General features: G+C 67.0%; 49 protein-coding genes. 35 read left to right on the top strand and 14 right to left on the bottom strand.

What is annotated here, in order from left to right; all coding sequences use genetic code 11:
* Position 1 precedes the first annotated feature (1 nt).
* Positions 2-1,198, bottom strand: coding sequence for an NAD(P)-dependent malic enzyme (locus tag E1263_RS19530; protein WP_132169349.1), 1,197 nt, complete (start codon positions 1,196-1,198; stop codon positions 2-4).
* A 240-nt stretch (positions 1,199-1,438) separates the two neighbouring features.
* Between E1263_RS19530 and E1263_RS19535 the strand changes: the two genes are divergently transcribed.
* The 8 genes from E1263_RS19535 (at position 1,439) to E1263_RS19570 (ending at position 7,995) form a co-directional block, all read left to right on the top strand.
* Entirely contained in the window at positions 1,439-2,281 is an 843-nt protein-coding gene (locus tag E1263_RS19535) for a transporter substrate-binding domain-containing protein (protein WP_132169351.1), read from the top strand.
* Positions 2,278-3,099, top strand: a complete 822-nt coding sequence (locus E1263_RS19540; RefSeq protein ID WP_202868963.1) for an amino acid ABC transporter permease — start codon at positions 2,278-2,280, stop codon at positions 3,097-3,099. The genes E1263_RS19535 and E1263_RS19540 overlap by 4 nt, the downstream gene beginning before the upstream one ends.
* Positions 3,099-3,851: an amino acid ABC transporter ATP-binding protein gene (locus E1263_RS19545; RefSeq protein ID WP_132169353.1), complete on the top strand. Its 753-nt coding sequence runs from the start codon at positions 3,099-3,101 to the stop codon at positions 3,849-3,851. The genes E1263_RS19540 and E1263_RS19545 overlap by 1 nt, the downstream gene beginning before the upstream one ends.
* Before the next feature lie 167 nt (positions 3,852-4,018).
* Positions 4,019-4,921, top strand: a complete 903-nt coding sequence (locus E1263_RS19550; RefSeq protein WP_132169355.1) for an ABC transporter substrate-binding protein — start codon at positions 4,019-4,021, stop codon at positions 4,919-4,921.
* On the top strand, positions 4,921-5,874 hold the full coding sequence (locus E1263_RS19555; RefSeq protein WP_202868964.1) for an amino acid ABC transporter permease: 954 nt from the start codon (positions 4,921-4,923) through the stop codon (positions 5,872-5,874). The genes E1263_RS19550 and E1263_RS19555 overlap by 1 nt, the downstream gene beginning before the upstream one ends.
* Positions 5,874-6,653 (top strand): amino acid ABC transporter ATP-binding protein, encoded by a 780-nt coding sequence (locus E1263_RS19560; protein WP_132169357.1) that lies wholly within the window; start codon positions 5,874-5,876, stop codon positions 6,651-6,653. Before E1263_RS19555 ends, E1263_RS19560 begins: the two co-directional genes overlap by 1 nt.
* A 72-nt stretch (positions 6,654-6,725) precedes the next feature.
* Complete coding sequence (locus E1263_RS19565; protein ID WP_132169359.1) at positions 6,726-7,118, top strand: ATP-binding protein; 393 nt, start codon at positions 6,726-6,728, stop codon at positions 7,116-7,118.
* A 76-nt stretch (positions 7,119-7,194) separates the two neighbouring features.
* A complete protein-coding gene (locus E1263_RS19570; protein WP_132169361.1) occupies positions 7,195-7,995 on the top strand; it encodes an RNA polymerase sigma factor SigF in 801 nt (266 codons plus the stop codon).
* Positions 7,996-8,020: 25 nt separating this feature from the next.
* Here E1263_RS19570 and E1263_RS19575 read toward each other — a convergent pair whose 3' ends face one another.
* Complete coding sequence (locus E1263_RS19575) at positions 8,021-8,353, bottom strand: hypothetical protein (protein WP_132169363.1); 333 nt, start codon at positions 8,351-8,353, stop codon at positions 8,021-8,023.
* A gap of 534 nt (positions 8,354-8,887) precedes the next feature.
* On the opposite strand from E1263_RS19575, the gene E1263_RS19580 reads away from it, so the two are divergent.
* Positions 8,888-9,139 carry a WhiB family transcriptional regulator gene (locus E1263_RS19580; protein WP_132169366.1) on the top strand — a complete coding sequence of 84 codons (252 nt, stop codon included), beginning with the start codon at positions 8,888-8,890 and terminating at the stop codon, positions 9,137-9,139.
* A 65-nt stretch (positions 9,140-9,204) separates the two neighbouring features.
* Here E1263_RS19580 and E1263_RS19585 read toward each other — a convergent pair whose 3' ends face one another.
* The gene (locus tag E1263_RS19585; RefSeq protein WP_132169368.1) at positions 9,205-10,683 is read right to left on the bottom strand and encodes a sensor histidine kinase; all 1,479 of its coding nucleotides are present in this window, start codon (positions 10,681-10,683) and stop codon (positions 9,205-9,207) included.
* Between the two features lie 109 nt (positions 10,684-10,792).
* Between E1263_RS19585 and E1263_RS19590 the strand changes: the two genes are divergently transcribed.
* Positions 10,793-11,707 (top strand): DUF2785 domain-containing protein, encoded by a 915-nt coding sequence (locus E1263_RS19590; RefSeq protein ID WP_238161333.1) that lies wholly within the window; start codon positions 10,793-10,795, stop codon positions 11,705-11,707.
* On the opposite strand, the gene E1263_RS19595 is transcribed toward E1263_RS19590, so the two are convergent.
* Positions 11,666-12,592: a helix-turn-helix transcriptional regulator gene (locus E1263_RS19595; protein ID WP_132169372.1), complete on the bottom strand. Its 927-nt coding sequence runs from the start codon at positions 12,590-12,592 to the stop codon at positions 11,666-11,668. The two genes, E1263_RS19590 and E1263_RS19595, sit on opposite strands and share 42 nt — an antisense overlap.
* Before the next feature lie 52 nt (positions 12,593-12,644).
* Here E1263_RS19595 and E1263_RS19600 point away from each other — a divergent pair, with 52 nt between their 5' ends.
* Complete coding sequence (locus E1263_RS19600; RefSeq protein ID WP_132169374.1) at positions 12,645-13,034, top strand: VOC family protein; 390 nt, start codon at positions 12,645-12,647, stop codon at positions 13,032-13,034.
* Here E1263_RS19600 and E1263_RS19605 read toward each other — a convergent pair.
* Positions 13,000-13,968, bottom strand: a complete 969-nt coding sequence (locus E1263_RS19605; RefSeq protein WP_238161334.1) for an endonuclease/exonuclease/phosphatase family protein — start codon at positions 13,966-13,968, stop codon at positions 13,000-13,002. The two genes, E1263_RS19600 and E1263_RS19605, sit on opposite strands and share 35 nt — an antisense overlap.
* 84 nt (positions 13,969-14,052) lie before the next feature.
* Here E1263_RS19605 and E1263_RS19610 point away from each other — a divergent pair, with 84 nt between their 5' ends.
* The 4 genes from E1263_RS19610 (at position 14,053) to E1263_RS19620 (ending at position 18,973) form a co-directional block, all read left to right on the top strand.
* Positions 14,053-14,328: a DUF3311 domain-containing protein gene (locus E1263_RS19610; protein WP_132169376.1), complete on the top strand. Its 276-nt coding sequence runs from the start codon at positions 14,053-14,055 to the stop codon at positions 14,326-14,328.
* On the top strand, positions 14,325-16,013 hold the full coding sequence (mctP, locus tag E1263_RS19615; RefSeq protein ID WP_132169378.1) for a monocarboxylate uptake permease MctP: 1,689 nt from the start codon (positions 14,325-14,327) through the stop codon (positions 16,011-16,013). Before E1263_RS19610 ends, mctP begins: the two co-directional genes overlap by 4 nt.
* An 89-nt stretch (positions 16,014-16,102) precedes the next feature.
* Positions 16,103-16,177 (top strand): 50S ribosomal protein bL37, encoded by a 75-nt coding sequence (locus E1263_RS44380; RefSeq protein WP_369759046.1) that lies wholly within the window; start codon positions 16,103-16,105, stop codon positions 16,175-16,177.
* 327 nt (positions 16,178-16,504) lie between these two features.
* Positions 16,505-18,973, top strand: coding sequence for a helix-turn-helix domain-containing protein (locus E1263_RS19620; protein ID WP_165956685.1), 2,469 nt, complete (start codon positions 16,505-16,507; stop codon positions 18,971-18,973).
* A gap of 18 nt (positions 18,974-18,991) precedes the next feature.
* On the opposite strand, the gene rsrA is transcribed toward E1263_RS19620, so the two are convergent.
* The 3 genes from rsrA to E1263_RS19635 form a co-directional block, all read right to left on the bottom strand.
* Complete coding sequence (gene rsrA, locus E1263_RS19625) at positions 18,992-19,270, bottom strand: mycothiol system anti-sigma-R factor (RefSeq protein WP_132169382.1); 279 nt, start codon at positions 19,268-19,270, stop codon at positions 18,992-18,994.
* The gene (locus E1263_RS19630; RefSeq protein ID WP_132169444.1) at positions 19,267-19,890 is read right to left on the bottom strand and encodes a sigma-70 family RNA polymerase sigma factor; all 624 of its coding nucleotides are present in this window, start codon (positions 19,888-19,890) and stop codon (positions 19,267-19,269) included. Before E1263_RS19630 ends, rsrA begins: the two co-directional genes overlap by 4 nt.
* Before the next feature lie 125 nt (positions 19,891-20,015).
* Positions 20,016-20,657 carry an alpha/beta hydrolase family protein gene (locus tag E1263_RS19635; RefSeq protein ID WP_132169384.1) on the bottom strand — a complete coding sequence of 214 codons (642 nt, stop codon included), beginning with the start codon at positions 20,655-20,657 and terminating at the stop codon, positions 20,016-20,018.
* A gap of 755 nt (positions 20,658-21,412) precedes the next feature.
* On the opposite strand from E1263_RS19635, the gene E1263_RS19640 reads away from it, so the two are divergent.
* Together E1263_RS19640 and E1263_RS19645 are read left to right on the top strand one after the other, a co-directional pair.
* Entirely contained in the window at positions 21,413-23,311 is a 1,899-nt protein-coding gene (locus tag E1263_RS19640; RefSeq protein ID WP_132169386.1) for a RiPP maturation radical SAM C-methyltransferase, read from the top strand.
* Entirely contained in the window at positions 23,308-23,928 is a 621-nt protein-coding gene (locus tag E1263_RS19645) for a DUF5825 family protein (RefSeq protein WP_132169388.1), read from the top strand. The genes E1263_RS19640 and E1263_RS19645 overlap by 4 nt, the downstream gene beginning before the upstream one ends.
* Positions 23,929-23,940: 12 nt before the next feature.
* On the opposite strand, the gene E1263_RS19650 is transcribed toward E1263_RS19645, so the two are convergent.
* Together E1263_RS19650 and E1263_RS19655 are read right to left on the bottom strand one after the other, a co-directional pair.
* Positions 23,941-24,732, bottom strand: a complete 792-nt coding sequence (locus E1263_RS19650; RefSeq protein WP_132169390.1) for an SOS response-associated peptidase — start codon at positions 24,730-24,732, stop codon at positions 23,941-23,943.
* Positions 24,733-24,881: 149 nt separating this feature from the next.
* Entirely contained in the window at positions 24,882-25,742 is an 861-nt protein-coding gene (locus tag E1263_RS19655) for a hypothetical protein (RefSeq protein WP_132169392.1), read from the bottom strand.
* Between the two features lie 268 nt (positions 25,743-26,010).
* Here E1263_RS19655 and E1263_RS19660 point away from each other — a divergent pair, with 268 nt between their 5' ends.
* The 7 genes from E1263_RS19660 (at position 26,011) to E1263_RS19690 (ending at position 36,450) form a co-directional block, all read left to right on the top strand.
* The gene (locus E1263_RS19660) at positions 26,011-28,230 is read left to right on the top strand and encodes a sigma-70 family RNA polymerase sigma factor (protein WP_165956686.1); all 2,220 of its coding nucleotides are present in this window, start codon (positions 26,011-26,013) and stop codon (positions 28,228-28,230) included.
* Positions 28,231-28,480: 250 nt separating this feature from the next.
* A complete protein-coding gene (gene aspS, locus E1263_RS19665) occupies positions 28,481-29,770 on the top strand; it encodes an aspartate--tRNA(Asn) ligase (RefSeq protein WP_132169396.1) in 1,290 nt (429 codons plus the stop codon).
* Positions 29,771-29,784: 14 nt separating this feature from the next.
* Positions 29,785-30,645 (top strand): phosphotransferase family protein, encoded by an 861-nt coding sequence (locus E1263_RS19670; RefSeq protein ID WP_132169398.1) that lies wholly within the window; start codon positions 29,785-29,787, stop codon positions 30,643-30,645.
* Between the two features lie 21 nt (positions 30,646-30,666).
* A complete protein-coding gene (locus tag E1263_RS19675) occupies positions 30,667-31,923 on the top strand; it encodes an ArgE/DapE family deacylase (RefSeq protein WP_132169400.1) in 1,257 nt (418 codons plus the stop codon).
* A gap of 176 nt (positions 31,924-32,099) precedes the next feature.
* Entirely contained in the window at positions 32,100-34,820 is a 2,721-nt protein-coding gene (locus E1263_RS19680) for an ATP-binding protein (RefSeq protein ID WP_132169402.1), read from the top strand.
* A 134-nt stretch (positions 34,821-34,954) separates the two neighbouring features.
* Positions 34,955-35,671, top strand: a complete 717-nt coding sequence (locus E1263_RS19685; RefSeq protein ID WP_132169404.1) for an alpha/beta hydrolase — start codon at positions 34,955-34,957, stop codon at positions 35,669-35,671.
* A complete protein-coding gene (locus E1263_RS19690) occupies positions 35,671-36,450 on the top strand; it encodes an alpha/beta hydrolase (protein ID WP_132169406.1) in 780 nt (259 codons plus the stop codon). The genes E1263_RS19685 and E1263_RS19690 overlap by 1 nt, the downstream gene beginning before the upstream one ends.
* A gap of 24 nt (positions 36,451-36,474) precedes the next feature.
* Here the strand turns inward: E1263_RS19690 and E1263_RS19695 are convergent, their stop codons facing one another.
* Positions 36,475-37,338, bottom strand: a complete 864-nt coding sequence (locus E1263_RS19695; RefSeq protein WP_132169408.1) for an aminoglycoside phosphotransferase family protein — start codon at positions 37,336-37,338, stop codon at positions 36,475-36,477.
* 58 nt (positions 37,339-37,396) lie between these two features.
* Between E1263_RS19695 and E1263_RS19700 the strand changes: the two genes are divergently transcribed.
* Genes E1263_RS19700 through rsgA form a run of 5 tightly spaced genes read left to right on the top strand, consistent with a single transcriptional unit; the run spans position 37,397 to position 42,278 of the window.
* Positions 37,397-38,101, top strand: coding sequence for a DsbA family oxidoreductase (locus E1263_RS19700; RefSeq protein ID WP_132169410.1), 705 nt, complete (start codon positions 37,397-37,399; stop codon positions 38,099-38,101).
* 52 nt (positions 38,102-38,153) lie between these two features.
* Entirely contained in the window at positions 38,154-38,732 is a 579-nt protein-coding gene (locus E1263_RS19705) for a DoxX family protein (RefSeq protein WP_132169412.1), read from the top strand.
* A 25-nt stretch (positions 38,733-38,757) separates the two neighbouring features.
* Positions 38,758-39,948, top strand: coding sequence for a flagellar basal body-associated FliL family protein (locus tag E1263_RS19710; protein ID WP_132169414.1), 1,191 nt, complete (start codon positions 38,758-38,760; stop codon positions 39,946-39,948).
* A 48-nt stretch (positions 39,949-39,996) separates the two neighbouring features.
* Positions 39,997-41,268: a 3-phosphoshikimate 1-carboxyvinyltransferase gene (gene aroA / locus E1263_RS19715; RefSeq protein WP_132169416.1), complete on the top strand. Its 1,272-nt coding sequence runs from the start codon at positions 39,997-39,999 to the stop codon at positions 41,266-41,268.
* Positions 41,268-42,278, top strand: a complete 1,011-nt coding sequence (gene rsgA, locus E1263_RS19720) for a ribosome small subunit-dependent GTPase A (protein ID WP_132169418.1) — start codon at positions 41,268-41,270, stop codon at positions 42,276-42,278. Before aroA ends, rsgA begins: the two co-directional genes overlap by 1 nt.
* On the opposite strand, the gene E1263_RS19725 is transcribed toward rsgA, so the two are convergent.
* Positions 42,271-42,762, bottom strand: a complete 492-nt coding sequence (locus E1263_RS19725; protein WP_132169420.1) for a DUF2231 domain-containing protein — start codon at positions 42,760-42,762, stop codon at positions 42,271-42,273. The genes rsgA and E1263_RS19725 overlap by 8 nt on opposite strands.
* A 125-nt stretch (positions 42,763-42,887) precedes the next feature.
* Between E1263_RS19725 and hisN the strand changes: the two genes are divergently transcribed.
* From hisN to E1263_RS19745, 4 genes are read left to right on the top strand one after another with little or no spacing between them, the layout of a single operon-like run.
* On the top strand, positions 42,888-43,667 hold the full coding sequence (gene hisN, locus E1263_RS19730; RefSeq protein ID WP_132169422.1) for a histidinol-phosphatase: 780 nt from the start codon (positions 42,888-42,890) through the stop codon (positions 43,665-43,667).
* 17 nt (positions 43,668-43,684) lie between these two features.
* Positions 43,685-44,962 (top strand): M16 family metallopeptidase, encoded by a 1,278-nt coding sequence (locus E1263_RS19735; protein WP_132169424.1) that lies wholly within the window; start codon positions 43,685-43,687, stop codon positions 44,960-44,962.
* Positions 44,959-46,305 (top strand): M16 family metallopeptidase, encoded by a 1,347-nt coding sequence (locus E1263_RS19740; protein ID WP_132169426.1) that lies wholly within the window; start codon positions 44,959-44,961, stop codon positions 46,303-46,305. Before E1263_RS19735 ends, E1263_RS19740 begins: the two co-directional genes overlap by 4 nt.
* A 10-nt stretch (positions 46,306-46,315) precedes the next feature.
* Entirely contained in the window at positions 46,316-46,654 is a 339-nt protein-coding gene (locus E1263_RS19745) for a DUF4190 domain-containing protein (RefSeq protein WP_132169428.1), read from the top strand.
* Position 46,655: 1 nt separating this feature from the next.
* Here the strand turns inward: E1263_RS19745 and E1263_RS19750 are convergent, their stop codons facing one another.
* The gene (locus E1263_RS19750) at positions 46,656-47,483 is read right to left on the bottom strand and encodes a DUF4190 domain-containing protein (protein WP_132169430.1); all 828 of its coding nucleotides are present in this window, start codon (positions 47,481-47,483) and stop codon (positions 46,656-46,658) included.
* Between the two features lie 55 nt (positions 47,484-47,538).
* Positions 47,539-47,964 (bottom strand): CBS domain-containing protein, encoded by a 426-nt coding sequence (locus tag E1263_RS19755; RefSeq protein ID WP_132169432.1) that lies wholly within the window; start codon positions 47,962-47,964, stop codon positions 47,539-47,541.
* 185 nt (positions 47,965-48,149) lie between these two features.
* Between E1263_RS19755 and E1263_RS19760 the strand changes: the two genes are divergently transcribed.
* Both E1263_RS19760 and E1263_RS19765 read left to right on the top strand, forming a co-directional pair.
* A complete protein-coding gene (locus E1263_RS19760) occupies positions 48,150-49,373 on the top strand; it encodes an MFS transporter (RefSeq protein WP_132169434.1) in 1,224 nt (407 codons plus the stop codon).
* A 4-nt stretch (positions 49,374-49,377) separates the two neighbouring features.
* On the top strand, positions 49,378-49,740 hold a 363-nt coding region (locus E1263_RS19765; protein WP_132169436.1), incomplete at its 3' end, for a hypothetical protein.

Raw genomic sequence — 49,740 nt, forward strand, 5'->3', positions numbered from 1 at the left:
GTCAAGGGCGGGCGACGTTGTCGGTGTGGGCGGCGGCGTAGACGGCGGCGGCTACGGCGGGCGCGACTCGGTCGTCGAAGGGGGACGGGATGATGTAGTCGGGGCGGAGGTCGCCCGGTGCGATCAGGCCGGCCAGCGCGTCGGCGGCGGCCAGCTTCATGCCCTCGGTGATGCGGGAGGCATTGGCGTCGAAGGCACCGCGGAAGATGCCGGGGAACGCGAGCACGTTGTTGATCTGGTTCGGGAAGTCCGAGCGGCCGGTCGCGACCACGGCCGCGTGGCGGTGGGCGATATCGGGATGGACCTCGGGGTTCGGGTTGGCGAGGGCGAAGATCATCGAATCCGGTGCCATCCGGGCGATGGCTTCCTCGGGGACTGTCCCGCCCGAGACGCCGATGAACACGTCGGCGCCGTCCAGAGCATCCACCAGCCGGCCGGACAGCCCGCCGGTGTTGGTGTCGCGAGCCAGCGACAGCTTTACCGGGTTCAGGTCCGCGCGGTCCTCGTGCAGCACGCCCTTCGAGTCAACGACCGCGAGGTCGCCGACCCCGGCCTGCAGCAGGATCCGTGCACACGCGACCCCGGCTGCGCCGGCTCCTGAGATCACCACGCGGATCCCCGAGATGTCCTTGCCGGTCACCCGGAGCGCGTTCCGCAAAGCAGCCAGTACGACGACCGCCGTACCGTGCTGGTCGTCGTGGAACACCGGGATGTCCAACCGCTCTTTCAGCCGGCGCTCGATCTCGAAGCAGCGTGGTGCGGAGATGTCCTCGAGGTTGATGCCGCCGAACGACGGTGCCATCCGCACGACCGTCTCGACGAACTCGTCGACGTCGGTGCAGTCGAGCGCGATCGGGACCGAGTCGACGCCACCGAACTCCTTGAACAGCAGCGCCTTGCCCTCCATCACCGGCAGCGACGCGGCCGGCCCGATGTCACCGAGGCCCAGTACGGCGGTTCCGTCGGTAATGACCGCGACCACGTTGGACCGCCACGTGTAGGTGCGCGCCAACGACGGGTCCTCGGCGATCGCCGTACAGACGCGGGCGACGCCCGGCGTGTAGGCCATCGACAGCTCGTCGGCGTTCGTGACGTGCACCGAGGACGTCACCTCGATCTTGCCGCCGCGGTGCAGCTCGAAGACCGGATCACCTTCGAAGCGATCGGTGACAACAGCGGATACAGGTTGGGCGACCATGACAGAACCCCTCGGGACAGTGTGTGAGCAGAAGTCATCCGGCCCGACGAAGGTGCGTCGAACCACAGTGTTTCCAGGGGGTCGCCCGTGCTGATCGAGTAAACCACAGCGTCAACTGGTCTGCTGTGAGCGGCCCCACATCCGGTGACGATCGCGTCTCGCTCACCGCAAAGCAGGGGGCAGGAACTGCCTGCTGTGCCAGGATTCGGAGATTCAGACCCCTGTCGAGGAGTAATCGCGATGAACATCGTCCGCACCCTCCGTAAGCACCGCCGGACCGTAGCGGCCGCGTCCGCTGCCGTCCTCGCGCTCTCCGTCGCCGCGTGCGGGGGCGAATCAAGCAGCGGTGGATCCGACGACAAGGCGAAGGCCGCCGGGATCGAGCTGATCAAGTCCGGCACGCTGACGATCTGCACGCACCTGCCGTACAAGCCGTTCGAGTTCAAGGAAGGCACCAAGGTCGTCGGCTTCGACACCGACCTGCTGACCCTGCTGGCCGACGACCTCGGCCTGAAGGTCGACGTGATCAGCATCGAGTGGGCCCAGGTCACCTCGGGCGCCGCGTTCAAGGCGAAGAAGTGCGACGTCGGTATGGGCGCGATGACGATCAACGAGCCGCGCAAGGCCGCGCTCAGCATCACCGACCCGTACATGGACGCGACCCAGGTGCTGCTGGCCAAGAAGGACTCCGGCATCAAGGGCCTGGCCGACCTGAAGGGCAAGAAGCTCGGCGCCCAGGGCGACACCACCGGCAAGGACTACGCCGACAAGTACGCCAAGGAGAACGGCTACGAGGTGATCCCGTTCAACGACCTGGCCCTGCAGATGAACAACGTGAAGTCCGGCCGGGTGGCCGCCGCGATCAACGACAACGGCGCGATCTACGACTTCGTCAAGGACAACCCGGACCTGGCCGTGGTGGCCGAGTTCGACACCGGTGAGCAGTACGGTTTCGCCGCGCTGAAGGACGGCAGCGGCCCGAAGGTCGTCGCCAAGTTCAACGAGCTGCTGGCCAAGGCGAAGACCGACGGCAAGTACACCGAGATCTACAAGAAGTGGTTCGGGGTTGAGCCGAAGAAGTGACCAGCCCAGCCGACACCGTCGTCCGTAAGGGACTGAGCCCGCGCAAGCGGGCCCAGCGCTCGCGCCTGATCCAGTACGCCATCCTGATCGCCCTGGTCCTGTTCGCCCTCTTCAGCGCGAACTGGGGCCAGATCGGCTCGGTGTTCTTCAAGCCGGAGTTCATCAAGGCGACGTTCCAGGACGGCGTCCTCCAGGCTCTCGTCAAGACCGTCGAGTACACGGCCGGTGCCTTCGTGATCGGCCTGGCCGGTGGCACGCTGCTGGCGCTGATGCGGCTCAGCAGCGTCGGCCCGTACCGGTGGATCGCGACCGCCTACATCGAGTTCTTCCGCGGTTTGCCGGCGATCGTGGTCTTCATCGCGTTCAGCCTGCTGCCGCTGGCCTTCGAGGGGATGACGATCCCCTTCGACCCGTACGGCGTCGTCTGGCTCGCGCTCGGCATCGTCGCTTCGGCGTACATGGCCGAGGTGATCCGGGCCGGCATCCAGGCGGTACCGAAGGGACAGATCGAGGCGGCCCGCTCGCTGGGTATGTCGCCCGGGCTCGCGCTGCGCAAGATCGTGCTGCCGCAGGCCTTCCGGATCGTGCTGGCGCCGTTGACCAACGACCTGATCCTGCTGGTCAAGGATTCCTCGCTGGTCTTCATCATCGGCGTCGCGGCCACCGGCTACGAGCTGACCGGTTTCGGTCGCGACCTCGCCAACACGTACTCGAACCTGACCCCGATCGTGGTCTGCGGCTTCTGCTACCTGATCATCACCCTCCCGCTGGGCATCCTGGTCCGCCGGCTCGAGGCCCGTGCAGAGAAGAGCCGCTGATGGCACTCGTCGAGATCAACAACCTGCACAAGTCGTTCGGCAGCAACCACGTCCTGCGCGGCATCGACTTCAGTGTCGAGCAGGGCGAGGTCGTCTGCGTGATCGGGCCGTCCGGCTCGGGCAAGTCGACGCTGCTGCGCTGCGTCAACCTGCTCGAGGTTCCGCAGGAGGGCCAGGTGATCGTCCGCGGTGAGGACATCACCGACCCGGACTGTCACCTGGACGCCGCCCGCGCGAGTATCGGGATGGTGTTCCAGCAGTTCAACCTGTTCCCGCACCTGAGTGTGCTGACGAACTGCGCGGTCGCCCAGACCACGGTTCTGAAGCGCAAGCCGGAAGAGGCGGAGAAGATCGCCCGGGCCAACCTGGATCGGGTCGGCCTGACCGACAAGGTGCACGCCTTCCCGGCACAGCTGTCCGGTGGTCAGCAGCAGCGCGTAGCGATCGCTCGCGCACTGTCGATGGACCCGGCACTGATGCTGTTCGACGAGCCGACGTCCGCGCTCGACCCCGAGCTCGTCGGCGACGTGCTCACCGTGATGCGCAAACTGGCTCTCGAGGGCATGACGATGCTCGTCGTCACCCACGAGATGGCCTTCGCCCGCGACGTCGCCGACCGCGTCGTCTTCATGGACGGCGGCGTCATCGTCGAGCAGGGCCCGCCCGCCGAGGTCATCGGCAACCCCCAGGAAGAACGCACCAAGCTCTTCCTGAAGCGAGTCCTCGATCCGACCCACGTGCAGGACAACTGATCGGTATGTCGTGACGCTGCGTGCCCGGGTGGTCGACGGGCCGCATGCATCGGCTACGAATAGGTCTCCATTAGCGGGTTAACGCTGCTTTCGGGGTGTGACCGTGTGTCAAGATGCGGACCACACGGCGCCGGAAATCGGCCGGCGCCCGGTCTTGGAGGACTTAGATGTCTGTCCTGCGTGGAGCGCTGGCACTGTCCGGTGTTCTGGTTCTGGCGACGACGGCGGCCTGCGGTTCGGATTCCCTCGGCTCGAACCCGAGCGGCCCGGCCAGTGCACCCTCGATCCCGTCGTCCAGTGGTGGGCCGGACCTGAGCGGCAAGCTGCCGCCGAAGATCGCGACCGCCAAGAAGATCGTCGTCGGCGTCGACGCGAGCTACCCGCCGAACGAGTCGCTGGAAGGCGGCAAGAACGTGGTCGGGATGGATGTCGACCTGTTCAACGCGGTCGCCGCGAAGTTCGGCGTCACCGTCGACTGGCAGCCGGCCGGGTTCGACACCATCATCACCGGTGTCCAGGGCGGCAAGTACGACATGGGCATCTCGTCGTTCACGATCAACGACAAGCGCAAGCAGCAGGTCAACATGGTCAGCTACTTCAGCGCCGGCACCCTGTGGGTGACCGCCAAGGGCAACCCGAAGGGCGTCAACCCCGACGACGCGTGCGGCAAGACTGTCGCCGTACAGAAGGGCACGACGCAGCTCGAGGACGACCTGCCGAAGCGGCAGGCCAAGTGCAAGGCCGAGGGCAAGCCGGAGATCAAGCCGGTCGTCCGCGAGAAGCAGGACCAGGCGACCGCCGACCTCGTCGCCGGCAAGGCCGACGCGATGCTGGCCGACTCCCCCATCTCGCTGTACGCGGTCAAGCAGACCAACGGCGCGCTCGAGCAGCTCGGCGAGATCTACGACGCGGCGCCGTACGGGTATGTCGTCCCGAAGGCCCAGACCGAGTTCGCGGCCGCGATCGTCGAGGCGCTGAAGGCGTCGGCCGCTGACGGCTCGTACAAGTCCGCACTGGCCAAGTGGGGCAACGAGTCAGGGGCGATCACCGACTTCGCGGTCAACCCCTGATGAGCGAAGAGACCCCGGCCGGTACGACGGACGCCCGGCCCGGCGCGATCGACGCCGTACCGGTCCGGCATCCCGGCCGCTGGGTCGCGATCGCCGTGATCGCGGTCCTGGTCGCGATGCTGGTGCACCTGCTGCTGACCAACAAGGCCTTCGACTGGAAGTTCGTCTTCCAGGCGATGAACCAGACGCCGGTGATCAGCGGGTTCCTGAAGGGGACGCTGCTCGTCACCGTGCTGTCGATGATCGTCGGCGTCGGTGGCGGCGTGCTGCTCGCGGTGATGCGGCTGTCGGACAACCCGATCCTGTCCGGGGTCTCCTGGGCGTTCACGTGGTTCTTCCGCAGCATCCCGCGGTACCTGCTGCTGTTCACGATGGGCACGCTCGGTGTGCTCTTCCCCAGCGGCGTCTCGCTCGGCATCCCGTTCGACTGGAAGATCATCGAGTGGCTCGGGATGTCCGGTGACTGGCGATTCCTGACCCTGGACGCCAACCAGGTGTTCACCGGGCTCGTTGCCGGTGTGATCGGGCTCGGGCTGTCCGAGGCGGCGTACATGGCCGAGATCGCCCGCGCCGGGATCATGTCGGTGGACAAGGGCCAGGCCGAGGCCGCTGAGGCGCTCGGGATGCCCAAGGGCAAGGCGATGCGCCGGGTCGTGCTGCCGCAGGCGATGCGCGTGATCGTGCCGCCGACCGGCAACGAGACGATCGCGATGCTGAAAGATACGTCACTACTCCTCGCCGTCCCGGTGATCGGCGAGCTGTTCTACCAGCTGCAGTCGATCGGGAGCACGTACTACAAGACGTTCCCGATCGCGGTCGCCGCGACGCTGTACTACCTGCTCGCGACCAGTGTGCTGATGGTCGGGCAGTACTTCCTCGAACGGCACTTCGGCAAAGGCTTCGGTACGACGGCGCCGCGGGCTGCCCGTCCGGCCGGGGCAGGGGGTGCGTGATGACTGACCGTCCTTTGGTTCATGCGGTCAACGTGACCAAGTCCTTTCACCACAACGAGGTCCTGAAGGGCATCGACCTCGATGTCGAGGCCGGTCAGGTGGTCTGCCTGCTCGGGCCGTCGGGTTCGGGCAAGACGACGTTCCTGCGCTGTATCAATCAGCTCGAGACGATCGACGGCGGCCGGATCTGGGTCGACGGCGACCTGATGGGCTACGCCGAACGCGGCGACAAGCTGTATCGCCTGAAGGACAAGGAGATCGCGGCCCAGCGCCGTGAGATCGGGATGGTCTTCCAGCGGTTCAACCTGTTCCCGCACATGACCGCGATCGACAACGTGATCGAGGCACCGGTCCAGGTCAAGGGTGAATCGAAGAAGGTCGCCCGCGAGCGCGCCCAGGCGCTGCTCGACCGCGTCGGCCTCGGCGATCGCACGGCGGCGTACCCGGCGCAGTTGTCCGGTGGCCAGCAGCAACGAGTTGCGATCGCGCGGGCCCTGGCGATGCAGCCGAAGCTGATGCTGTTCGACGAGCCGACCTCCGCGCTCGACCCGGAGCTGGTCGGCGAGGTGCTGGCCGTGATGCGCGAGCTGGCCGACGACGGTACGACGATGATCGTGGTCACCCACGAGATGTCGTTCGCCCGGGAGGTCGCCGACACGGTCGTCTTCATGGACGCCGGTGTCGTCGTCGAGGCCGGTCCCCCGGCCGACGTGATCGGCAACCCGCAACACCAGCGGACCAAGAGCTTCTTGTCACGCTTGAGGTCCGAACACTCCTGAGGGTTGGCGCCGTGCTTCAAATGCGGTGAGAGTGGTAGAAGTACGGCGTCAAGCCAAGTTAGAGGAGACGAAGTGAGCAGCACGGGGCAATCGTCCGAGGTCCGCCTGAGTATTCCGGCCGACGGTGCGTACATCGCCGTACCGCGGTCGGTCGTGGGGAACCTTGCGGCCCGCAACAACTTCACCGTCGATGCGATCGACGATCTGCGGATCGCCGTCGACGAGGCGTGCTCCTTGCTGCTCCCGCAGGCCACGGACGGGGTCCTGGACTGCGTTTTCGAGATCGCGCCGCCGCAACTGACGGTTCGCACCAGTGCCGTCGTACCGGCTGGCTGGACGCCTGACACCACGTCGTTCGGCTGGACCGTGCTGACCGCGCTCGTCGAGACCGCCGCCGTCGAGACCATTGACGGCAGGCTCACCATCACCGTGACGGCCACCGCCATCGCCACGGAGAACCTGTGAGCGAGCGTAGCGAGCGAACCAAAAGTAGAGCACAGCTATCTGTCACGACGAAGCCGAGCGCTAGCGAGGCGAAGGAGTGACAGACGAACGATCAACCGGCGAACGCCATCACGACCAACATTCCGATCTGCGAACGCGGACGGCTGCTTTCTTCGCGATCATGGGCGCGTCCGGAATCGGTACGCCGGACCACCATGCGGCGCGCGATGGTCTGGTCTCGCTGCACATGCCGCTGGTCGAGCATCTGGCCCGCCGCTTCCGCAACCGCGGCGAACCGTACGACGACCTGGTGCAGGTCGCGACGATCGGGCTGATCAAGGCGATCGACCGGTTCGACTCCGACCGTGGGGTCGAGTTCTCGACGTACGCAACGCCGACGATCCTCGGCGAGATCAAGCGGTACTTCCGCGACAAGGGCTGGGCGATCCGGGTGCCGCGGCGCCTGCAGGAGCTGCGGTTGTCGCTGACGGCGGCGACTGCCGAGCTGACCCAGGAGCTCGGCCGGGCGCCTACCGTCGCTGAGCTGTCCGTGCGGCTGAGTTTGCCCACCGACCTGGTGATCGAGGGGCTCGAGTCCGCCAACGCCTACAACACGTTGTCCCTGGACGCCCCGGACCAGAACGAGTCCGACGCGACCACGGTCCTGGACGGGCTGGGCGGCGAGGACGAGGCGCTGGAGAGCGTCGAGTATCGCGAGTCGCTCAAACCGCTGCTGGCCCAGCTGGACCATCGCGAGAAGCGGATCCTGACACTGCGATTCTTCCGGGGTATGACGCAGTCGCAGATCGCGGAGGAGATCGGGATCTCGCAGATGCACGTATCGCGGCTGCTGGCCCGCACGCTGACCGAGCTAAGGGCCGGCTTACTCAAGGAATAGCCCCGAATAAAAGCAACGGGGGTATTTACAGAACCGGGTGATCTCTTTCGGGGTTGTCGGCAAGTGCCTTCGTGGATTCTTTACGGAAAACCGCTAGCAGGACGGCGATTGCCGCCACCCCGAGAGCGAACGCGACCCCTCGGGTGCCGCCGCCCCAGAAGCTGTAGGCGATCAGGAGCTGGATCAGCTGCGCGAACACCGCTGGTCCACGGCTCCACGTCGACGCGCGGGAGAGCCCGCGCGCGACGGCGGCCAGACCCACGCCGTACAGGATGAAGAACACCGTCGTGGTCGCTCCGAGGACCAAGCGGGAGCTCTGCAGCGTAATTGCTTCGACAATTCCGAGAACTACGAGCACAAGGCCTTCCGCTGCGACCACCGCCGCGGCTAGCTTCAGTGGTCTCGGTACTACGGCAGCTGGGGAGTCGGTCGGCACTCCGTCAGCTTAATGCGCGTTGTGCTGAGGGAACTCGGGCGCACGGGACGGCAAACCACCTCATTCCGCGCCCCGGCCGGGTGAGCGGAACCCCAGCCCCACAGGGATTCGAGGTTGTGCGTAACCAAAGCGTTGTCCGATCGGTTACTTGCAGTGAACGGGTGATTGCGAGTTAGCGCCTCTGTCCGGTTAACGGACGGGGAGGGCGGTCACGCACCGGTTCGTAGTGTTAAGGAAGTGTTGTGATCTGATCGACAACTCCAGAACCCTTGTTTCGTACGCCTGAGATTGGGAACATGGAGTCGTTCGTGAAAGCGTTCACAACTAGCCACGAACATTGAGTCCTCGCCCGACGGTCCCCTCCGTCGCGAGAAGTACGACGAGTACAGCACCCGCTGATCGGGCACAGACCTAACCGACAGCGTACTTCCACTACTGAGAGAGATGGGATTCGCCATGGATTGGCGCCACCGGGCCATTTGCCTCGATGAGGACCCGGAACTGTTCTTCCCCATCGGCAACACCGGGCCTGCGATCATGCAGATCGAAGAGGCCAAGCAGGTGTGCCGCCGATGCGACGTGCGTGAGCAGTGCCTTGCGTGGGCACTGGAAGCCGGCCAGGACCACGGTGTCTGGGGCGGCCTGAGCGAGGACGAGCGACGTGCGCTGAAGCGCCGTAACGCCCGCCAGCGCATCCGCACCGCCTGAGAAAACTTCGCCGAGGCCCCGCGGGATCCGCGGGGCCTTCGCTGTTTCTCAGCCCCTACTACTTGTTACTCGGCGACCGGAAAGTCCACTGTGACTTGGGTTCCGCTCTTCCCGTCCGGGCGAGGGCCGAACTTCAGCGTGCCGTCGAGCTCCCCGAGCACGAGTGTGCGAACGATCGACAGCCCCAGGTTTCCGGACAGCTCGGAATCGAAGTTCGCGGGCAGTCCCTGACCGTCGTCGACGACGGTCACATGCAACCGCCCCACTGACCGGTCACCGGTCAGCTCGATGACACCACTGGATTCCCCGCCGTCGCGGGTGCCGAAGGCATGCTCGACCGAGTTCTGCATCAGTTCGGTCAGGACCATCGCCAACGGCGTGGCCTGATCCGAATCCAGGACACCGAAGCTCCCGCTGCGCCGGATCTCCACAGCGGTGGCAACGGTCGAAACGTCAGCCACCATGGCAGCAACGCGATCAGCCACGTCATCGAAGTCCACATGTTCGTCGAACGATTCCGAGAGGGTCTCGTGCACGATGGCGATCGAACCGACCCGGCGAACCGCTTCGGCCAACGCCTCTTGGGCTTCCGGCACCGCCATCCGGCGGCCCTGCATCCGCAGTAACGCGGCCACGGTCTGCAAGTTGTTCTTCACGCGATGATGAATCTCCCGGATGGTCGCCTCTTTGGTGACCAGCTCCCGCTCCCGGCTGCGCAGCTCCGTCACGTCCCGGAGCAGGATCAGCGCGCCCACGTGCTGACCGTCGGCCCGCAACGGAATCGCCCGCAGGAACAAGGTTGCGTCGGAGTTCTCGATCTCGATCTCCTGCGCCGCGCGTCCGGTCAGCACGGTCGCCAGTACGTCGTCGACCTTGCGTCCGGTATGCAGCAACTCCGCAGTGATGTCCTTCAGGCGGCTGCCGACGAGGTCGGTGACGAGACCCATTCGCCGGTACGCCGACAACGCGTTCGGGCTCGCGAACGTCACCATCGCGTGCCGGTCAACCCTGATGCAGCCATCCCCCACGCGGGGCGACGTGGACAGCAGGCGCTCCCCGCCGTACGGGAAGATGCCGTCGGTGATCATCCGGGCCAGGTCGGTGGCGCTTTGCAGGTAGGCGATCTCGAGCCGCGACGGCGTGCGGACGCCGAGCAGGTTGGTGTTGCGGGCAATCACCGCGATGACGCGAGAGCCACGCCGGACGGGGATCGTCTCGACCCGGACCGGTACGTCGTCGCGCCACTCCGGGTCGCCTTCGCGGCAGATGCGGCCACCGTCGTAGGCCTGGTCCAGCAGGTGCCGGCGGCCGCGCGGGATGAAGCTGCCGACGATGTCGTCGAGGTACGCCGTCGGTCCGGTGGTCGGACGCATCTGCGCGCCGGCCCAAAAGCCGAGTCCTTCGGTGTCGGGCAGCCAGAGGACCAGATCGGCGAACGACAGGTCAGCCAGCATCTGCCAGTCCGAGACGAGCAGCTGCAGGCGATCCAGGTCGGCCTGGTCGAGGGTCGTATGGTTTCTGGCCACATCACTCAAGGACGGCACAGACCTGATGGTACTGAGGGCGGTGCCGATTCTTCCCCACCCCACCGCCCCGGTCTGGCGGCTCGACAGATGGGTGTAGACAGGTGTTTGATCTCAGTCGGGCGGAAGGATGATTTTGGTGGAGTCGACGTACTGGCAGGACGTGATGGCTGCGGACTACGCGGTACCCCACGATCGTGCGCTGAACGACCTCACCGAAGAGCTTGTCCGCGGTCTCGCGTCGACCAACCCGCAGGTGCGGGACGCACTGGCCTATCCCACTCTGGCCACCTGGCTGGAGCGCGGTGTGTACGACGACCTGCTGCCCGGCTTCGGCGACGGCCTCTGTGCCGGACTGTCGTACGGATTGGGCGAGGAAGGTACCGACAGTGTCTTCCGGCGCTCCTTCACCGCACTGACGCTCGCTGAGGTCATCCACCGCGACAACGCCGAGTTCCTCGTCCACGACGAGGTCGTGATGCGCTGGGGCGACCGGCTGGCCACCTGGCTGCTGCGGGAGCGGGATCTGCGCGGCTACGTGCCGGACTCCGGCTGGGCGCACGCTGTAGCGCACGGGGCCGACGCTATTGGTGCACTGGCTCGCTCCCGGCACTGTGACGTCGGAGTGCTGCGCGCGCTGCTCGACGTGCTGGCAGACCGGATCGTCAAGGACACGCAGTACCGCTGGGTGCACGAGGAGCACGACCGGGTCGCGCATGCGGTCATGACGATCCTGCACCGCAACATGCTGACCAGTGACGAGCTGGAGCGCTGGCTGAAGCCCATCGCGACCACTGCGGCCCAGCAGCCACTCATGCACGAGACGCTGCCCGAGTGGCCGACTCCCCCGGTGTTCAACGCCCGTGGCGTGCTGCATGTGCTGCTGAGCCAGCTAGCGATCGGCGTGAAGGGCTTCCCGATCCCTGGTGACGACGAGCTGTTCGGACGGCCCATCGAGGCGCGTGCGGATCTCCTGCTGATGCTGACCGAGGCAGTGCAAGGCTCACAGCCTTACATCTACCGGCCGGCTACTAATCCGTCGTAGGCGGTCTGCCAACTGAAGCACGTGGTCCCGTAGCTCGCCCGGTGTCTCGATGACAAACGGCATGTCCAACCCGGCCAGTACTGCGGGCACCCAGTCCAGTCGCTCGGCCCGAAGCTCAATGCGTACTTCGTTGTCGAGCGGAGTGATGACAGCCAGGCCGGCTGGGAGCCTGCGCTGCACCTCCTTCACCGTGCCTTGAGCTCGGACCGACACAGCGTGCGCCCAGGGTGTTCTCGCCAGCGAGTGCAGAACCGCACTGGCCGCATCACCAGGCGGTGGTTCCGCGGTTGCTGCCAGCAACGATGCTGCGGTGATCCGGTCGAGGCGGAAGGTGCGGTCGGCGGTGGCGACGTACCAGCGCTCACCGTGCCCGACCACGCCGTACGGCGCGATGGTCCGGGCGCTGGAGTGTCCCTGGCGGTCGGTGTAGGTGATCTCGACGGTGCGCTGGTCTCTCGCGGCTTCGGCGATCGTGAGCAGGACGCTGGTGTTGCTGGGGTTGGCGGATCGCTGGGCGGCGGTGAAGGACGAGGTGCTGAGCAGGGCTTCGAGCTGGTCTGCCAGCTTGGTGGGGAGGACACGGCGGAGCTTGGACAGCGCGCTGTCGGCCGCGAGGGACTCTGGACCGGCGTGTAACGCGAGAGCGACTGCGACGGCCTCCTCGTTGGTGAGCATCAGCGGGGGCATCCGGTAGCCCGGTGCGAGCTGGTAGCCGCCGTACCGGCCGCGGATCGAGCGGACTGGGATGTCCAGCTCGGTCAGGTGCTCGGCGTACCGGCGGACTGTGCGCTCATCGACGCCAAGCCGGTCCGCCAGGTCCGCGACGCGTCGCGTGCCACCTCCCTGAAGGAGTTCCAGGAGTGCCAGAACGCGGGCCGTGGACATTGGTTCAGAATACCGGGCGGAAGCTGTCCGGTATTAGTTCTACGGTCTGGGTATGACGACTTTTGCTTCGGTCCGCATCGTGACGGACAACCTCGACCAGCTGATCGCCTTCTACGAGAACGTCACCGGGATCACCGCGGTCCGCCCGGCGCCGGTGTTCGCCGAGATCCGGACGACCGCAGGCACGCTCGCGATCTCCAGCCGCCAACTAACCGACCAGTTGTACGGCGCGGACGTCGTCCGGCCCGGCGCGATCCACTCGGCGTTCCTCGAGTTCGAGGTGGCCGACACCGACGCCGAGTACGAGCGGCTGTCCGACCTGGAGTTCCTTCAGAAGCCGACCACGATGCCGTGGGGCAACCGGTCGGTGCTGCTTCACGATCCGGACGGCAACTTGGTGAACCTCTTCACCCGTCCTTCGGGACAGCCACAGTCGCGATGACCGCCAGATGGTCGGTGCCTTCCACCTCGTACGTCGCAAACTTCAGCGGCCGGATCGTCCGGGTGGCCAGGACGTGGTCGATCTGGGTCCGGGCGATCGCTGGCTGGTCTGAGGGCCACGTGCCCTTCAGACCGCCGCCGACGGACGGTCCGACGCTGTGACAGTTCGATGCGAGCGCCCAGCGGAAGTCGGCATGGTCCAGGGTCGCGTTGAAGTCACCGGCCACGATGGTTGGCGGGTCCTGGGCACACCAGCGCCGTACCTGGGTCAGGTCGTGCTTCCACGGCGGCACGTCCTCCGGTAGCGGCGGGAAGCCGTGGTAGGCCACGAGCCTGAGCTGACCGAGATTGCCGCCAGTGATCATCAGGTTGCCGAAGCTGGTCGGTAGGTCTGGCCGGACCTGCACTGCGCCCAGAGAGCCCGCTACGAGCACGCTGGTCGCGCTCTCCACGGCTTTGGTGGGCTGTTCGGTGTAGCCGGTGTAGCCCTCAACCTGGGCGCGGATCTCCTCGCGTACGTCGACCTGTGCCTCCGGCAACGACACGAGGTCCGGCTTGTGCTCCCGGATGAGCTCCGCGACCGCACCGGCCTTGGCGCCGCCGCCCAGCACGTTGGCGACCATGATCGTCAGCACTCGGGTATCTGCGGCCGGTGGCTCCGGATCACTCGTCACCCGCGGCAGCGTCAGCCCAGCACCGGTCAGAGTCAGTACGGCGACCAGTGCGGCCGCTATCCGCCAGCTCTTGCGGATGAGCATCAGCAGGGCCACCGCGAACACTATGACGAGCCCCTGCGGCCGGAACGCGACCAGCTGGGTGAACGGCGTCAGCTCATCCAGACCGTAGAGCTCCGGATACAGCGGAACGGCAACAATCACCAGGAACAGCACGGACAGCACGATCCGCCGTACGAACCATGCCTTTTCGTTATCCACGGACCACCCCGAAGCTCTAGTCGCTTGTCCGGACGAAACGGTAGCGTGCTCGGTTGCGCCCGCACTGTCCCGAGGAGGTTCGCAGTGTCTCGATTGCCCGCGGTCAAACCCGCGTACTGGATTGCCGGTGTCCTACTGGCGGCCACCGTTCTCGCTCCGCTCATTGTCTCGACCTACGCCAAGGCCGAGCCGCGGTTGTGGGGGTTCCCGTTCTTCTACTGGTACCAGCTGCTGTGGGTCGTCCTGTCGGTGTTCACGGTGGGGATCGCGTACCGGCTGGTGATCGGCGAAGAGCGCAAACGGCGGGCTGCCCAGGGTCTCGGTGACCCGGACAAGCCGGCAAAGGGGGCAGAGCTGTGAACCACTCAGTCGACTGGGTGCAGTTGACCGTCGTCGTCGTGATCTTCATCGGCGTCACGGTGATGGGCTTCATGGCGTCCCGCTGGCGGGCCGCCGCCTCGATGGACAGCCTGGACGAATGGGGTCTGGGTGGCCGGGGTTTCGGCACCTTCATCACCTGGTTCCTGCTCGGCGGTGACCTCTACACGGCGTACACGTTCATCGCCGTACCGGCCGCCATGTACGCCACCGGCGCCGTCACCGGCTTCTTCGCGGTGCCGTACACGATCGTGGTCTACCCGGTGATCTTCGTCTTCATGGCGCGGCTCTGGTCGGTCTCGCACCGGCACGGCTACGTGACGCCGGCCGACTTCGTCCGCGGCCGCTACGGCAGCCGCTGGCTGTCGCTGGCCGTCGCACTGACCGGCATCCTCGCCACGATGCCCTACATCGCCCTCCAGCTGGTCGGCATGCAGGCCGTCTTCGAGACGATGGGCCTCGGCGGCGACAGCCTGCTCGCCAAGGACCTTCCGCTGCTGATCGCGTTCGCGGTCCTCGCGGCGTACACGTACTCCTCGGGTCTGCGCGCACCGGCGATGATCGCGTTCGTCAAGGACGGCCTGATCTACCTGGTGATCGGTGTCGCGATCATCTACCTGCCGCACGCACTCGGCGGCTGGGAAGCGATCTTCGGTGCCGCCGAGAAGAAGCTGACGACACCGAACCCGGCCACCGGCAAGCCGGTCGGGAACTTCATCCCCGGTATGACGGGCCAATCGGCGTACTGGACGTTGGCGCTGGGCTCGGCCCTGGCCCTGTTCATGTACCCGCACTCGGTGACGGCGGTGCTGTCCACCAAGAGCCGCAACGTCGTCCGGCGGAACGCGGCGATCCTGCCGGCGTACTCGCTGCTGCTCGGTCTGCTCGCCCTGCTCGGCTTCATGGCGATCAAGGCGAACGTGAGCATCATCGGCCTCGACGGCAAGGCGAACCCGCAGCTGGCGATCCCGCGGCTGTTCGACCAGGAGTTCCCGTCCTGGTTCGCGGGGATCGCGTTCGCGGCGATCGCGGTCGGCGCGCTGGTGCCGGCCGCCATCATGTCGATCGCGGCGGCGAACCTGTTCACCCGCAACATCTACAAGGACTTCCTGAAGAAGGACGCGACACCGTCCCAGGAAGCCAAGGTCTCCAAGCTGGCCTCGCTGCTGGTGAAGTTCGGGGCCCTGGTCTTCGTGCTCGGGATGGACAAGACGATCTCGCTGAACCTGCAACTGCTGGGCGGAATCTGGATCCTGCAGACCTTCCCGGCGATCGTGGTCGGCCTGTTCACCCGGTGGTTCCACAAGTGGGCACTGATGGCGGGCTGGGCGGTCGCGATGGTCTACGGCACGGTCGAGGCCTACAACGTGGTCAACCCGGCGACCAAGAAGCACTTCGGCGGCTCGGTCACGAACATCCCGTTCACCGACACCCAGGCCTACATCGGCCTGATCGCGTTCAGCCTCAACCTGGTGATCGTGATCGCGCTGACGCTGGTCTTCCGGGCGCTCAAGGTGGCACCGGGCGTCGACGTCACGCACCCGTCGGACTACACCGCCGACCAGGGTGACCCGGGCGTGAAGGACCTGCCCGAACTGCTCGACGAAGACGGCACATCGCTGACTCGACTGAATTTTGCTCGCAGGGGCTGCGCCGAAACACTGTAAGCCAGACTGTGACCCCCTGCCCGACATGAGCAACTGAGCGTGGTATGAGAGACTGTGACTCTTTGCAGTTGTTTCTAGGAGGCTTTGAAATGGGCAAGACCGGCCGTAAGCGTCGTGCGCGCAAGAAGAAGGGCGCGAACCACGGTAAGCGCCCCAACGCCTGATCTCAGGCGACTACGCAAAGCGAGGACCCCGGCCGAAAGCCGGGGTCTTTGCAATTTGGTCACAACACACATCAGACCAGCATTCCCACAGGTTTTGCTTTCGGAGCGTCTCGACTCGAATACTGAATGCGATCTTCAAACGCCCGTTGGGTTATTCTTTGCACGAAATCGTGCGGTACCGCACGACGGCCACGCCCACCCCCGGGACAGCCACTCAGCGCCCCGGTTGTGGATAACTTCAGCGAACCGTCGGTGAAGACTCCTATTGTTAGCCCCGGACCACCCGCCCTGGCCGTCACCCAGGAGTGGGCTGATTGCAGGAGGGAGGTGGGTCAGCTGACCGAGGAGAGCTTGAGTGACTTGCTCCGCAAGTACCGGGGCCGCGCCGGGCTGACGCAGGCCGCCCTTGCGGCCAAGGCCGGATTGAGCGACCAGGCCATCAGCGTCCTCGAACGCGGCACCCGCCGCCGCCCCCGCATCGACACCATCCGCGCTCTGATCAAAGTTCTCCGTCTTAACAAAGACGAAGCCGCCGAATTCCTGGCCGTTGCACGCGGCAAGAGTCAGTCCGCAGAGAACCCGGAGCCAGAGGGTGCCCCGGCCAGTGAAACGTTACCTATGCCCTGGCAATTGCCACCGGCGGTCTCCGACTTCACCGGCCGCACTGCCCAGATCGAAGCGATTCTCGACGTTCTGCGAATTTCCGACGGGGCTCCCAGCACCTCGGTGCGGCTGGTCGCGGTCACCGGGATGGGCGGGATCGGCAAGACGACTCTCGCGGTGCAGGCCGCTCACAAGCTGGTCGACAGCTACCCCGACGGCCACCTGTACCTGAATCTCCGCGGCTACGGCCCGGGCAAGCCCGTCTCGGCCGTAGATGCGTTGCGTCAACTGCTGCGCTCTCTCGGGACCGAGCCGCAGCTCATCCCGGACGATGTCGAGGAGGCCGCGGGGCTGCTGCGTTCCCAGCTGGCCGGGCGGCGGGTACTGCTGTTCCTCGACAACGCTGCCGACGCGGCACACGTCATGCCCTTGCTGCCGGGCAACCCGAGCTCGGCGGCGATCATCACCAGCCGTGGGTCCTTGTCGCCGTTGCCGGGTGCGCGGCAGGTGCGGCTCGACGCGCTGTCGCAGTCGGAGTCGGTCGAACTGTTGTCAGGCGTCATCGGTCAGTCACGCATCGCTGCCGAGCCTGCGGCAGCTGAGGCGCTGGCGTCGTTCACTGGCCGGCTGCCGCTGGCTGTCCGGCTGATCGGCGGGCGCCTCGCTGCCCGTCCGAGCTGGCCGATCCAGCACCTCGTCGAGCTACTCGAGGACGAGGACCGAAGACTGGACACCCTCGGCTCCGACGAGACCGGCGTACGGGCCAACATTGCGAGCTCGGTCGACTTCCTGCAGACCAGCGACCGAGCCCTCGACCGCGAGGCCGCACAGGCCTTGCCTCTGCTGAGCGTTCCGGACGGTGCGGATCTACTGACGGTCGTCGCGGCCCACGTCCTCGACGTACCGGTCCGGAAGGCCAACGCGATCCTCGAGCGGCTCGCCGACCTCAACCTGATGGAGTCCGTCGCCCCCGAGCGCTACCGCTTCCACGACCTGATCCGCGCCTATGGCCGTGAGATCGCCGACGAGACGGTCGCTCTGTCGGTGTCGCATGCAGGCTTAGAGCGTCTGCTGCGCTTCTACATCGGCTGTGCGTGGCAGTGCCAGACGCTGACGCACACCTCCAGTCCCCGGATCTTGCTCGCCAGCGTTCCGCCGCTGCGCCTCCCCGTCCTGGGAAATCGGCATTCTGCACTGCAGTGGTTCGACAGCGAACTGCGGAATCTGATGGATCGCTTCACCCAGGCTACGACGATGCTTGCCGGCTCCTCGCTGCTCCCGGAGCTGGCACTCGCGACGTTCGGGTACCACGAGGCCCGTCGACGCTGGATGGAGATGGAAGAAATGTCTCGCGGGGCGGTGGAACTGGCGACGAAGCTGGATCTCCCGCTGACGGCGGCTTGGCTGGAGCACGACCGTGCCATCCCTACTGTGGAAAACGGCCGTCTCGAATCTGCCGTCCCCCACCTCACCTCGGCGCTGGCGATGTTCCAGGACGCGGGCGACTTGACGGGGCAGGCTCGGTGCTGCTCCTCGCTGACATACGTGCTCTCCGGCATCGATCGCGTCGAGGAGGCCCTGGAGTTCGGTAAGCAATCCGTGGAGATCAGCCAGAAACTCGACGACCTGGTGCTGGAGGGCGTGGCGCACACGGCCCTCGGTGTGCTTTACAACCAGGTCGGCGACTACGAGCGGGCCGACGTGAGCTTCGACCGAGGAATTCTGCTCGCCCAGCAGGCCGGATCGATCCGTTCAGAGCAGAAGCGCAACGCCAATGCGGCGTTCTCGCACCTATTGGCCGGCCGATTGGCCGACGCCGACAGATACAACGTCACGGCACAGCGGATTGCCGAGACGATGGCGGACGACGTCTACCGGACCGAGTCGCTGCAGACGCGGGCGCTGATCCTTGCCGCCCAGGGCGACTATGCAGCGGCCATCCAGCAGGCAGAGGCCGGCATCCACTTCGCCAAACGGTCCGCGGACAACATTCGCGAAGGACGGCTGTATCTGGAACTCGCCAGAATCCAGGCGGCCGCCGGTGATCAAACGACCGCCATTCACAACGCGACCCAGGCCGTCAGCAAACTGACCCAGGTCTCGCCGATCCATGAGAAATACGCGCGCGACCTTCTCGACCAGCTACGCCGCGGCGATCCCTACACCTACGCATTCACCAACCACGCGATCTGAACCGGTCTACGGACCGGTTCAGTCGGTGGTGATGATCGTCGTTTCTACCTGGACCTGGGTCAGGCGGAGGAGGATCTTCTGACGCAGCGCGTCGGGGGCGTGGTCGGAGCCGCAGGAGCGGGCGACCAGGTTCTTGATGCAGCGTTCGAGGTCGTACTCGTCGAGGCAGGGCGCGCACTCTTCGAGGTGCTGCCGGATCTCGGCGGTGCTGGCGCCTTCGATCTCGTTGTCGATGAAGACGTAGACCCGCTGGAGGATCTCGTTGCAGTCGACGTCGTGGTCCTCGCCGCAGCTCACGACTCCTCCTTCTTCGCGGTCGCGTCGTCGTCCGAACCGGCGATCAAGCCGCGGTCGCGGGCGTAGTCAGACAGCAGTTCACGCAGCTGGCGCCGGCCACGGTGCAACCGTGACATGACGGTGCCGACCGGCGTACCCATGATGTCGGCGATCTCCTTGTAGGCAAAGCCCTCGACGTCGGCCAGGTAGACGGCCAGGCGGAAGTCTTCCGGGATCGACTGCAGGGCCGACTTCACGTCGGAGTCAGGCAGGTGCTCGAGCGCGACCGCCTCGGCCGACTTCAGCCCGCCAGGGGTATGGGACTCGGCGGCGGTGAGCTGCCAGTCCTCGATCTCCTCGGTCGGTGACTGCGTGGGCTGGCGCTGTCGCTTGCGGTAGCCGTTGATGAACGTGTTGGTCAGGATCCGGTACAGCCACGCCTTCAGGTTGGTCCCGGGCGTGAACTGGTGGAACGAGCTGTACGCCTTCGCGAAGGTGTCCTGGACCAGGTCTTCGGCGTCGGACGGGTTACGCGTCATCCGCATCGCCGCGGCGTACATCTGATCGAGGAACGGCAGCGCCTCGCGCTCGAAGCGCGCGGTCCGCTGCTCGGGTGTCTCGGTGGTGGTCGGTGTCGGCATCGTGATCGAGAATACCGGGGTCTTCCCAGTCTTCTGTGCCGGAGCCACCGTCGTTGCCGTCATGCTCATCACAACAAGCCCCGGTACGGCGTAATTCCCGGTACCGGGAGCTCAGGCAGTGACCACTATCCGGACACTTCCCGGACGACCCACTCGAACACAGCTTCGACCAGGAGGTCGTAGGACTCGTCCTGGGTGAGCTCGGCCTTCTTCGGGACCTTGAAGGAGTGGTCGGCGTCCGGGACGACGGCCATCTCGGTCAGCGGCGGAAACTCCTCGGGCGTCCCGAAGGTGTCCCGCTCCCCCTGCACGACAAAGGTCGGCAGGCCGGTCCCCTGCAGCTCGTCGACCCGCGACTTCTCCGGCTTGCCCGGTGCGTGCAGCGGAAAAGCCAAAGCCAGTACGCCGGAAGCCCCGAGGCTGCTCGCGGTTCGGCAGGCCACCCGAGCGCCCGCGCTCCGGCCACCGATCACCAGCGGCGTGCGGATCCGCAGCTGGCCGACGATCGCGATCCAGGCCTCGTCAAGAATCTTCGGCGCCGGCGCGAGCTTCTTACCGGCTCGCCGCCAAGGCTGTTCGATCAGAAAGACGTTGATGTCCTGCTTGGGCAGCCGAGCCGCCAACGCCGCCAGATCCGGGGCCTCGATCCCGCCACCGGCCCCATGACCGAGCGCCAGCGTCGCCACCGGCCGCCGAGCCCGGTGCGCCACGATCCGCGCTTCCCCGTGCGGCGTCCCCACAATTCGTTCGTCGGTCACCCGCCCCATCCTGTCATCCGCAGGCAGCAACGCAGCAAACCCACGCGGCGGCCTCACACCCCAAGGCGCAACGCGGGGCCTGCCGAAAGCAGCAATTCTGCGACGCCGACGAGTTGGCGCGATTCTCAAGACCGCCACAAACGCGGCGTACCGACGTGCGGTCCATCCCAGCGGGTTGGTGCTGATGCAGGAAATCTCCCCTACACCGTCTGCCGACGCAGCGCCTGCCCCCGTGATGCGGCAACGGATCCGCAGCCGTGAGACACCGCGCCGTACGGCATAAGCTCTCGTCACCGCAAACAGGAACCGCAGGCTGCGATCTGGTGCGCATCGCGTGGGCGGAGCGACACCAGTAGGTGATCGTCCAGCACCCATAGATCACCACGTCGTCAGCACAGCTGGCATATCGCTGGAAGTTCAGTGAAACAGGCGCCTTAGGGGTGGTCGGCGCCGTGTGGTTCCGGCGATGTCAATAGGTGCAAAACCACGCCGCAATGCTCCGGCGCACTGGCGCTTCGCGTGCACGGACTCCACAGTAGGTCGAGGGCAATCCTCGCCGGGCCGGAACGACATCGCGTTCGCCGGCACCAGACCCTTGTCGACGGAGGAGGTGCAATGGAAAAGGACGTCATCGAAAACGACCCCCTGGGAAAAGTCCAGGAGGAGAAGATCGGCTTCGAGTGGTAGTTGAGCCAATTCCAGGCCCCGCCACGTCGTTAGCGTCGTGACGGGGCCTGCCGATCACCATTCGCGGAGGAACTCGCATGAAGGTCACCCTGGTGAACATGCCATGGGCATTGATCGATTCGCCGTCGTTGGCAGTCGGAATCCTGCACAACCTCGCGGCCGGTGTGCCTGGCTGCGAGGTCGATGTCATTCACGCGAACCTGGAACTCGTTGATTGGATGTCGCAACGTTCTCCCTTCACGCTCGCGGGCTACCAGCAGCACTCAGTGGAAACATACTTCCTCGGACATGGCGACTGGGTATTCTCATCGGCACTGTCGACTGATGTCCGCGGGCGACCGGCCGAGTTCACGCACCACTTCAAGGACTCCCTCACCGCGGAACAGTTGGCCCTAACTCTGCGACTACACGAACTTGCGCCCGAGTTCATCGATCACGTTGCCGATCTGATCCTGGCTACAGATCCTGACGTCGTCGGTTTCACGTCCACGTTTCAGCAGAACACGGCTGCGCTCGCGGCGGCACAACGAGTGAAACAGTTACGTCCCGAGGTTGTGACCGTCCTGGGTGGCGCCAACTGCGAGGGTGCACAAGGCGCCGCGATTCACCGGAATTTCCGATGCATGGACTTTGTCGTGCGCGGCGAAGGCGAATCCGTCTTCCCGCGTCTCCTAGAGGGCCTTCGATCCGGCTGTACCCACTTCGAGGACCTTGAGGGAGTCTGCTGGTGGGACGCCGAAGGGGCATCGGTGCCGAACCCGACGAACGCATCCCCCATACCACCGAACAGCATCGTTCCGCCGAACTACGACAGTTACTTCGCCCGCCTCGCGACCTCCGTAGCGCGCCGGTGGGTTGAACCGAAACTAGTGGTGGAGAGCGCCCGGGGATGCTGGTGGGGCGAGAAGCATCACTGCACGTTCTGTGGCCTGAACGGTTCGTTGATGAAGTTCCGAAGCAAGGACCCTGACACGTTCTACGAGGAGATCATTGGGCTCGCCGGCCGACATCGGGTACTCGACATGTTCGTCGTCGACAACATTCTCGACATGGGCTATCTAAAGTCGGTCATTCCCCGACTGGTGGACTCGGGCTACGACCTCAGACTGATGTGGGAGATCAAGTCGAATCTGCGGCTCGATCAACTCCGATCGCTCGTCCGAGCAGGAGTCACACACGTTCAGCCTGGAATTGAAAGTCTGAACAGCAACGTGCTGAGCCTGATGGACAAAGGGGTCCGCGGCTGCCAGAACGTTCGGTTGCTACGCGACGCGGAATCTGCTGGGCTCACCGTGAGCTGGAACTACTTATACGGCTTCCCTGGAGAACGCGACGTCGATTACCAGGACGTCATTGCGCAACTACCGGCCCTGCACCACCTTCCACCTAGCGAGGCCGGACGAGTTGTGCTGGAACGGTTCAGCCCGTACTTCGACCGTCCCGAACTTGGTTTCGTCGAACGCCGACCACGCCCGCAGTACGCGATGACCTACGACCTTCCCCCGGAGGAACTCGAGGATCTTGCCTATCTTTTCGAGACCCCCAAACAGGGCATCGGCGACGAGTTGGCCGAGAGCCTCGACCGGGCAGTGACACAGTGGCGGGATGCTTATCTGGAGAGTCGCCTGACTTATACCGACCTTGGGCATCAAATCGTCCTTATCAGCCGACGCTCGGAATTTTCCTGGTCTGCCAAGGAGCTGACAACGAGGGCAGAATTAGGCATGTTCCGTCTCCTTCAACAACCACGAACCGTGCGATTCCTCCACTCAGAACTGGCGGGCGTAGTGACGTCACCCGACGCTCTGGACGATCTCCTCACCGAGTGGCGCGGGCTCGGCCTGCTGTTCTTCGATGGTGAGCAGTTGGTCCAGGTGGCCGTAGAGGAAGCGAACCAGAACCTGCTGCGGATCAAGTCCTGGACCACCAGGCAAAAGCCGAACAGGGCCATCCGAGAGACCGGGGCTCCAGTATGAGGCCTGCTACGACGGCGCTTGCCGGTGTCTGGCTGGACCACGACAGCGAGGTCCGCCAACTCAACGGGATGCTGCTGGCCGAGTCTGCGTACGCCGATGGCGACTTGGTCAGCCACGGAGCACGCCTCGTCGCGTTGGCGGACGTGATCGATGTCGCTGATGCTGATGCTGCGGTACAAGCACTCACATTGGTGCGGAACCTGACAAGCCACGGCGTGGCGGTCGACTGGCGCATCGACCTTGGGGCCGCGCAGTTCGACTGGGATGTGCTGAACCATCTCTATCCGCCGACCGAACTGATCGGGGTCGATCGGGCCGACGAACTGCTGGGGCTCTGGCGATCCAAGTACTACTTCTGCAAGTGCATCTATCGGACCGGCCCTGGTTTCCTGCAGATTCGCGACCGGCGGCGAGAGAACCTGGCCCGGTTCACCATCGACGACCCGCGCTATATGCAGGTCATCGATCAGATGACTGACGGCGTACCGGCTAAGGACGTGCCCGCAGACGTAGCGCGAGCGCTACTTGCGGAGCGCCTCGCAATACCCGTTGGCGAGTTGGTCTGGTTAGCTCCATACCGGGTGCGGCGATGGCCGGTGCCGTCACCAGTTGTCTAGGAGGCCGGCCCGTCAGAACAGCGTCGTACCGTCTTCGCCGCCGACTGGTGGGGTGCCGTCGGGCGGCAGGGGGTCGAGCAGATGCGGGCCGTTGTTGCGGACTGAGCCGACGGCAGTCGAGACGGCGTACGCCTCGAGGCGGCCGGGGGCTGCGGGGACCAGTAGGCCGAGAAGGTCGTCAGGATCCGACGACAGCGGGTCGAGCCAGGCGTCGTACCGGTCGCGTTCGACGAGCAGCGGCATCCGGTCGTGGATGCGGCCGAGGTCGTCGGTGGCGGAGGTTGTGAGGACCGTGCAGGTCCAGAGCCAGGCCTCGTCGGACTCGGCGTCGGCGACCGACTTGTCCCGCCAGATCTCGTAGAGGCCGGCCATCGCGAGGATGCCGCCGTCAGCGGGGTGGATGAAGTACGGCTGCTTGACCGGCTTGCCGTCCTTCTTCTCCTCAGCCGTGTACCACTCGTAGTAGCCGTCGGCGGGCAGGATGCAGCGGCGGGAAGCGAAGGCCTTCTTGAAGGCCGGCTTCTCGGCGACGGTCTCCATCCGGGCGTTGATCAGCCGGGACGCGATCGAGGTGTCCTTGGCCCAGGACGGCACCAGCCCCCACTTGACCGTGGTGAGCTTGCGGACCGTCTCGTCGGGCACCTCGCGGTTCTTCCGCTCGACGACCGCGATCACCTCGTTGGTCGGGGCCACGTTGAAGTTCTGCCCGAGCTCCTCAACCGTCTCGCGCACATTGCCCGCCTGGATCTCGAACTCCTCGACGAGATCCGACGGATTCCGGCTGGATGCATATCTGCCGCACATGACCACAGCCTAGACAGCAGCACCGACAAACTGTGCTCGATCTTTTAGGGGGCGCAACAAGCGGCAGTGGATCGCCCACCCCGTGATGAGCGATCCACTGCCGGCCTGATGCGCCCGGGCGTCCCCCTGTTGACGCCCGGACGCGGGTTCTAGGGGCGAGCCAGTTCGTCGAGCACGCGCGCGGCCATGACCTCGGATCCGGGCAAGCCCTCGATCCAGACCCGGGCCAGCTGCGGTACGTCGGTGTCCAGCCGCCACTGGGTGATCAGGGCTCGTACCGTCTCGACCTGCTCCGGCAGGTTCGGGTCGCGGCCGACGAGCGCCGCCGCGCGGCGTGCGCCGACGCGGCCCAGTACGTCACCGCCGCAGAAGACGATCCGCAGGCACTCCGCGACGTCGACGAGGCGGAGTTCGCGCTCGAACGGCGACGTACCCGGGGGATTGAGCGGCTCGACAACCACCAGTGCGTGGGTCTGCGGTACGGAAGTTCCACGGAACTCCGCCTCTCGGTAGAGCTCTCCCAGCCGGGACCGCAGGTGCGACAGGCTGGACAGCCCGGTCAGCGGGTCCTCGCAGGACAGCGTGTGGAGATAGATCAGCGAGGCCTCGGCCCAGCTGGAACTGAGTGCGCGTACCGCGGCGAAAGCCGGCTCGCCCCCGGCGATCGAGCGGTACAGCGCACTCAGCCCATCGAGTGCCTCGAGCAGTGAGACTCCGTCGGCCGCCAATCGGCGGCCGACCTCGTCACTCGCAGGCACGACGTCGGCACCGTCTTGTAACGCCTCGGCAATCGCGAGATAGGCGCTGTGATCGGTACCAGTTCCCCCGTGGTGCAGTGCACCCCCGTGCAGTTGTCCTCCGTGCGGGTCCCTCCTCCCGAACGGCAGACCTGATGACCCCAGATCAGGGGACGACGCTTCCGGCGTGATCCGGGCGGGCGACCCCGCCAGGTTCAGGGACTTCGGCAGGCGCAGGTCGAACCGTCGGCGGATGTCCGCGAACAGTGACATGGCCCTCCTCAGGGGTCCCTTCAGTCTCCCGGCCGGATGGCCGGAAGCGTCGTTCCAGGGGAGAGACAGCCGGGGCGGAGGTTCATGACGCGGATTCCCAAAACTTTTTTCGCGTAACTTCCGTGCTGGTCATCTCGTCAGGAAAGAGGCACAGTCCGCGTCAGAACAGATGCGTTCGGCCGTCTCTCGTGGGAGCCTTGTCTCCGGCAACGATGTGACACAGGGTGACAACGTAGGTCAGTACAGTGAACGAGAGCACGGGGGAAACATGGAGACGCCGGAAGGGCCGAGCGACGGCGAGCTGATAGCGCGCGTCCGCAACGGCGACCTGGAGGCGTACGGCGAGCTGTTCGGCCGGCACCACCACGCGGCTGAGCGGATGGCTCGCCAGCTGGTTCCGGCGGGCGACGCCGACGATCTGGCCAGTGACGCCTTCGCCAAGGTGCTGGACGCCCTGCGCGGCGGCGGTGGCCCGGACATCTCCTTCCGCGCCTACCTGCTCACGACCGTACGGCGAGTGCACGTCGACCGGATCCGCTCCGGGCGCAAGGTGCAGACCACCGACGACATCGCGGCGTACGAGCGGGAACCGCAGACCTTCGACGACCCGTCCGTGACCGGCTTCGAGAGTGGCGCGGCCGCCAAGGCGTTCGCGAGCCTCCCGGAGCGCTGGCAGGCAGTGCTGTGGCACACCGAGGTCGAGGGCGAGAAGCCGGCCGCCATCGCTCCCCTGCTCGGGCTGACCGCCAACGGCGTCTCCGCACTGGCATACCGGGCCCGTGAGGGTCTACGGCAGGCCTATCTGCAGCAGCACCTGGCCGATGTGGCCAGCGACCGCTGCCGCTGGACTACTGAGCGCCTGGGCGCCTACGTCCGCGGCGGCCTCACCAAGCGCGAGAACCGCAACGTCCGCGAGCACCTGGACGAGTGCGCCAAGTGCACCGCGGTCTACCTCGAGCTGGTCGAGGTCAACAGCGCTCTGCCGGCACTGCTCGCCCCTGCACTGCTCGGTACGGCGGGTATCGGCTACCTGGCCGCAGCGGGCGGCGCCAAGGTCGGACTGGCCGGTGTCTTCGTCACCCTGTGGCAGAAGGCCACGGAGAACAGCACCCGGACCGCCATCGGCGGCGGCGCGGTTGTCGTCGTCGCAGTAGCCGCAGTGGTGGCCGCCATGGCGCTCACCGGTAACGACGCTCCACCGGCAGCGATCGACAAGCCGACGGTGGTGAAGCCGACACAGCCCCCGGCCAACCCGCCGACGGTGCCGCCGGTCAAACCCCCGACACAGCCGCCGCCGGTGAAGCCGACGACTGCCCCGACAACTGCGCCCACCACGGCCCCCACGACGGCTCCGACCACAGTGCCGACCACTCCGACGCCGACCCCGACCCCGCCCGTGCCGACCACTCCGGTCCTGGACGAGGGACTGCTGACCATCAGCATCCCCCCGGCCAAGCGGAGCTCCGGTGGCGGTAGCGGGCCTGCTGCCGAGGCGGCCGGCGGGATGAGCTTCGTCATCACCATCAAGACTCCGACCGGAAACCAGGAGCCGGTGGTGGTCGGGTTCAAGTACGGCGAGGCGCTGGCGTGGCCGCTCAGTGGCAACCCGCGCGGCTGGAGCTGTGACAAGGCCGCCGGGACCTGTACGGCGACCAACTCCGCCAAGCCGGAGCCGATGACAGTGTCGTTCGCCAACCCGACCGGTGGCTCGGCTCCGGACCGTACGTTCACCGTGTCCGCCAAGACCGGCCGGTTCTACGACGACGACTCGCGGACCCTGGAAGCCCCGCCGCGGACCGACGAGAACCTGCTCAAGATCCTCAACGGCCCGGCCGACGCAGATGTCCACCACCGCGTGCTCACGGTCGCTCCCGGCCTGGACCGCACCGCCGTGACGCTCAAGATCACCTATGGCTCGAGCCTGAAGTGGCCGATCCTCAAGACAACGCCGGGCTGGAAGTGCTCAGCCGCTACCAAGACCTGTACGTCGCTCACCCCGCTGAAGCCCATGCCGTTGCCTGCCGTCTTCAACGTGCCCGAAGGTGGTTCAGCCGCTGCCCGGACGTTCACGGTGAGCGCGACCGCCGGGCTGGTCAGTGACGTCGACTCCCAGACCCTCCCGGGTGTGCGGAACGACGAGTCGCTCCTGCAGATCATCACCCCGTCACCGCACGACGACCCGAACCCGTTCGTCTACAACCGCTTCCTCACGGTCAACGGCGTCACGGACCGCCGCGTCACCCTGGACATCTCCTGGGGCAAGAACGTGTCCTTCCTGAGTGCGCTGGACCGCGGCTGGACGTGCTCGCGGTCGACCGACGTCCGGCGGACGACGTGCTGGACGGACAACTACCGCCGGCCGTTCAACTCCGAGTGGAGCGCCTGGCCCGGCAAGGGTGGGGCGAATTCGATCACCGTGCACGCCCGGGTCAGTGGCCGCGAGGACACCGACTCCGTGCAGATCCCACCGTCGTCGGGCAGCCGCTGAAATTCTGTTGCCCGGTTGGCCTATCCTGAACTTGTTCGCGCTGAAGGAACCGAGTAGCGCCGTACGCCACGTCCGAGAGAGTCGCCGGTAGCTGTGAAGGCGGCACGTGGAGCGGTCGCGAAGACACTCCTGAGCGAATGCACGGCAAGAGGCCGGATCGCACCGATCCGGCGAAGGTGTGGTGGCACCGCGAGATTCCCCTTCGCCCACACCTCCGGGGTTCGAGTACAAACCTGGAGGTGAAACAGTAATGCGAATTCTCAACCAAGAGATCCCCTCAGCAGTAGGCCAGACCGTAACGGTGGCCGGCTGGGTGCACCGAAGACGACGGCTGGCGGCCGTCAGTTTCCTGATCCTGCGCGACCGGTCCGGCCTCAGTCAGATCGTCGTGAAGGCACCGGAAACCCAAGCCCAGCTGGACGAACTCGGCGAAGAGACAGTGGTTCAGGTGACCGGTGTGGTCGCCGCCAACGCACAGGCGCCCGGTGGTGCCGAGCTGGTCGACCCGGTGATCGAAGCGCTCACCGAACCGGCCGCGACACCACCGATCGAGCTGTGGCGTCCAACCGTCGGCGCCGGGCTCCCCGTCGTACTGGACAACGCGCCGATCGCACTGCGGCACCCTGCGGTGCGTGCGGGCTGGGAGATCGCTGCGGCGGCGCTGCACGGTTTCCGCGCTGCTCTGGACAGTCAGGGCTTCACGGAGATCCAGACCCCGAAGATCGTCGGTACGGCGACAGAGTCCGGCGCGAACGTGTTTGCGTTGGACTACTTCGGCGGACCGGCGTATCTGGCGCAGTCACCGCAGTTCTACAAGCAGACGATGGTCGGGGTGTTCGAGCGGGTCTACGAGGTCGGTCCGGTGTTCCGTGCCGAGCCACACGACACTGTGCGGCACCTGGCGGAGTACGTGTCGCTCGACGCGGAGTTCGGGTTCATCCAGGACCACCGCGACGTTCTCGCCGTACTGCGCTCTGTTCTGGCCACCATGCTGTCGACGGTGGGCGAGCGGGCGTCTGGTGCGCTGGAGCGGCTCGGAGTGGAACTGCCGGAGATCCCAGCGGAGGTGCCTGTCCTGCACTTCACCGAGGCGCTCAAGCTGGCCGGTGCCAACCCGGACGAGCCGGACCTGGCACCAGCCGACGAGCGTGCGATCGGTGAGTGGGCACTGCGCGAGCACGGCAGCGCATTCGTTGCTGTAGAGGGCTATCCGATGGTCAAGCGGCCGTTCTACACGCACTCCCAGCAGTCTGACCCACGCTGGTCCAACTCGTTCGACCTGCTGTTCCGGGGCGTCGAGCTGGTCACCGGTGGGCAGCGGCTGCACCGCTACAGCGAGTACGCCGCTGCACTGGAGGCACGAGGTGAGTCGGCGGACGACGCGGCGTACAGCTCGTACCTGCAGGCGTTCAAACACGGCATGCCGCCGCACGGCGGTTTCGCGATCGGTCTCGAGCGTTTCGTGGCCCGGCTCACGGGAGCCGAGAACGTCCGCGAGGTCACGCTCTTCCCTCGCGACCTGCACCGCCTGACGCCGTAATGGCTGAGTCATAGATGGATAGCACCGAGTCAGTCGTCGCCGAGCTGAATGTTGCCCTAGGCACCGATTACCAGCTCGTGCGGCGGCTGACCGGTGGTCTCCAGTCCGGCGCCTTCGAACTGACCGACGGCGTCGTACTGAAGTGGACTGATCGGCCCGAGTGGGCACCACGGGTCCGGCGGGCGGCCGAGCTCGTCCGCCGGGCCCGCGCCGTCGGCTACCCCACCCCGCAGTGGCTGGCCGTCGGCACGACCGAGGCCGGATCGCCTTACCAGCTTCAGGAATTCGTGCCCGGTACGCCGGTCCGCGACGGAGCGCTGGTCGACGAGTCACTCGCGCGGCACCTGATCGAGATCTGCGAGCTGCAGCGCGATCTGGTCCCCGAGGACATCGTGAACTGGTCGGGCTACGCCCATGGTGTCGTCTTCGACGGGTGGGACGGGGTCCGCGAGCGAGTGCTGGCCTACGGCGGTGAGCCGGCCGAGCTGACCGCACGGTACGACGCCCTGTGCCAACCGTACCGCGGTGACGAGCTGCCGAGCGGCGATCTCGTGCACGGCGATCTGAACATCGGCAATCTGCTCGTCGCAGGCGGCCAGGTGACGGGGATCATCGACATCGAGTCAGCCGGCTCCGGGTCGAGAGCGTACGACCTGGTCTCGCTGGCGACCTCGGCCGTGCGAGACGGAGCGCCGACCGGAGTTGACGAGTTGTTCCTGGAGGCTGCGTTGCGGGCGGGTGGCCGAGAGACGGTCGCGGTCTGTGCCGCCACGGCGTACGTGACTATCGCGGAGTTCGCAGCCACACGCAGCACGGATATGGAGGAGCTGGTAGCTGCGGGCGGGCGGCGAGTACTGGAGCTGCTGGACGCGTAACCCGGCAGGCATGATGGGCGCATGCTGAGTGAGGTTGAGCAGAGGGTGCTGGCAGCCGTTGACGACGAGCGGGTGGTTGCGGAGCTGCGGGAGTTGGTGCAGATCCCGAGTGTGGACGGCACTCCGGCCGAGGGAGAGATCCAGAGCTGGTGCGCGGACCGGCTCAACGCGCTCGGGCTGGCTGTTGATCACTGGGAGATCGATCTGCCTGCTCTGACTTCGGATCCGGCGTTTCCGGGGTGGGAGGTTGAGCGGGAGCGCGCTTGGGGCTGCGTGGGCGCGCTGGGCGGCGACGGTACGCCGGGACTCATCTTCAATGGACACATTGACGTCGTACCGCCAGGTGACCTTGCTCAGTGGCCGAACCGCGACCCCTTCTCCGCGAGGGTCGCCGACGGGGTGATGTGGGGCCGCGGCACGTGTGACATGAAGGGCGGCGTCGCAGCGATCCTTGGTGCGGTGGCGGCGATCGCTGCGGCTGGTGTGGAGCTTCGGAAGCCGCTGGCCGTGCACACCGTGTTCGGTGAGGAGGACGGTGGCGCTGGAGCGTTCGCGACACTGCAGCGGGGGCACACCGGCGAGGCCTGTCTGATTGCTGAGCCGACTGCGGGTGCAGTCATCCCCGCCAATGCCGGCTCGCTCACCTTCCGGCTAGAGGTTCCCGGCCTCGCAACGCATGGCTCGACCCGCAGCCGCGGCGTGAGTGCGATCGAGAAGTTCACCGTGCTCCAGTCCGCGCTGCAAGCACTAGAGGCGGAGCGCAACCGTGATCCGCATCCGCTGCTCGCTCACCTCGACCTGGCCAACCCCCTGTCGGTCGGAACCATCCAGTCCGGCGACTGGGCAAGCACTGTCCCCGACCTGCTCGTCGCCGAGGGCCGGTACGGCGTACGCCTCGGCGAGTCCGTCGACACCGCGCGGACGGCGTTCGAGGCGGCGATCGCGGAGGCCTGCGCCAAGGACGAATGGCTCCGCGACCACCCGGTGACGGTGACCTGGCCCGGCGGCGAGTTCGCCTCCGGCCTACTCCCCGACAACGACCCCCTGCTCTCCCACACCCTCCAAGCAGCCACCGATGCCGGCGTACCGACGCCACCAGTCAACGGCGCGCCCTACGGCTCCGACCTGCGCCAGTACGCGGCCGCAGGCATCCCCACTCTCCAGTACGGCCCCGGCGACGTCCGCTACGCCCACGCCGCCGACGAACACGTCCACCTCTCCGAAGTCCTCCACGCCACCCGCGCCTACGCCCTCCTAGCCCTCCGCCGCTGCACCTAACCGCCCCCAAAGACACGCCAACCCACCTTTGGGCTCGAGGGGCGACTTTGAGCACCGGTCAACCGTTCTGGCGCCGAAAATATGGCTGGTGGGTTCTCAAAGTGGGGGGCGCGTGACTGGTGGGTGCTCAAGGACACGGCGACCCACCTTTGGGAACGGAGTGGTAGAAACGCGGTATGGAGCCGTTGCGCGGGCGTTCGGAGGAGCTCGGGCGACTGCTTGAGGGGCTGAGGGCAGCAGAGGCCGGTACGGCGTCGCTGGCGGTTGTGACTGGGGAGCCGGGGCTGGGGAAGTCGGCGCTGGTTGCTGCGGCGGTTGAGCAGGCGGAGCGGCAGGGGTTCTTGGTTGCGCTGGCCACGGCTCAGCAGACCGATGACATCAGTCCGCTGTCGTCGCTTGCACCGGCGCTGCGAGCCGGACGCGAGCCGCTCATCGACACCGAGCACTTCATGGAGCTCGCCACTCTCAACACCCAGCCGCTGTGGCTGGCTGAGCGGGTGGCCGATCTGGTGGGTCGGCGGCTCGACGGGACCAAGGCGCTGATCGTGCTGGACGATGCGCAGTGGTCGGATCCGCTGTCCGCATTCGCTCTGCGGGTCATGGTCGCCCGGCTCTCAGGTCATCAACTGCTGTGGCTGGTCGCTACTCGGCCTGCGCCCGGCGGCGTGGTGGACCAGATCGTCAACGCGGTCCGCGCCCAAGTCCCGGTGCACGCCATCGAGCTGGCGCCGCTCACCGCCGACGCAATCCAGGACATCGCGAAGGACCGGCTGAACGGTCCCGTGGAGCCGGGGCTCGCTCGCCAGTTGGCTGATGTCCAGGGCAGCCCGTTCCTGGCTGAGCAGTTGATCGCGGGGCTCTACCTGGACGCCCCCGGGCCAGGGCAGGGAGGTGACGGGCCAGGGTCGAATGGTGGGCGGCTAGGTGGCGCCGGGCCGAGTGGTGGTGGCTTGGCGCCGGTTGGTCCGTTGTTGGCTGCTGGGCTTCCGGCAGGGCCGCTGGCGCCTGGGTTGGTTGAGGGGGTGCGGCGGCGGAGTAGTGGGTTGTCAGAAGCGGCTCGGACGCTTGTTCGGACTGCAGCGGTCTTCGGGAGTGAGTTCCGGCTTGAGGATGTGGCTGCACTCATGGCTGAACCAGTGGCCAAGCTGGCGACCGCGTTGGACGAGGCCATCCAAGCGGGTCTGCTCGTCGATGCCGGGTCGGCATTGCGGTTCCAGCACGAGCTGCTGCGCTCCGCGACGCTGGCCGACGTACCACCGTCTGCACAGCGGGCTCTGCACGGCGCAATCGCTACCCAGCTGATCGCCGCCGGCCGAGGCGCGGCTGTGGCCGCACCACACGTGCTGGCGGTCGCACAGCCCGGTGACACCGCGGCGGTCGGCACTCTGCGGCAGGCGGCGCAGGAGCTGCTCGCCACCATGTCGACGACAGCGGCCGAGGTCATCCAGCACGCGTTCGACCTAACCGGTGTTGACGACCCGCTGCGGGCCGAGGTCGGCGTCGACGTGGTCGCCGTCCTGCTCACGGCCTACCAGTACGACCGGGCGAAGGCCTTCGCCGACGACCTCCTCAGCGGTACGGCGCTCTACCACGGACCGGTCACCCCAGACCTGCGCGCGTCCATCCGCCTGCTCCTGGCGCCACGTCAGTGGGTCGCGGGCCGACTGGAGCGGCAGGATCTGTTTGCGCCGGGCGCGGCCCCACACCTGACCGAGCGTCTGACCGCCTACCGCGCGCTGCTGAGCCCAGACGAAGTGCCACCCGCAGACCTGCTGGCCCGCATGACTGATCCGGTCGCCCGCGCGATCGTCTTGGCGGCGGCAGGCGAGACTGCGCGAGCCGAGGGCCGCTACGCCGCAGCTCGTGACTTTTACGTCGAGGCTCGCCAAACAGCACCCGACCTGGGCAGTCTCCCAAACACACGACTCGAGGTAGGCGAGCTCTACTGCCGGGCCGAGGCCGACGAGCTCCTCGACGCACTGACCCGCAGCCGTGAGCTCATGACCGCCGGTGACTGGCAGTCCGCTGCTCACCTGAGTGTTCTGCACGCCCGGCTCGAGCTTGCCGCCGGGAACCTCGAAGCGGCCGAGGAAGAGGCACGAACCGGACTGCGGTGGATGAACGAGTTCCACGACACCCGACTGGCCCCAGGCATGCACCAGGTGCTCGCTCTGATCGCGCTGTTGCGTAACCACCCCACGAAGGCTCGGGAGCTCACTGGAGCCGACCCGACCATCAACACGCTGCTGGCGATCGCCGACGGCGATGACAAGGCGGTGGCGCGGCTGCGCGACGTACCGCAGGGGTTTCCGGAGCGGATCGATCTGCTGGTGCGTGCGGACGCGGAAGACCTCCTGGCTGCGCAGGTGGCCGCCAGCCCGTCAACTGCCGCACTGGGCGCGCACGAGCTCGTCGCCGCAGGCAACGACCTGGAACGGCTGGCAGCGGCCACAGAGCAGCTCCGAACCACAGACCGGCCTCTTCTACGAGCCCTGGCCGAGGACCGCTATGGCCGGGCCGAGCTGGAGTCAGGTGATCGCGCAACTGGTGTAGCCACGCTGGAGCGAGCCCTGGAGTCGCTCACCACGCTGGGCGCCACCGCACCGGCCGCTCGGATTCAGGCGGTACTGCAAGCCGCCGGCGTACGGCGTCGTCGGTGGGCCGCCGTACCCGCTCGTGCTGAGGCTGGGTGGGAGGCACTCACCCCGATGGAGCGCCGCGTCGCGCTCCTGGTTGCGGAGGGCCACACCAACCGGTCAGCGGCCGAGGAGCTGGTCGTCTCGGCCAGCACGGTCGGTACCCACCTGCGGTCGGTCTTCGGCAAGCTCGAGGTGAATTCACGGGTCCAGCTGACCCGTCTGGTGCTGGAGCGGTTCGCACCTCACCCGAACGCATGAGTTCTGGGCACCGGCACCTCAGCAGGCCTCATGCGGTCGCCAGGAGTTCAGATGATCGGTCGATCCGGCGGAGCGCCTACTCGCGGCAATCTTCAGTCATCAGCCACTGAAGCTACTGAAGGAGTGCGAGTCAGATGACCGACAAGACCCCCACCGTCGTCCTGGTCCACGGAGCGTTCGCAGAGAACTCGTCCTGGACCGGTGTGATCACCGAGCTCACCAGCCGCGGGATCCCGGCAGTGGCACTGTCCAACGAGCTGCACGGCCCTGCCTACGACGCCGGCCGGATCGCCGCTCAGGTCCGGGAGATCGACGGCCCGGTCGTCCTGGTTGGCCACTCGTACGGCGGCGCGGTGATCACCAACGTCGCGAACGACGCCGACAACGTCACCGCCCTCGTGTACGTCGCCGCCTTCACCCCCGACGAGGGTGAGAGCCTGCAGGACCTGCTGGGCAGCTTCCCCGCCAACGACTTCGGCTCCGGACTGGTCCCGCACCAGCTCCCGACCGGTGACGGCGGCGAGGAGACCTTCCTCAGCATCGACCAGGCCAAGTTCCACCAGCTGTTCGCAGCAGACGTCGCAGACGCCGAGCTGCTGGCCCGCACCCAGCGTCCGATCGCCGCTGCGGCCTTCGAGGAGAAGTCCGGCCCGGCGAGCTGGAAGCGGCTTCCCGTCTACCAGCTGATTGCCACTGGAGACCAGGCCATCCACCCGGAGGGCCAGCGCACCATGGCGGCCCGCGCCAAGGCCACCACGATCGAGGTCGACGGCTCGCACGCAGTCGCCGTCTCGCAGCCCCAGGCCGTTGCCGCCTTCATCGCGACCGCAGTCGAGGGTGGTGCGAAGTAATGCGCATCCGTCGCCTCACCGCAGCCGTCGCCACTGTCCTGCTGACCGTCACCGGCGCCACCACTGCCGCCGCGACCCACCAGCCGAAGCCCAAGCCCACCATCGTCCTCGTGCACGGCGCGTTCGCCGACGCCGGCAGCTGGTCCGAGGTCACCAAGAAGCTCCAGCGAGACGGCTACACCGTCGTCTCCCCCGCCGTACCGCTGCGCAGCGTCGCCACCGACACGGCGTACCTGAACGGCGTCCTCGCCGGCATCCCCGGCCCGAAGGTCCTCGTCGGACACTCGTACGGCGGCGCTGTGATCACTGAGCTCGCCGGAGCGGCCGATGTGAAGTCGCTGGTCTACGTAGCGGCCTTCATCCCGCAGGCCGGTGAGACACTCGGCGCACTGAACTCGCAGTTCCCCGGAAGCGAGATCGGACCGGACACCACCAACGCCATCACCTACCCGGGTGGGGTCGACCTGGTCATGAAGCCGGATGCGTTCCGGTGGGTCTTCGCCGCTGACCTGCCCACCCGCCAGGCCGCCGTACTGGCCTCGTCGCAGCGGCCGGTCTCCGCGTCGGTCTTCACCGAGACCATCCTGAAGAGCGCACCGGCCGGGCTGCCGAAGTACGCCGTCATTCCGGGCAAGGACCGCGCTATCGCCCCGGCGGCCGAGCAGTTCATGGCCAAGCGGGCCGGAGCGAAGATCGTCAACGCACCTGGCGCCTCACACCTCGTGATGCTCTCGGAGCCGTCGCTGGTCACGCGCACCATCGAGCAAGCCGCTCGCTGAGTCACCTGTCGGCCGGGCCACCCCTCACCGGGTGGACCGGCCGACGACGCGTTCCAGGGCCAGCTCCCCCGCAGCCCGCCAGGTCGGCTTGCCTCCCCGCAGGCCCCGCTCGCCGTTGACCGCCATGGCCAGTACGAACATCGCCTTGATCGCGGCGTGGCCTCGGGCCCGCCGGAAGGTCGCGTCATCCATCGGGTAGGCCTCGAAGAACCGCTTGGCGGCAGCATCTGGCAACAGCGTCCAGGCGGCGGAGATGTCGATCGCCGGGTCGCCGCTCCCCAGGTCCTCGAAGTCGATCACCCCAGCCAACCGCCCGTCGGCGACCACGATGTTCGCCGGGTGCAGGTCCGTGTGTACGACCACCGGCGGCCCGTCCCACGCCGGTGCGGCGACGGCGTCTGCCCAGATCTCGCGTACGTCGTCTCCCGGCGCCACGCTCTCGGAGAAGTGCTCGATGTCGCTCAGCCGCAGCGGTCCGGTCCGATAGCTCACCGGTACGCCGTCTGGTGCGGGCTGATGCAGTGCGCGCAGGAACGTCGCCAGAGTCGTACCCGACTCATCCGCGGTGATGAACTCCCGGTCCGCCGGCTCACCGGGCACCCACTGGGTGATCAGCCACGGGTTGGGAAACCGCTCCGACGGCGCACCCCGCCGTACCGGTCTCGGCACTGGTAGCGGGAGCCGGTCAGCCAGCACCGGGAGCCACCGGTACTCGACCGCCTGCAGCTGCGCTGCGTTCTCGAACCGGGGCAGCCGAACCGCCAGCTCATCCCCCAGGCGCCACATCTGATTGCCCCAGCCGCCAATGACTTCGCGCAACGGCAGCTCGGCCAGGTCGGGGTACTGGTCGCGGAGCAGGTTCCGGACGAGGTCCTCGGTGATCTCCATGTGGCGTCAGACGCATCACACCGGGAATGGGTTCGGACCAGGACGGGTTCTCCAGAGCATGCGTATTGATGTCTGGTCCGATGTCGTCTGTCCGTGGTGCTACATCGGCAAGCGCCGCCTCGAGCAGGCTCTGGCCCAGAGCGGAGACACCGCCGAGATCGTCTGGCACAGCTTCCAGCTGGACCCGTCCTCGACGAACGACGACCCGCGGGATCTGCCGACCCGGCTGGGCGAGAAGTACGGCCGCGACCGCGCGTGGGGTCTGCAGGCGAACGAGCAGGTGACCGCAGTGGCGGCTGAGCTCGGTCTGGAGTACCACCTGGACCAGGCGAAGTCGGTCAACACGGTGGACGCGCACCGGCTGCTGCATCTGGCCCTCGAGTCCGGCACGGACATCCAGGGCCAGCTGAAGGAACGGTTGCTGAAGGCGTACTTCACCGACGGCCTCCCGGTCGGCGACCACGCCACTCTGACCAACCTGGCGACCGAGGTGGGTCTCCCGGCCGACCGAGTGGCCGAGGTGCTCGCCGGAAGCGAGTACGCCGACGAGGTGGCCGCCGACCAGGCACAAGCCCTCGCGTACGGCGCCAACGGCGTACCGTTCTTCGTCATCGACGAGAAGTACGGCGTGAGCGGTGCGCAGCCGACGGAGGTGTTCGCCGAGGCGCTGCAGCGTGCGAACGCGGACCGCAAGCCGGTGACGCTGATCAGTTCGCCCAACGCGACCGACGCCACCTGTGGTCCGGACGGCTGCCCGATCTGAGGTTAGGGCCGGGGTACCGGGTGCATCACAACCCGTGGTGTATGAAGGAGGCATGACTGTCGTGCGTGCACTGGCCAGGCCGTTGTTGTCCGCCATTTTCGTCGCTCAGGGTGTGAGCTCGGTTCGCAACCCTGACCCGTTCGTGGCCAAGGCGCAGCCCGTGACCGACCGGTTGGTTCCGCTGCTGAAGAAGGCAGCCCCGCCGCAGATCGGTGACCGCATCCCGGAGTCGACAGCCAGCCTGATCCGGCTGAACGGTGCCGCCCAGGTGCTCGCCGGGCTCGCACTGGCCACGGGCAAGGGTCGCCGCCTCGGTGCGACCGTGCTCGCTGCATCGCTGGTGCCGACGACTCTGGCGGCGCATGCGTTCTGGCAGGAGGACGACAAGGAAGCCAAGGCCCTGCAGCGCTACCAGTTCATGAAGAACCTGGGTCTCCTCGGCGGTCTGCTGCTCGCAGCGGTCGACACCGAGGGCAAGCCGGGTGTGGCCTGGCGGGCAAGCCATGGCGCCAAGGCAGCGAAGCGGGAGACCAAGCGCGGCGCCAAAGCGGCCAAGCGCGAGGCACGTCAGCTGACCCGCGACGCCAAGGCAGCGGCCCGACTCGCGAAGGCCGAATTGCACCTCGGCTGACCTACCGCGGCCCTAGTGTGGCCGTGTGCCTACCTACAGTGACGACGGGCAGTGGTGGTGGGACGGGCGCTCCTGGCAGCCCGTAACCCAGCAGCCGCCGCAACAGCAGTACGCCGCTGCCCCTCAGCCGCAACAGCAGTACCCGTATCCGCAGCAGCAGGGCCCCGGGCAGGCGCCGTACCAGCCGCAAGGCTTCTACCAGCCGCCCAAGAAAAGCCGCGGCCCGCTGATCGTCGCTGGAGCCGTGGCACTTGTGCTCGTCATCGCTGTCGGCGGTGTGGTGGTCTGGAAGAACACCGGCTCCGACGACAGCAGCGGTGGCGGCACGACAGCAGGTGCACCGCCCAAGGACGCCAAGGTCATCGAGCCCGGCCAGCCGGTCACTGAGCAGGCTCTGAGCGAGGTGAACGCCCAGGCGTTCCACGAGAGTGTCATGAAGCGTCAGATGACCACTCCGATCGGCCGGCTGAAGACGGCGGTCTTCGAGAACGCGCAGGAGTTCACCGGCCGCTCGTCGTTCTACGTGATCACCGACATGGCGGTCGACCGCAAGTCCGGCGCCTACTACTACGCCAAGAGCGCGCTGGACGGCCCGAACGACGACGATCCGGGCAACAACCTGTGCATGGGCGCCGAAGAGTGGCGCTGGTCGAGCTTCAGCAAGGCGTGGGGGCCGACCAGGTCGGCCGGTATGGACTGCAAGCGGATACCGTTCCAGGGCGGCAGCGACGCGATCGTCTCCACCGGGCTGAACGCGGAGCAGGCCGACAAGGTCGTCGCCTACTTCCGCAGCAACAAGGGCTTCGTGAACGCCGCTCAGCCGACGCTGCTCACTGCCGGCGGGAAGACCTACGTCCGGCAGGTGGTCGACTTCAAGCCGATGGTGCTGTCCGACGACAACTACTGGGGTTCCGCACTCCTGATGTGGGGACTGCGCGAGGTCGGCATCAACCCGGCCGACTGGCGCTGGTCGAACCCGTTCAACCTGTCCGAGGGCATCCACATGGTCTATTACCTCGACACCGCCAGCCTGCTACCGGTCGGGGCCTTCCAGAGCGGTATCGACACCCCCGCTCAGCACGGTGAGCCGGCGACCAAGCGGGAGACGGTTCAGGTGGTCAACTACAGCTACCCGGCAGCTCTGCCGAAGCCGACGGTCCCCAAAGGCCCCGGCACGCTGACGATCTCCCTCCCCGAAGGCTGGAAGGTCCCGTAGCCGCTATGCCCTAGGCTCAAGGTCAGGAAAACGAGCGTAGGGAGCGGGATGAGTCAGGAGCAGGGCTGGGCGGCGCCACGGGCCGCAGGGGCGGTCAGCGGCCGGATCACTGTGCCGGGGTCGAAGTCGATCAGCAACCGTGCACTCATCCTCGCAGCGATCGCGGACGGCCCGTCGAACCTGACAGGTCTGCTCGCTGCTCGCGACACCACCCTGATGCGGACGGCGCTCACCTCGCTGGGCGTTGGCATCACTGACAACGGCTCCACCGTCACAGTCACCCCGGGCTCGCTCAAGGGCCCGGCCAACGTGGACTGCGGTCTGGCTGGCACTGTGATGCGCTTCGTACCGCCCGTGGCCGCGCTGGCTGACGGCGTGGTCGCGTTCGACGGTGATGAGTACGCCCGGGAGCGCCCGATGGGTGTCATCCTCGATGCACTCCGCGCACTCGGCGTACAGATCGAGGACGGTGGCACTGGACGGATGCCGTACTCGGTGTCCGGCACCGGGGCGGTGCATGGCGGCATCGTCACGCTGGATGCGTCCGGATCGAGCCAGTTCGTCTCCGCGCTACTGCTGGCAGGCGCCCGGTACGACGAAGGTGTCGACATCCGTCATGACGGCAAGCCAGTGCCGTCGCAGCCGCACCTGGACATGTCGGTGGGGATGCTGCGTGAGCGCGGCGTGCAGGTGGACGACTCGGAGCCGAACCGCTGGGTGGTTGCCCCAGGCCCCATTCGCGCGCTGGACGCAGCGATCGAGCCTGACCTGTCGAACGCAGCGCCGTTCCTGGCCGCAGCTGTCCTGACTGGTGGCGAGGTGACGGTGACCGGCTGGCCGGAGCACACCACGCAGCCCGGTGGGCAACTGCCCGAGATCTTCACCCGCTTCGGTGCAGAGGTGGTTCTGACCGCAGATGGGCTGACAGTGCGCGGCACCGGCCAGGTCAAGGGCTGTGACCTCGACCTGAGTGAGGTAGGCGAGCTCACCCCGGTCATCGCCGCAATCGCCGCCTTCGCGGACGGACCGTCATACCTGCGGGGCATCGGGCATCTGCGCAACCACGAGACGGACCGGCTGGCCGCACTGGAGCAGGAGTTCAACGCACTGGGCGGTGACGTCACGCAGACGGCCGACGGGCTGGAGATCCGCCCGAAGCCCTTGCAGGGCGGGCTTTTCGCGACCTACCACGACCACCGGATGGCGCATGCGGCCGCTGTGGTCGGGCTGCTCGTCGACGGGCTGCTGATCGAGAACATCGGAACGACGGCGAAGACACTGCCGGAGTTCCCCGAACTCTGGTCGGGGCTCGTCGGCTGATGTCGCGGTACGACGAAGAGGCGAAGTACGACCGGCCCAAGCGCCGGACCCGGCCACGCACCAAGGACCGTCCGACGTACGACGATGCTGTCGTCGCCTTCGTCACCACGCGCGACCGGGGGCGCTACACGTGCTGGGTCGGCGACACGACGACCGGCCGGCAGGTGACTGCGATGAAGGCTCGCCAGCTCGGGCGCAAGGGCGTGATCGTCGGCGACCTGGTCAAGCTCGACGGCAACGCCACCGGTGACGAGGGCTCGCTGGCCCGGATCGTCGAGGTGCTCCCCCGAACGACCCTGCTGCGCCGCTCGGCCGATGACGACGACCCGATCGAGCGACCGCTGGTCGCGAACGCCGAACAGCTCGTGATCGTTGTCTCCGTCGCCAACCCGGAGCCCCGCACCGGGCTCATCGACCGCTTCCTGGTCGCCGCGTACGACGCAGGGATGCGGCCACTGCTCTGCCTGACCAAGACCGACCTGGCCGACCCCACACCGCTGCTCGACGCGTACCGCCCGCTCGGGGTCGAGTCAGTGGCCACCCAGCAAGGTGGTGACCTGGAGGCGCTCCGTGAGCAGCTAGAGGGTCGCACCAGCGTGCTGGTGGGTCACTCCGGCGTCGGAAAGTCCACCCTGGTCAACGGGATCATCCCGACCGCGCAGCGCGCCATCGGTGTCGTCAACGAGGTCACCGGCCGCGGCCGGCACACCTCCACCAGCACCGTCGTACTGCGGCTGCCGGATGGCGGTTGGATCATCGACACCCCGGGCATCCGGTCCTTCGGCCTTGCCCATGTCGATGCCGACAAGCTCATCGACGCGTTCCCTGACCTCGCGGACCTCACTGGCGACTGTCCCCGCGCATGCACCCACACCGAGCTCTCCCCCGGCTGCGCCCTCGACACGGCAGTCGCCGAGGGCACAGCCGACCCGGAGCGGGTCACGTCGTTCCGCCGCCTGCTGGCCAGCCGCGAAGGGCGCGAGCAGAAGGACCCCGAGCAGCCTACTTAGGCAGCTGCCCGTCCCAGACCGCCTTCGCACCGGCGTCCCCGGTGCGAACGGTCTGGTAGATCACCAGTACGCCGATCACAACCACCGCTGCGCTGGTCACGAGCTCCAGTGCTCGGCCACGACCCTCTTTGGCGCCCTTGCCGCTGGCCAGCGCAGATGGTCCGCCCAGCAGCAGGAACGCAGCCACGGCGATCACTGCGAAGATCAGGCAGAACCAGAACAGCAGGTCGCCACGCTGCTGGTGTAGCTCGACCGCCTTCTGCAGAGTGGGGACTGCGGCAACAAAAGCCTCACCGCTCTCCTTGGCGACGAAGGCGAGCACCAGCGAGCCCAGGCCGAGCAGCAGCACCGGCCAACGCAGAAGCCACCGCCAGCGCGGTACAAGAGCGAAAACGATCGCGGTCAGGGCGGAGACCGGGAGCACCAGCACAGCGGCGTGGATCACCAGCACATGCATCGGCAGATCCCCGAAGCGCTCGAACATGTGACGCCTCCTAAAGGCAGTCGTGTGGTTCTGTACCAGTGCACACGATCTGAACCGCCATTCGGTTCAACCGCGCCGCAAGACGGGGCGGTGAGGCGGGGAAGGTATTCGGCTAGCCTTCGGCCATGCCCTCGCACACGGATGACCTGCGGCTCGCCCACATCCTGGCCGACGATGCTGACTCGACCACGATGGACCGCTTCAAGGCACTCGACCTGCACGTGGCGACCAAGCCCGACATGACCCATGTGAGCGATGCGGATCAGCGGGTCGAGGACGTGATGCGCAAAACGCTCTCCCGGGCCCGCCCGCGGGATGCGTTCGTCGGCGAGGAGGCAGGGACGACGGGTTGGGGCGCCCGCCGCTGGGTGGTCGATCCGATCGACGGCACTGCCAACTACGTCCGTGGCGTCCCCGTGTGGGCCACACTGATCAGTCTGATGATCGAGGACCAGGTCGTCGTCGGTGTGGTCTCCGCTCCGGCCATCGGCCGCCGCTGGTGGGCGTCGTACGGTGACGGGGCCTGGACCGGCCGCTCGCTGCACTCGTCGCAGCCCTGCCGGGTCAGCGACGTCAGCACGATCGAGGACGCCTCGCTGTCCTACTCGTCGATCAAGGGCTGGGACAAGCTCGGCAAGGCCGACCAGTGGACCGGCCTGATGGACGACTGCTGGCGGACCCGCGCGTACGGCGACTTCTGGTCCTACATGCTGGTCGCCGAGGGCGCGGTCGACATCGCCGCCGAGCCCGAGCTGAACCTGTGGGACATGGCCGCCCTGTCGATCATCGTCGAGGAGGCCGGCGGCAAGTTCAGCTCGGTCGACGGTGAGCCCGGCCCCGGCGGCCCGAACGCTCTCGCCACCAACGGCCGCCTGCACGACGAGGTACTGAAGCGCCTAGCGTGACCACGTAGGGTGGCCGCATGCCCTTGAACTACCCCCTTGCAGAGCAGACGCTCGACAACGGCCTGCGGGTCGTGGTCAGTTCGGACCGCGCCGTTCCGATCGTCGCGGTCAACCTCTGGTACGACGTGGGTTCGCGTCACGAGCCACCCGGCCTGACCGGGTTTGCGCACCTGTTCGAGCACCTGATGTTCCAGGGCTCGCGCAACGTCGAGTCCGGTGCGCACTTCAGCCTGCTGGAGACGGTCGGTGCGAGTCTGAACGCGAGCACCTTCTTCGACCGCACCAACTACTTCGAGTCGCTGCCGAGCGGCGGTCTGGATCTGGCCCTGTGGCTGGAGGCCGACCGGATGGGCTATCTGCTCGACGCGCTCACCCAGGAGAACCTGGACAACCAGCGTGACGTGGTGAAGGAGGAGAAGCGGCAGAGCTACGACAACCGCCCGTACGGCGACTCGTACGAGCGACTCGTCCGCCTGCTCTTCCCCGAGAACCACCCGTACGCGCACATGACGATCGGCTCGATGGCCGACCTGGATGCGGCCTCGCTGGAGGATGTGCACGCGTTCTTCCGCAAGTACTACGGCCCGAACAACGCCGTCCTGACCATCGTCGGTGACGTGTCGGTCGAGGACGCCTTCGACGCCGCCAAGCGGTACTTCGGCCACCTCGAGGCCATCCCGACGCCACCGCCGGCCCCGGACGGCACGATCGGCCCGCTCACCGAGGTGCTGCGTGACGACGTCCAGGAGGACGTGCCGTCCGACCTGATCACCATGATGTTCCGGCTGCCGCCGGACGGGACTCCGGAGCTGGATGCGGCCGGGCTGGCGCTCGACGTGCTCGCTGCGGGTCAGAGCGGCCGGCTGAACCGCAGGCTGGTCCGCGACGAGCAGATCGCCCAGTCCGTCTCCGGTGGGGCGCTCCCGCTGATCGGTGGGGTGTCTTTCGGGACGCTGACCGGTATCGCGTCGGAGGGCGTCGACCTGCAGCAGGTCGAGGACGCACTGGTCGAGGAGATCGAGAAGCTGGCCGAGGGCGGCATCACGGCCGACGAGCTGGCCACCGTGCAGGCGCAGGCCGAGCGGGACTGGCTGGAGGCGCTGTCGACAGTCGCCGGCCGGGCAGACGAGATCTCCCACCACGCGCTGCTGTTCGGCGACCCGAACCGGATCAACACCCGGATCGACCAGGTTCGCGCAGTGACGGCCGAGCAGGTCCAGTCCGCTGCCCGCGAATGGATCCGGGCGGCTGGTCGCGCTCAGGTGACATACCGCCGTACGGAGGAGGAAGCATGAACCTGATCACCACTCCCCCACCGGTCACCCCGCCGGGCCCGTGGAAGTTCCCGGAGTCGACGGCCACGACCACCAGCGCCGGCACGCCGGTGCACATCTTCGACCGCCCCGGCCAGTACGTCGCCACTGTGCGCGTCACGATCGCGATGCCGCTCTTCGTGGAGCCGCGGGAGCTTGAGGGCGTCGCGACGATCATGTCGCGCACTCTCGACGAGGGCACCGAGCTGCACTCGGCCAACGACTTCGCTGCGGCGCTGGAGCGGCACGGAGCGGCGTACGGCGTCGATGTCAGCTCGGACGCGCTGCACGTCGAGATCTCGGTCCCAGTGTCGCATCTCGCTCCGGCCGTGAAGCTGCTCGCAGAGGCCGTCACCCGGCCCGCGTTCAACGTCGCCGATGTCGGACGGCATGTGACGATCCGGCTCGGCGAAATCAACCAGGAGAAGGCGAACGCCGGCTACCGGGCCCGTGAGGCCTTCGCTGCGCACCTGTTCGACACCTCCGCGCGCCGTTCCCGCCCGACAGCCGGTACGCCGGACACCATCCGCCCGCTGACGAATGTCCAGGTGGCCGAGTTCTACCGGAGCAACGTCGGTCCGGCGCGCGCGCAGATCCTGTTCGCCGGTGACGCGACTGGTGTGGATGTCGCTGCGATCGTGGACGACGCTTTCGGCGACTGGCGGGCCGAGGTCGCGCCCGTGCTGGAGGCTCCGGAGCCGCTGTACCTGCCTGGCAACCGCCTGGTGCTGGTGGACCGCCCTGGCTCGGTGCAGAGCCAGCTGGTGATCGGCTGCGCCGGTCCGGACCGCCGAAGCGCCGCGTGGGGTCCTGCCGCCGTGGCGAACCACGTGGTCGGTGGCACGATCACCTCCCGCGTGGACACCGTCCTGCGCGAGGAGAAGGGGTACACGTACGGAACGCGCAGCAGCTTCTCAGCACCCCGCAAGGGCGGCACCTTCACGCTCGGCGGCGCCGTACGGACTGAGGTGACCGGTGCGGCCATTGGCGACGCACTGCGGATCCTGCGCGAGGCACGCGACGGTCTGACCGAGCAAGAGGTGCAGGAGGCCAAGGACAGCCTCACGCTGACCGCACCGCTGCGCTACGAGCAGGCGGACTCGATCATTCAGCAGGTGGGCAGCAACATCGCCAACGGCGTCCCCATCAACTTCGCCGACACCTACATGCAGCGGATCGCCGCGACCACGGCCGAGCAGGCCACAGCGGCGTACCGGGAGTTCGTGGGAACCGAAGGGCTGCTGGTTGTCGTCGTAGGGGAAGCCAAGGACGTCAGGCCGCAGCTCACCGAGTTCGGACTGGGGGACCTGATCGAACTGACCTGAGGAGCACAGGATGTCGTACACCGACGCCACCGACCGGACGCACACCTTCTACCCGGTGCAGCCCGGCTCCCCGGACCAGCCGGCGTACGGCATCCTTCAGGACAACTCCCAGGCGACCGTCGCGGTCGTCCTGGGAGCGATCGCCCTCTGCACCGGGCTGCTGTTCCTGTCCCCGGTCGCCTGGTGGCTCGGCAGCCAGTCGGTGGCCGAGATCGACGCCCGGCCCGGTGTCTACAACAACCGCGGAATGGCCCAGGCCGGCCGCATCCTCGGCATCGTCGGTACGGCGCTGCTCGCCGCCGGCCTGGTCTTCTTCGTGCTCATGCTGACCACGTTCGTGGCGGTCTGAGCTACTTGCTAGGAACCACCAAGCAGGTGACGCTGCGGTCGCCCAGCCGCCAACTGCTGTCGGTCGGGTGCAGGTAGAAGATGTCGGACGGCTCGGCCGCCTGCTTGTTCAGCGCGTCCCACCGGTCGGTGCAGCCCGTCTCGGCCGAGGCCTGGACGGACGCTGCGCCCGGGAACTTGCCGGCTGGCAGAGTGAACAAGGCGTAGGCCTCGCCGCCGTTCGGCCCGCTGCACGGGACGAGTTTCAGCCCACTGACATCGTCGCTCTCGCTGAGCTTCTCGACGCAGTCACCGACCTTGAGCTTGTTCGGCTGCACCCTCGTCGGCTCGGTCACCTGTCCGGACGAATCCCGCTTCGGCTCGTCGCCGGCATCGATGACCGCTGCCACGAAGATGCCGATGAGCCCCAGGATCCAGAGCCCGGACAGGACTAGACCGGCGATCGCGAGCCCGCGCCCGCCCTGGTTGCGCTGCTTGATCTGGCGCAGCCCCACGATGCCGAAGATGACACTGAGCAGGATCCCGCCGATGATGCCGAAGATCAGCGACGCGATCGCGAACCCGTTGGTGCCCTGCGGCGGGCCCTGATACGGCTGCTGGGGAATCCCCTGGATCGGGGACATGGGCGGGAAACCCGGCTGCTGACCGCCGTACGGCGCCGGTCCCGGGTACGGCGGCTGACCGCCGTACTGGGGCTGTCCGCCGTACTGGGGTGCGCCGTCCTGCGGTGCCCCGTACTGGGGCTGTCCGGGTTGCTGGGGACCCGGGTAGGGCGGCTGGCCGTCGGAGGGCGGACCGGGAGGCCCGGCCGGGGGTGGAGTCTGACTCATGGTCGGACTGTAAACCCCGCCGGCCGGTCCTGCCGGGATCAGGCCTGCACCGGAATTAACTCGAGATGTAGTTGGACAGCTGCTCCTTCTCGAACTCCAGCTCGCCGATCCGCGACTTGACCACGTCACCGATGCTGACCAGGCCGGTCAGCGCACCGTCCACGACGATCGGGACGTGCCGGATCCGGCGGTCCGTCATCAGCCGCATCATGTTGTCGATCAGATCGTCCGGCGTACCGGTGTGGACCTCGGCGGTCATGATCGCGTTGACCCGGACGTCACCCGCGTCCGGCGTACCGTTCCAGAGCCGGACGATGTCGCGCTCGGAGACGATGCCGTCCACCGAGGAACCGTCCGCACTCACCACCACTGCACCGATGTTGTGCTCGGCCAGCAGGGCAAGGAGTTCGGTGACGGTCGCTTGGGGCGAGATCGTGACGACCTCGTTTCCCTTGCCGCGCAGTACGTCGTTGATCTTCACGGAGCCTCCTGCAGTTCGAGGGGGGACCAATACCCCAAGGTAGCGAAAAGACCACTCGCGCGGCAGGTCTCATCTCAGAAACGATGAGTGACGACGATGTCACTCGCTGTTGTGAACATATTCACGAGCCCTTCGGCGTCCTGGCCCGTAGGCTCGCCAGGTTTGGTACCGAGCGAGGGAGACTCATGAGCTGGCGGCAGGACCTCGCCGTACTGCGGCTTCGCGACGTCCGGTTGTTCGTCATGTCCCGGTTCGTCTCGATCCTCGGGTCCACGATCGCGCCGGTGGCCCTGGTGTTCGCCGTTCTGGACATCTCGCACACGGCAAGCGCGGTCGGCCTCGTGCTCGCGGCCCGGAGCATCCCGAACATCGTGTTCCTGCTGATCGGCGGTGTGATCTCCGACCGCCTGCCCCGGCACCTCGTCATCCTGGTCGCCAACTCGGTCAGCGGCCTCACTCAGGCGCTCGCCGCCGTCCTCGTGCTCTCCGGCCACGCGACGATCGGGCAACTGGTCGTGATCGAGGCGATCAACGGAGCGGCCGCCGCCTTCGTGATGCCGGCGATGGCCGGTGTCCTCCCGGCGATCGTCAGCAAGTCCGACCTTCCGCAGGCGATGGCGATCTCCGGCTTTGCCCGGTCGGCCGCGATGATCGGCGGCGGCGCGGTCGCCGGCGTCATCGTCGGGCTGACCGGTCCAGGGGTCGGACTGGCGGTCGACGCGGCCACGTTCTTGATCGGCGCAGCCCTGATTTCTCGGCTCACGCTGCCGCCCATCACCCGCGAAGCAGCTTCGGTACTCACGGACCTTCGCGAAGGCTGGAGCGAATTCGCCTCCCGGCAGTGGGTCTGGGTCGTCGTACTGGCCTTCGGTCTGCTCAACGTCCTTTACACCGCCTGCTATCAGACCCTCGGCCCGGTCATCGCCGACCGCACCTTCGGCCGCACCGGCTGGGGCCTGGTGAGCGCCTGCTTCGGCGCCGGCCTGGTGCTCGGCGGCCTCCTGATGCTCCGCCTCAAACCGCGTTACCCGCTCCGCGCCGGAATGGCCGGCATGCTGCTCGGGGCGCCGATGATTCCCTGCCTGGCTTTGTTCCCCAACCTCGTCGTCATCGCCATCGCCGCATTCATCATGGGCCTCGGCTTCGAGGTGTTCGGCATCGGCTGGGAGACCGCCCTCGGCCAGCACGTCCCCCTCGACAAGCTCTCCCGCGTCTCGTCGTACGACATGCTCGGCTCGTTCATCGCCAACCCCATCGGCCAACTCGGCGTCGGCTACGTCGTCGCCGCCGCGTCGATCAAGGCCGTCGAGCTGTACGGCGGCACGCTCTACACGCTGATCATCATCGGCGCCCTCGTCGTCCCCTCGGTCTGGAAGCTCCGCAGGCTGGACCACGCACCAGTAGGCTGACGCCGTGAGTTCAATCGTGCCGGGTCCGCAGAAGAAGCTCGAACAAGAGATCGATGCCGCGCGGTCGGGTGAGAAACCCCTGTCGGCAGGCGATCTGAACCCTTCCGCACCCCAGCACGCCGGCCTGACCGGCCTCGACGACTGGCCGTCCACCCTGCGCGCCACCGTCGAATCCGACTACGAGCGCACGACGGCCCTCACCACCAACCGCCGTAAAACCGCCGACCGGTTCGTGCCTGCCCTCATCAAGAGCCTCACCGAACTGGTCGACGACATCGAGACCGCCCTCCAGGCCACCAAACCAGGCCTCTTCGGCAAGAACACCCCGGCCGACCCGCCCTCCCCCGACCTCGCCGAACTCCTGAGC

The organism is Kribbella antibiotica (assembly GCF_004349055.1).
Classification (GTDB): domain Bacteria; phylum Actinomycetota; class Actinomycetes; order Propionibacteriales; family Kribbellaceae; genus Kribbella; species Kribbella antibiotica.

What these genes read in the sequence shown, in the direction of transcription:
- aroA (WP_132169416.1), top strand. Translation starts at nt 39,997, where the DNA reads ATGAGTCAGGAGCAGGGCTGGGCGGCGCCACGGGCCGCAGGGGCGGTC.
- E1263_RS19530 (WP_132169349.1), bottom strand. Translation starts at nt 1,198, where the DNA reads ATGGTCGCCCAACCTGTATCCGCTGTTGTCACCGATCGCTTCGAAGGT.
- E1263_RS19595 (WP_132169372.1), bottom strand. Translation starts at nt 12,592, where the DNA reads ATGTCCACGGCCCGCGTTCTGGCACTCCTGGAACTCCTTCAGGGAGGT.
- E1263_RS19650 (WP_132169390.1), bottom strand. Translation starts at nt 24,732, where the DNA reads ATGTGCGGCAGATATGCATCCAGCCGGAATCCGTCGGATCTCGTCGAG.
- aspS (WP_132169396.1), top strand. Translation starts at nt 28,481, where the DNA reads ATGCGAATTCTCAACCAAGAGATCCCCTCAGCAGTAGGCCAGACCGTA.
- E1263_RS19660 (WP_165956686.1), top strand. Translation starts at nt 26,011, where the DNA reads ATGGAGACGCCGGAAGGGCCGAGCGACGGCGAGCTGATAGCGCGCGTC.
- E1263_RS19690 (WP_132169406.1), top strand. Translation starts at nt 35,671, where the DNA reads ATGCGCATCCGTCGCCTCACCGCAGCCGTCGCCACTGTCCTGCTGACC.
- E1263_RS19675 (WP_132169400.1), top strand. Translation starts at nt 30,667, where the DNA reads ATGCTGAGTGAGGTTGAGCAGAGGGTGCTGGCAGCCGTTGACGACGAG.
- E1263_RS19545 (WP_132169353.1), top strand. Translation starts at nt 3,099, where the DNA reads ATGGCACTCGTCGAGATCAACAACCTGCACAAGTCGTTCGGCAGCAAC.
- hisN (WP_132169422.1), top strand. Translation starts at nt 42,888, where the DNA reads ATGCCCTCGCACACGGATGACCTGCGGCTCGCCCACATCCTGGCCGAC.
- E1263_RS19750 (WP_132169430.1), bottom strand. Translation starts at nt 47,483, where the DNA reads ATGAGTCAGACTCCACCCCCGGCCGGGCCTCCCGGTCCGCCCTCCGAC.
- rsgA (WP_132169418.1), top strand. Translation starts at nt 41,268, where the DNA reads ATGTCGCGGTACGACGAAGAGGCGAAGTACGACCGGCCCAAGCGCCGG.
- E1263_RS19580 (WP_132169366.1), top strand. Translation starts at nt 8,888, where the DNA reads ATGGATTGGCGCCACCGGGCCATTTGCCTCGATGAGGACCCGGAACTG.
- E1263_RS19635 (WP_132169384.1), bottom strand. Translation starts at nt 20,657, where the DNA reads ATGGGGCGGGTGACCGACGAACGAATTGTGGGGACGCCGCACGGGGAA.
- E1263_RS19685 (WP_132169404.1), top strand. Translation starts at nt 34,955, where the DNA reads ATGACCGACAAGACCCCCACCGTCGTCCTGGTCCACGGAGCGTTCGCA.
- E1263_RS19555 (WP_202868964.1), top strand. Translation starts at nt 4,921, where the DNA reads ATGAGCGAAGAGACCCCGGCCGGTACGACGGACGCCCGGCCCGGCGCG.
- E1263_RS19535 (WP_132169351.1), top strand. Translation starts at nt 1,439, where the DNA reads ATGAACATCGTCCGCACCCTCCGTAAGCACCGCCGGACCGTAGCGGCC.
- E1263_RS19560 (WP_132169357.1), top strand. Translation starts at nt 5,874, where the DNA reads ATGACTGACCGTCCTTTGGTTCATGCGGTCAACGTGACCAAGTCCTTT.
- E1263_RS19680 (WP_132169402.1), top strand. Translation starts at nt 32,100, where the DNA reads ATGGAGCCGTTGCGCGGGCGTTCGGAGGAGCTCGGGCGACTGCTTGAG.
- E1263_RS19760 (WP_132169434.1), top strand. Translation starts at nt 48,150, where the DNA reads ATGAGCTGGCGGCAGGACCTCGCCGTACTGCGGCTTCGCGACGTCCGG.
- E1263_RS19645 (WP_132169388.1), top strand. Translation starts at nt 23,308, where the DNA reads ATGAGGCCTGCTACGACGGCGCTTGCCGGTGTCTGGCTGGACCACGAC.
- E1263_RS19725 (WP_132169420.1), bottom strand. Translation starts at nt 42,762, where the DNA reads ATGTTCGAGCGCTTCGGGGATCTGCCGATGCATGTGCTGGTGATCCAC.
- E1263_RS19600 (WP_132169374.1), top strand. Translation starts at nt 12,645, where the DNA reads ATGACGACTTTTGCTTCGGTCCGCATCGTGACGGACAACCTCGACCAG.
- E1263_RS19550 (WP_132169355.1), top strand. Translation starts at nt 4,019, where the DNA reads ATGTCTGTCCTGCGTGGAGCGCTGGCACTGTCCGGTGTTCTGGTTCTG.
- E1263_RS19630 (WP_132169444.1), bottom strand. Translation starts at nt 19,890, where the DNA reads ATGCCGACACCGACCACCACCGAGACACCCGAGCAGCGGACCGCGCGC.
- E1263_RS19735 (WP_132169424.1), top strand. Translation starts at nt 43,685, where the DNA reads ATGCCCTTGAACTACCCCCTTGCAGAGCAGACGCTCGACAACGGCCTG.
- E1263_RS19705 (WP_132169412.1), top strand. Translation starts at nt 38,154, where the DNA reads ATGACTGTCGTGCGTGCACTGGCCAGGCCGTTGTTGTCCGCCATTTTC.
- E1263_RS19695 (WP_132169408.1), bottom strand. Translation starts at nt 37,338, where the DNA reads ATGGAGATCACCGAGGACCTCGTCCGGAACCTGCTCCGCGACCAGTAC.
- E1263_RS19640 (WP_132169386.1), top strand. Translation starts at nt 21,413, where the DNA reads ATGAAGGTCACCCTGGTGAACATGCCATGGGCATTGATCGATTCGCCG.
- E1263_RS19745 (WP_132169428.1), top strand. Translation starts at nt 46,316, where the DNA reads ATGTCGTACACCGACGCCACCGACCGGACGCACACCTTCTACCCGGTG.
- E1263_RS19670 (WP_132169398.1), top strand. Translation starts at nt 29,785, where the DNA reads ATGGATAGCACCGAGTCAGTCGTCGCCGAGCTGAATGTTGCCCTAGGC.
- E1263_RS19590 (WP_238161333.1), top strand. Translation starts at nt 10,793, where the DNA reads ATGATTTTGGTGGAGTCGACGTACTGGCAGGACGTGATGGCTGCGGAC.
- E1263_RS19700 (WP_132169410.1), top strand. Translation starts at nt 37,397, where the DNA reads ATGCGTATTGATGTCTGGTCCGATGTCGTCTGTCCGTGGTGCTACATC.
- E1263_RS19740 (WP_132169426.1), top strand. Translation starts at nt 44,959, where the DNA reads ATGAACCTGATCACCACTCCCCCACCGGTCACCCCGCCGGGCCCGTGG.
- E1263_RS19655 (WP_132169392.1), bottom strand. Translation starts at nt 25,742, where the DNA reads ATGTCACTGTTCGCGGACATCCGCCGACGGTTCGACCTGCGCCTGCCG.